This window comes from Bacillus cereus group sp. BfR-BA-01430 (genome assembly GCF_022663115.1).
In the GTDB taxonomy this organism is placed as follows: Bacteria; Bacillota; Bacilli; order Bacillales; family Bacillaceae_G; genus Bacillus_A; species Bacillus_A cereus_BD.
The window spans coordinates 57,672-115,342 of record NZ_JAKUEW010000006.1 but is presented as its reverse complement, the minus strand read 5'-3'; the positions used below and the strand labels follow the sequence as shown (position 1 = coordinate 115,342).

Genomic DNA, 57,671 nt, shown 5'->3' with positions numbered 1-57,671 from the left:
TTGTATAAAAAGCAATCAAATATTGACTTCCTTCTTTACTTTTCTTAGCAAACACAATATTTTCTTTTACATTATGATTTTGAGAAATTTGATTTTGAATTTCTCCTAACTCAATACGATGTCCTCTAATTTTCACTTGATCATCTTTTCTATGTAAAAATTCAATATTCCCATCTTCTAAGAGTCTAACGATATCTCCAGTTTTATATATATTAACATCAGGATTAAATGGATTTGGAACAAATGCTTCTGCTGTTTTTTCCGGTTTATTAAAATATCCTTTTGCTAGTCCTACTGACTCTATATGCAGTTCGCCAGGTACACCAATTGGACAAAGCCTCATATTCTCATCCAATATCATAATTCGATAATTCGCACACGGCTTACCAATTGGAACACTTACAATATTCTCATTCAATTGACTCGGAATCGGATAAGTTGTTGTTACGACTGTACACTCTGTCGGCCCGTATACATTATGAATTTGAATATCTGTTCCAATTCTTTCTCTCCACAATTTAATTACCTCGATCGGTAACATCTCTCCGCCAATCGCAATCCGTTTCAATGAATTCAGCTTATATATCTCTTCATCTTCTAAATAGGTTGCTACTTGTCTTACAAAAACTGTCGCTAACGCTAAAATAGAAGTTGCTTTTACTCTATGTATTGCATTTGCAAATGCTTCTACTGATAAACGTTCTTCTTCTAATAATACATATAAAGTGCCTCCGCAAAATAAAGCAGCAAATAATTCCCATACAGAAGCATCAAAGCTAAATGAAGGAAACTGTGCAAATACATCCTCTTCTGTTAATTCATACTGTCGTTGCATCCAAGTGCATAAATTGACAACACCTCGATGAGCTAACATTGTTCCTTTTGGATTTCCTGTCGATCCTGATGTATAAATCATATATGCTATATCATCACAATTTATAGGAAGCTTCACATCATTAACTAAATAATTCTCTCTGTCATAGATTGAGATTGCTTGAATACCTTTAGATGTAATCTCTGTTTCTTTTGTTAAAATAACTTTCGCTTTACTATCTTGAATAATATACTCAATTCTACTTTGCGGATAATCTGGATCAATTGGAACATATGCCGCATTAGCCTTCAACACAGCTAATATACTTATCACTGTGTCGATACTGCGTTTCATAAAAATCCCCACATAATCTCCTGGTTGCACACCATTTTGTATTAACATGTGAGCTATTTGATTACTTCTTTGATTCAATTCTTGATAAGTTAAAGCACCTTCTTTAGAAGATAATGCAATACGATTTGGAAATTGGTCAACCGTTTTATAAAACATCTCGACAATGCTTGTTTCTGGATATGTTGCTTTCGTATTATTTATCTCATTATAGAGTGCTATCTCTTCATCTGTAATAATATGAAAATTCTCAACAAGTTTATCCCTATTCTGTAAGGCGTGTATGAATACTCCTCCTATTTGCCTCATATAGCGAGCAATCGTCTTTTCCTTCCAAATCAAACCATTAAATATTACTTCTACACCTTGCTTCTCTTCATTAAGGACAAATTGTAATATATCATTCTCCTGTGAATGATAGTATGTTTGACCAACAATAATAGGTGAAATTCCAGATAGATTATAATGCTTTTGTAATTCTTGTATGTCTGTCTCATTCATCGCTTGAATTTGACCTATTTGCTCAACAATCTGTTCTTTTAAAGTTTTATAAGAAAGGAAATGAGAGATTTCGATCATAATAGGAAATAGTTTTTCTCTTTCATGATACAAAACAATTATATGTTTCTCATTAGTAATATGATGTAACCACATTATACTTGCTCCCAACAGATCAACCATATGAGTTGCTATTGGAAACAATATTGTTTTTGTCTCTAATTCTCCCTCTAGATTTCGGAAATCCATAGGGATTCTACTTTTTCCGTTTATTCTTTCTAGAGACTCTTTGATTTTTTCATTATAGGAATTTGTTAATACTGCTTCCATTTCATTCACTTCCCTTACTATCTACACCTTGTTTATGCTCTATTCGCTTTTAAATTCACCAATCAATTCTTGTAACTCTTGAGCAAGCCAACTTAGAGATGTTGCTAGCTCAGCAATTTCTTGAACAGACATCTCTTGCTCTTTCATGCTTTCTTCTACGTGATTACTACTTTCTGCATATGTCTTAGCAATATGAGATAAATGATTCACAACCTGCACGATTCCTTGACTTTTTTGTAAAACATCACTTGAAGTACCTGAAACTGCTTTCACTTGATTTGTAACAGACTGCGCTGATTTTGAAATTTTTTCAAAGAACTCACCGCTACTATGAACAAGCTCAATTCCTGATTCAACTTCTTTTGAACCTTTTTGCATTGAAACTACAGCTTCTTCCGTTTCTGCTTGTGTTTCTCCAATCAATTTTGCAATATCTTTAGCTGACGCCTCTGTCTGCTCCGCTAATTTACGCACTTCATCTGCTACAACTGCAAATCCTCTACCAGCTTCTCCAGCTCGTGATGCTTCAATAGAGGCATTTAGAGCAAGTAAGTTTGTCTGATTTGAAATGCCTGTAATTACTGTTACAATATCGCTAATTTGTTTTGAACGATTTTCTAACGAATAGATAATAGAAGATAAATCTTGAACCGCACTTTGAATTAAATTCATTTGCTTCACAATTTGAGAAATAACTTCATTTCCTTCTAAAGAATGTTGCTCCATGCCTTCAGATGCACTTGTAACATGCTTCGCAGCACCTGTAATTTCCTCCAGACTACTGCCCATCTCATTTACAATATGCAAACATTTTTGTACGGAAGCCTCTTGAGACTGTGCTCCTTCATTTAATCCTTCTATAGAACTTGCAATCTCTTGAACTGCCATATTGTTTTCTTCTGTACTTGCCGATAATTCTTGGGAAGAAGAAGAAACTTGTTCTGCTGTCTGCTTTACTTTATCGATAATTGCTTTAAATTTTTGTATTGTTGTATTGAAATAAGCATTAATAATTCCGATGTCATCTGATCGTTCTCGTAATTGAATATTTAAATCGCCATCTCCTACTTTTCGTAATCCTTCACGCAACTCTTTTAACGGTGCTAAAGAATTACGAACAATAAAGAATTGAATTACAATAGCAAGCACCAATGATATCCCCATAAAGATTAAACCTTGTATGATGAATTTTTGTTTTGTACTCGGAACAATCGACGCGTCTACATCCGCCGCTACAACCGCAATAATATTTTTTTCTTTATCCATAATTGGTTCTAATATTGTTACCCATGAACCAAGCTGATCTTCATATACTTCTGTCATTTGTGCTTTCTTTGTATCCATTACCCTATGGTATGCAGTCATCCAATGAGACGGCATATCGAAATAATCACCTGGTTTCACAGTTACGGATTTAGCTAATTCAGTATTCAATCCGACAATTTGTGGTGCATCTTTTTCATTTGTTTTTGCCCCTGTAATATATACTTGCCCAACACTTCTCAAATCTTTTGCTGCTTTATCGAGCTGATCTGTAATTCTTTCTTTCTTCACTCCTTGACTTGTAGGATCTTCTGCAACCTCTCTAATCAATTTCTGATCTAGTTCATTTAATACAATATCGCCTGTTTCAATTGACTGTTTTTCAAATAAATTCATCATGTTATCTTGGAACATATTAAGACTTAATACAGCCATACTTCCAACAAGCGTAAAAATAACTAAGACAGTCAACAAGACATTTTTCTGTAAAAACGATAGCTTATGCCAATATTTCCCCATAAAAATACCTCCTTATTTTTTTGTATAGTTGAATAATATGATGTTATAACCCCTAAATTGATATTATTTCTCATTTAAGGGCACATAAATAAAAAAAGACCAATGTAAAAAATTGGTCAAAACTAACCCAATCTATTCGGTAACTGACTCGCTTAGCCTTCTCTTGACCTTAGGCCCTACAGTTTTGCATCCTTATGCTTTCACAAGTTTGCCTTTCTCGCTCAACGAGTTGAATAATATGGGAGTTTTATGAGAATTAAATATTCCCTTTCACAGGTTACAACATCATAATCAAAATGTCTACTTATTAAAAAATAATGATATAGTATTTTTTCAAAATACTTTCACGAAAAGGATGAATGTTCCTTTTTATATGTTATATAATAAAAAATGTTTAGAAATAAGGGGTTTTCTTGGATTCTTTTAAATTTTTCAATCAAATTAAATTATTCAAAAATATTAACCCATTAAATTTCCGGAGGTAGTTTATTATGTTTTGGTTACAATTTCTTACCTTACTACTCTGTATTTTCATTGGCGCACGCCTTGGGGGGGTTGGCTTAGGAGTGATGGGTGGAGTTGGTATGGCAATACTTGTATTTATCTTTCACCTACAACCTACAGCACCTCCAATTGATGTTATGCTAATGATCTTAGCAGTAATTACAGCCGCTGGCGCCCTGCAGGCAGCTGGAGGAATGGATTACCTTGTCCATCTTGCGGAAAAAGCATTGCGAAAAAATCCAAAGCGTATTACATTTTTCGCACCTATTGTTACTTATTTATTTACATTATGTGCTGGAACAGGCCATGTTGCCTATTCTGTCCTTCCAGTTATCGCGGAAGTATCACGTGAATCAGGAGTTCGCCCTGAGCGCCCGATGTCAATCGCCGTAATTGCTTCACAACAAGCCATTACAGCCAGTCCTATTTCAGCAGCAACTGTTGCACTTCTAGCAATGTTGGCTGATTATAAAATTACGTTATTTGATATTTTAAAAGTAAGTATTCCATCTACTTTTATTGCTTGTATGTTAGCAGCTTTCGTTGCAAGTAAAATGGGAAAAGAGTTAAAAGATGACCCTGAATATTTAAAACGATTAAAAGAAGGTATGATTCCACAATTAGAAAAAAAGAAAGAGTTCGTTGGTAAAAAAGGAGCTAAATTATCTGTTATCCTCTTCTTATTCGCAACTGTTTTCGTTGTTCTCCTTGGTTCATTTGAAGCACTGCGACCAGGCTGGATAATCGATGGAAAATCCGTTCACCTATCGATGCCAAATGCAATTGAAATGGTTATGCTAACAATTGCCGCTCTTATTATTATTTTATGTAAACCAAATGTGGAAAGTATTGTATCTGGTAACGTTTTCAAAGCCGGTGCTACAGCTGTTGTTGCTATTTTTGGTATCGCTTGGATGGGTGATACGTTCTTTAATGGTAACTTATCTTTCATTCAAGGATCTATTCAACATTTAGTAACAAGTGCACCATGGTTATTCGCTATTGCACTATTTGTTCTATCTATCTTATTGTATAGCCAAGCAGCTACTGTACGTGCTCTTATACCACTTGGCTTATCGCTTGGTATTTCACCAGCGCTTCTTATCGCAATGTTCCCTGCAGTAAATGGTTACTTCTTCATTCCAAACTACGGAACAATCGTTGCTGCAATTAACTTTGACCGTACAGGCACAACACGTATTGGCAAATATGTACTAAATCATAGCTTTATGATTCCTGGTCTCATTGCAACCTTTGCTTCTATCGGTATCGGAATGTTACTTATTTCGATTATGTTTTAACAAAAAAGCGCATCACTTACTCTATAAGTCATGCGCTTTTTTTCCATTTAATCAAACGTTTGTTTAAATGAGTACCTTTGTTTTATGCGCCCCTCTAACTAAACTCTTCTACTCTATACTAGGCTCCAGTATATATTGACTTGCCTCTGCTAATAACTTTGGAAAATCATCTGGAAAAAAGTGCCCTAATCCTTCTCTTACAATACATTTGCACTCCACATTATATGTTTTAAATACTTCCATTAACTCCATCGTTTTCTTATAAAATGGATCCTTATCTCCTGTAATAATGCATCCTTTTAAATGAGCTGATGTCCTTGCTTGTAATAAGCTTTCTATCGATTGTATATCTCGAATAGCTGGAATAACAGCAATAAATCCTTTCATAGGTAATTTATTTGCAAGACTTAATTCTATTGCTAATATTCCCCCTTGAGAAGCACCCGCAATTATAATTTGTTCCATATTACGTTCTTTCTTAAATTTATAAAAAGCTGTAGAAATTTCTTGAATGGCTATCTCTTGATTATCCCAACAATAGGAGTTCAGTCCATATGTTTGTGAAGATTGCAAAAAGCCGAAAATATACTGATCTAACATGTGATTATCATACCAATAAGGAGCAAAATCATTTACATTTGATCCTCTCCAATGCAAAGAAAAGATTCCCTTTTTGGAATTCTCATTTCCATACACGAATAGCTCAGATTTCGTATGTAATCGCTGATAATGAAAAATGTCTTCACACCCTTTTACAATCTTTTGGAATTCTTCATTGCTCTTCAATATTTTCAAATCTGAATCATGCAGCAACGTATAAGGATTCCACCATATTCCCTTTCCAAAAGCTTCATGTAAAACAGAAATTGCTTTCTCTTGTTTTCCTTGTAAAGAATAGATACAAGCACTCCAAAAACTTGTTTTATCTAACCGCTCTGGAAAATCCGTTTCTGCTTTTTGAATAAGATTCTGTGCCGCTTCAAAATCTTTTCTGTCAACCACCTTAAACAACTCATTTTGCAGCTCAACAAAATTCATTGCTCCACCCCTCCAGCTCCCATTTGTTAAATCATATCATATTCCGAATTTTTCGAAATAAAAAAAGGCATACAATGATTGCATAACCTTTTGTAAGATGAAAACACAACCGTTCAATCCCCATCTTTACTTCTTCACTTGATGTACGAATGCTTTCGCACTGTCAAAGGCTGAACTCGCCAAACTAATGGCTGAAATAACAGAAACGCCATCTGCCCCTGCTTCTATTACAGAAGAAGCATTTTCGGTTGTAATTCCACCAATACCAACAATTGGTATATTAATACCTTTTTCTCGAAAATAACGTAATCCATTTAATCCTTGAACTGCTTTTGTATCTTTTTTTGTGCTTGTTGGAAAAATAGGGCCTACTCCTAAATAATCCGCACCATTTGCAATAGCAAAATGCGCTTCTTCTATTGTATGAGCAGACACTCCAACAATTTTATCGCCCATTTTTTCACGGACAATTTCAATTCCTTCATCATCTTGTCCGACATGAACACCGTCTGCATCCAGCTTGAGCGCTAAATCCACATCATCATTCACAATAAAAGGAACACGATACTCCTTACATAGCACTTGTAACTGTTTTGCTAATTGGATTCTTTTTTCTCCAGTTAGAGCCCCTTCTCCTTTTTCTCGAAATTGAAAAAGAGTAATGCCACCATCTAGCGCTTCTTTCATCACTTGTAATGGATCCTTGTGACAGTTATTGCTCCCCATAATAAAATATACTTGCAATAACTGAGACATCTTTTCTGTTTCAGTGCGTGCCATCTCTCTCATCTCCCTAACGAACTTCTTCTACTTTTCCATATTGTTCAATATCGCTTGCAGTAACATTTGCTAATTGATTTAAAAATTCAATTTGGAAACTGCCTGGCCCCTGATCTACTGTTTTACTTGCAGCAATCTCCGCTGCCACTCCATAAAACGTTAACGCAGCAACCGCTGCTTTTACATAATCTTGTTCAACAGCTGCAAATGCTCCCATAACTGAAGTTAATAAACAACCTGTTCCTGTCACTTTTGTTAAAATTGGATGACCGTTACGAATTATAATGGTTTGCTTACCATCTGTGACAATATCTTCTTTTCCCGTAATCACCACAACTGTATCTAGTTTAGTTGCTGCTTTTGTTGCAATTGCTACAAAATCACCATTTCCAGTTCCGGCATCCACACCTTTAATTTCCCATTTTTCATGAATAACATTCGCAATTTCCGCTGCATTTCCGCGGATCATTGCTAATTTTATTTCATTTGGTATATGTCTTGCTACTTCTGTTCGATATAGAGTTGCTCCGGCTCCAACTGGATCAAATAATACTGGGACATGCTGTTGATTCGCTGCTTTCCCAGCAATGAGCATTGCTTCAACTTCATCTGGACGAAGCGTACCCATATTTAAAACGAGCGCCCCTGCAATGCTAGCCATCTCTGCTACTTCTTCTTTTGCATATGCCATGACAGGTGATGCTCCTAACGCTAGCAAGCCATTTGCTGTAAAGTTCGTTACAACTACATTTGTAATATTATGCACGAGTGGATTCGTTTCTCTTACTTGTTCCACCACTTTAGCAATTTCTGTTCTATTCATTGTTTCATCTCCTCCTCGTTTCATAATGGGAGATACACAAAAAGACACTTCGCGTATGCAAAGTGCCTGAACATGTGTTTTACACTCTCCCTACGCTGGCATTATCCAACAGGTTCTAATGGTCAACGACAGATTAGTCGTACTCTCAGTCTGCATCCGCAAACTCCCATGTGCTTTGTTATTCATCTACTTCAAAGTCTACTCTTATTCTAGTAAAATAACAAGTTCTTTCCTTTCTATATGAAAAGAGAGCATTTGTCCTTGTGTAGCTTTATAATGAATCATTATGTATAGAACAACAGCGATAGGATGCACTCCTATCGCTGTTGTTCATTTTATTATTTTAAAGCTTTAGATATTTCTTTTACCATTGCTGATACAGACTCAAGTCCGCCACCAGATAGGTACCAATAGTTTGGATCTAAATAAACTATATTGCCATCTTTCGCAGCATTTGTTTTGTTAACAATTTCGTTTTCAACAACTTGTTTTGCAGAAGATTTACCGCCGACAGCAGCACCTCTATCTACTACAAATAAGTAATCTGGATTTTTCTCTAAAATATATTCGAATGAAACTTTATTACCATGTGTGTCAGCTTTAATATTTGGGTCAACAGGAGTTACACCAAATACATCATGAATGATACCAAAGCGAGATTGTGGGCCATATGCACTTACTTGACCATCATTCGCTAAAATGACTAAACCTTTTTTATCGCTCTTCTTAGCTTTTTCATTTAATGCTGCTACGTCTTTTTCAACGGCTGCAATTTCTTTTTTCGCTTGTTCTTCTTTACCAAAGATTTTTGCTAATGTTTCAACGTTTTCTTTAAATGATTTCATGTACTCTTTTGTATTTAACTCTACATAAATTGTTGGAGCGATTTTTTCAAATTCTTTATATGAATCAGCTTGTCTTCCAGAAATGATAATTAAATCTGGATTCATTTCGTTAATTTTTTCGAAATCTGGCTCTTTTAAGCCACCAACATTTGTATATTTTTTATCTTTATATTTTGAAAGATATGATGGGACATTTTTCTGTGGTACACCAGCCACATCAACGCCTAATTTATCTAAAGTGTCTAATGAACCAAAGTCAAATACTACAACTTTTTTCGGGTTTGTTTTAACTTTTGTTTCCCCTAACTTATGCTTGATTGTCATTTCTTTTGCTTTACTTTCACTAGCTTCTGTCTTTTTATCAGTAGAAGCATTATTGCTACACGCTACAGCCAGAATAGCAAGCATGAAAGTTAATAGTAGCATTGCTAACTTTTTCACTTCAATCACCTCTATAAATTTTTTAAAATTATTTTAATTGATCGTGCATTTGCAAGATCAAAAATAACTTCCTCTTATGAAAAATAAATACAAATATTATTTCCAGCTATTTCTTCAATATGGATATCCATATCATAAATACCCTTTAATACTGCTGGATTAATAATTTCATTTGTTGGCCCTTCTTTCATGACCTTTCCATCTTTCAAAGCAACAATACGATCGGAATAACAAGAAGCAAAATTAATATCATGAATTACAATTACAACTGTTTTCCCTAGTTCTTCAACTAAGCGTCTCAGTACTTTCATAATTTGTACAGAGTGCTTCATATCTAAATTATTAAGTGGCTCGTCTAGCAAAATATATTCCGTATTTTGAGCGATAACCATAGCGATATATGCCCGTTGTCTTTGCCCACCACTTAGTTGATCTAAATATTTATGCTGAATATCCTCCAGCTCCATATAACGAATTGCTTCCTCAATATGTTTCTCATCTTCTTTTGTCAAGTTTCCTTGTGAATATGGAAATCTACCGAAGCTTACTAGTTCGCGAATCGTAAGACGCAAATTAATATGATTCGTTTGCTTTAAAATAGAGATTTTTTTCGCAAGCTCATTACTATTCCACTCACTAATCTCCTTATCCTCTATATAAATTTCACCAGCATCTTTTTTTAATAATCTGCTAATCATGGAAAGCACTGTACTTTTTCCCGCTCCATTTGGACCGATGAAAGACGTGATTTTTCCTTTTGCAATTTTAACAGAAACATCTTCAACAACGTTTTTGTTTCCATATTGTTTTGATATATTTCTTACTTCTACCATGATTTACTCTCCTTCAATAGAAGATAAATAAAGTATACGCCCCCAACAAAGTTTACAATGACGCTTAAAGTTGTGTTAAATTCAAACACTCTTTCAACAATCAATTGTCCACCTATTAGAGCAATAATACTAATAAAGATAGAACCCATAATTAAATATTTGTGTTTATATGTGTATAAGAATTCACGTGCAACGTTTACTACAAGTAATCCTAAAAATGTAATTGGACCAACTAGCGCTGTAGAAATAGAAACTAAAATTGCGATAACGATTAAAAGTTTTTTTACGACTTTGTCATAATCTACTCCTAAGTTAATTGCTTCTTCTCTTCCAAGTGATAATACGTCTAATAGTTTCAACTCTTTATATACGTAAACAACCACTGCTATAATTCCAATAATGGATACTGCAAGTAACTCTGTTTTCACGTTATTCACACTTGCAAACATTTTTCCTTGCACAATTTGAAATTCATTCGGATCAATGAGCACTTGCATAAAAGAAGACAAGCTTTGAAAGAATGTCCCGAATATTAATCCGATTAAGAGTAAGAAATAAATATTATTCCCTTCTCTTTTAAATAAAAATTTATAGAGAAACAGTGAAAAAATCACCATTAAACTAACTGATATAAGAAAATTCACATTTGTATTCATCATCGCAAAATGCTGTGACCCAAATAAAAACACAACGAAAGTTTGAATAAACATGTAAAGCGAGTCTAACCCAATCACACTCGGTGTTAAAATACGGTTATTACTAATCGTTTGGAAGATCATTGATGAAAACGCAATAGCTCCACCTGTTATAATCATCGCTAACAATTTCTTCGCTCTTCTTGGTAACGCATAATCTAGTGTGTTCATATTTAAGTTAATGAATAAAAAGATTCCAATAGCTATTACAGATACAACGGCAAGTACTGCCAACATCAACTTATAATTCTTTTGTTTTCTATGCTGCATATACGTTTCTCCTCATCAATAAATAAAGGAAAATTCCGCTTCCGATTACTCCTACTGTCAGACCAATCGAAATTTCATACGGATAAATTACGACCCTACCAAGTATATCGCAAGCTAGTACAAAAACAGCTCCTAACAAGGCAGTATGAGGTAAACTATTTTTCAAATTATCTCCGCGATAAATCGAAACGATATTTGGAATAATCAGTCCTAAAAATGGGATCATCCCAACAGTTAAAACTACTAGTGCAGAGATGAGAGAAACGATAATAAGTCCAATATTTAGCACTCGATTGTAATTCATTCCTAAATTCGCTGCAAAATCTTCTCCCATTCCAGCAACGGTAAAACGATTTGCATATAAAAAGGCGATGATTACAAGCGGAATACTGAAATATAAAATCTCATATCGCCCCTTCATAATCATTGAAAAGTCACCTTGTAGCCACGAATTAATATTTTGAATTAAATCATATTTATAAGCAAAGAATGTTGTGATGGAACTAATAATATTTCCAAACATAATTCCGACAAGCGGAATAAAAATGGCATCCTTAAACTTAATTCGTTTTAAAATTTGCATAAATAAAAATGTACCAGCTAACGCAAAGATAAATGCGATAAACATTTTTTCAAGCGGGCTTGCTGTCGTAAAAAGCATTAAGGAAACTAAAACTCCCAACTTTGCACTATCCATCGTTCCCGCAGTTGTTGGAGATACAAATTTATTTCTGCTCAGTTGCTGCATAATTAAACCACTTATACTTAAACTGACACCAGCAACAATAATACTAATAAGACGTGGTAATCTACTAATAAATACAACTTGCATTTTCTCTTGATTCCAATGCAAAACATCCGTTAGACTCACATCTTTTACACCAATAAAAATAGATGCAACCGATAAAACAATAAGCATGACAAATAAATATTTTTTTTTCATAATGTCTTCATGGTGCAGATTATGTTCTGTCGCCATCTCTTGATTTCAAACAGATTATAATCCTATCATTTTATCCCCCTCACCTATTTATAGAATGATAGAAATCATAATTTCAGCAACCGTTTCCTTATCTTGCCACAATCTGTTTATCATAATCCAATCTCTTTTTCTATGTATAAATCGGATTTATCTGACATTTCGGCAACGTTATGGTAACCTCCTTCAATGATAATGAATTTCATTTACAATGTCAACGAATAACTTAACAAAGTGAAGTTTGCATCGGTAGGTATTTTTTCCCACACCCGACCAATCGGACTGTTGCGAGCAGACCCCTATTTTCCTTACTGCTCTCTGCATTTTGAGGCGGGAATCTTACTGTTCTAAAATAGTGGGATAGATGAAGCTGTATTCAAAACACATTATGTATATGCGCTTCATTGATAACGCGTTTAATAAATTCTATATCTAACGTGTATGTATTTCATTTATCTATTTGCATTAAAAAAACAATGCTCACAACTTAATTTAATGATATAGACTGAGGAAGCAAAATTTTTCATTCATCATTAATCTCTTTTATTTTAATTGTAAGAATTATTAATGACTATCAACTACTATAGATGATTCTTTTAATTTTTTTCTTTTATTCATGCTCTTAAATGTTACATAGATGCATAAAATAATCCCCCCGCCAAAGACTGATAATATCGAGAATCCATTTAATATCCCAAATGTTCCTGATATCATTCCGGATAAGGTCATAACCAATGTACCAAATAATGCGCGCATTAAAAAATCAAATGAGAGAACAGTCGCTCTATTTTTGCTTCCTTTTGGGATTTCTTCATTTATGGCATATGAAATATACGGATTAATAAATCCCCGAATGACCTGGTGTAATGTGAAAGCTATCCCAATAAATAGTACAAACCCAAAATTCCAATAAGACAAAATACCTGAAAATATTAGTAAGAATCCTGAAAAAATAATAAGTCTTTGATTTTGAATAAATTTTTTTGATATTTTCCCTGTAAAATATGATATAGCAGCCGCTATATCATTAAAAACAGCTAAAACGATACCAAATATCTCAAGATTCACTGAAAATTCTTTGAATATAGGTTGATAAAAATTAAAACCTGTTCGTAATACGCTAAAACTAAGTGCAGAAACTAAGAAAATAAATATTAATTTCTGGTTTTTTATAGCTAATAAATAGTGATAACATGCCGAGCAAGTAAATAAATTTACCTAATAGAAATGCCTTTTTTCGTCCGAACCAATCGGAGAATGCTCCACTTGGAATTTCTAACACCCATCCACTAATCATGCTAACCGAAAATAATAAAGACATTTCCCCAAAACTTAGACCAACATAATTTAGATAAAACGCAATCATTATAGGAGCAAAAAATATCTCAAGTGAAAAGATAGCCTCAGAATACAATACCACTTTGGTTTTTTATAAAGTTTGCTCTTTCACATTTCCTCACCCATTCACAATTAAAATATATTAATTTAGTAATCAAAAATCAGTACATTTCCATTTTTGTACTATTCATTGCAACCTTCAACAGAGATTACAACAAAATTTCGTTTTTATACTTTCACCATACCCCCCTCCTACCTTGTCATATATGGATATAACATTTAAAATGCCAGTAATAATATTTGTTATTTTATTGAAATAAAACCCAATTAATAGGATTTTAATCTTTAACATAACTTTTTTTCGATATTTTTAGAAAAATAAGTATTTTACGTGAGAAAAAGTAATCCAGAAAATAAACGATTCTGTTTTTTGTAACACGCTATAAATAGCTTATATATTAAACTTATTTATAAATGCAACTACACAATTATTAGGGAAGTAGAAAATTTGTATATGTATTCAGTGAAAAAAATAATTTTCCTTCTGGGGAACAAATAAGAGCCTGTCTTGAATCATCTTTTTTCAAGACAGGCTCTTCATATTTGCTTTTAAATCAAAGTTCAAAAGTTAATTTAATCGAACTTAAATCCTTTTAATGCTTCTGCCAGTGCATTATTTATCGGTTCTTCTTTTTTCTGTTGTTTCATATACTTTTGAACATCGCGCTTATCAGCTTTCTTTCCAGATTCTTTTTTACGTCTCTCTTGGAATGTCGATAATTTCTCGCGATAGCCACATTTACATGCGAAGATTTGGCCTGCACCTTCCCCACGTAATTCTAGTTTCTTCTTACATTGCGGACAGCGTGCATTGGTTACACGTGATACGTTTTTACGGTGACCACATTCACGATCTTGGCAAACAAGCATTTTTCCTTTTTTACCATTCACCTCAAGCATAGGTTTACCACAGTCAGGACATGACTTTGTAGAGATGTTTTCATGCTTATATTTTTTGTCACTTGCTTTAATTTCCTTCACGATTTCTTTAGCGTGCTGTTTCATTTCATTGATGAAGGTATCCTTTTTCAGCTTGCCCTTTGCGATTAGTTCCAGTTTTTGTTCCCACTCTGCTGTCGTAGCTGGTGAACGCAATTCTTCTGGAACTAAATCTAACAGTTGACGACCTTTTGCTGTGATGTAAATATCCTTGCCACCACGTTTTTCGATTAAGAATGAATTAAATAATTTATCAATGATATCTGCGCGTGTCGCTACAGTACCTAATCCACCAGTAGATTTTAACGTATCAGCAAGTTGTTTATTGTGCGTATCCATATATTTTGTAGGATTCTCCATTGCTGAAAGTAAAGTCGCCTCGTTAAAACGTGCAGGTGCTTTCGTTTGACCTGATGTTTGCATAATTAATTTTACAGTTAATGTATCGCCTTTTTCTATGCGAGGTAAAAGTTGCTCTTTTACGTCATCCGTTACATCATCATCTTCAAAGCGATTTTCATATACTTCTTTCCAGCCGGCATGTAAAATTGTTTTTCCGCGTGCAATGAACGTTTCATTGCCGACTTTTGTGCGTAACGTTAGTTGTTCGTATTCGAATGCAGGGAATAAAACAGCTAAGAAACGTTTTACAACTAAATCATAAATTTTACGTTCTTTATCTGTGAAGGCTGAGAAGTTAACGTATCCTTCTGTCGGAATAATTGCGTGGTGATCGCTTACTTTACTATCATCAACAAATGATTTATTAGCCTTGATAGGCTTTTGTAATACTTTATGTGCTAAGGAACGGTACTCTCCAACGCCACACGCCTTCAGACGTTCTGGAAGTGTTCCGACGATATCAGATGAAATGTAGCGTGAATCCGTACGAGGATACGTTAGCACTTTATGCTGTTCATACAACTTCTGCATAATGTTTAATGTTTCTTTCGCAGAGTAACCGAACTTTTTATTTGCATCACGTTGTAGCTCAGTTAAATCATAAAGACCAGGGGAGAATGACTTCTTCTGCTTTTTATCAATCTCCACAACAGTAGCATTTTGTTTATCTAGGCTCTTTACGATACTGTCAATTTTCTCTTTGTTAAAGCTTCGATTATTCCCATTAGTATCTTGCCAAGTTAGTTTGACTGAATCAGTTTGCGCTTCAATGCCATAGTACACTTGTGATTTGAAGTTTTTAATTTCATCTTCACGTGCAGCTATCATGGCTACAGTAGGCGTCTGAACACGTCCACAATTTAACTGTGCATTATATTTTGTCGTTAGAGCTCTAGTGGCATTTAGTCCGATGTACCAATCTGCTTCAGAACGAGCTACAGCAGCAAAATATAAGTTTTCGTATGCTTTACCAGGTTTTAAATTATTGAATCCATCTTTAATTGCCTTATCTGTTACCGATGAAATCCATAAACGTTTAATTGGTTTATTTACTTTAGATTTGGCAATAATCCAACGGGCTACTAACTCACCTTCACGCCCTGCATCTGTTGCGATAATGATTTCATTTACGTCATTACGATTTAACTGTGATTTAACGGAATTAAACTGTTTACTGGATTGTTTAATTACTGATAGTTTTAAACGATCGGGTAGCATTGGTAAATCTTCTAAATTCCATTTTTGATATTTCTTATCATACATTTCTGGATCAGCTAGAGTTACTAGATGTCCTAGTGCCCATGTCACGATATATTTATCGCCCTCTAAAAAGCCGTTCCCTTTTTTATTACATTTCAGTACATTCGCAATATCACGAGCTACTGATGGTTTTTCTGCTAATACTAAGCTTTTTGCCATATCTTCATGCTCCTTCAATGTCTTGTACTTATACTATAACACAGTTCTAATATATGAAATACGGATAAAGGGTTCGTTCTATTTTGAAGTCATTCTTGTCACTGCTTGTTTCAATAGTTCTACTTCCTATTTTAAACGTTTATTTTCTTTACTTAATGCAGACTGTACGTTTCTATTGCCTCAGCTATTATGCGTAGACCATTTATTATTTGCTAAATGAATAAAAAAGGTTCCTACCAAATTCGGTAGAAACCTTTATGATTAGTGAATAATTTTACTTCCTTTTGCATTCTCAACAAACTTTTCACTCGATTTATTAATTGGTGTTTTCAGTAATAATGCAAGAATTAACATGATTACAATGAACACACTTAATACAAGTAAATCTCTAATGACAATATCCCAAAGCATTCCACCTACTGTTTCACGAATTGCACTAATCGCATATGTGAACGGCAAGAATGGATACATTGCTTGGAAGAATTTCGGTAACATTTGAATCGGGAACGTTCCTCCCGATCCAGCTACTTGTAGTACGAGTAAAATGATTGCCATTGATTTCCCAACGTTTCCGAAAACAGAAACGAGAGAGTATACGATGCAAACAAAGACTACACTGCTAAATAAGCTGAATATCACAAACCAGAATTTATCAACTACGTACGTACCAAGTAAGAACATATCTCCCATCGATACGATAAACGCTTGTGCAAGCCCTATCGTTAAGAACGTTAAGAAGCGTCCAAAATAAATTTCATGACTCTTATATTCCACACCCGGTTCATGCACTTCTACTGTTAATAATGAAACCATTAACAATGCCCCTACCCATAATGCAAGCACTGTATAAAACGGTGACATTGCTGAGCCATAGTTTGGCATTGCAAATAATTTATTTTCTTTTAATTTTACAGGATTTGCAAAGAAATCACTTTGCTTTTCAACATCATTTTTCAATAAACGAATAATATCTTTTATATCCTCTTCCGTTTCAAACTGACGAATTTTATCTGCTAGTTCCTTAATTTTTTGCTGAGTAGCTGGCATCTCTGCTTTAATATCTTTCAGTTTCTTTGTGCCTTCTACCAATCCTTTTGAGGAGTCTTCTAGCAACTTCTTCACATCTGGAAGCTTTTTATTCGCATCACTTAAAATTTTAGATGTATTTTTTGACATCTCTTTTGTACGTGCAATTGCTGCATTGAAGTTTGGAACGATTTCGGAATCGTACCTTGCTAAAATATCACCTAATTGTGCTGAAGTATTTTTTGATACTTCATTAATACCTTCAATAACATCTTTCGCAGGTTGTTGACCTTTATTAATCGCGTCAATTCCTTTATCGGTTAATTTTATACCCTTTTGTAGAAGACTTTGTGCTTTTTTCAGCTTCTCAATTTGATTATTAAAGTTTTTATCACTATTGACATCAGCAAAAACTTTATTCGCACTCTCTAAGACAGGTATCATATCAGTAATCATATTTGAAGCTGCTTGGAATTGACTGTTTAAACTATTTAAAGCTACTTTTGTTGAATCTAATCCATTGATACCTTTATTTTCAAAATCTTCTTTTGCTTTTTGAACCTCTGCTTTAGTTTGTTCATATTGTTGTCTTATCTTATCATACTCTTCATTCACTTTATCATTAGTCTGCTCGAAGGTACTGACTGCTTTTTGATAATCCGCTACAAACGTTTCATTATAATCTTTTTCCGCTTGATTAATTAAAGTGTTTGTTGCATCTAATTTTTGATTAATTGCGTCTCTTACATCTTGTTTTACTTCTTGTCCTGAACTAATTAAATCATTAAGATGTTTAAATCGATTGTTCAAATCTTGCTGTCCTTCTCGAATAGCTGTTAAATGTGCGACTCTATCACCGAAAAACTTCTTACCAAAATCAGTTGTTGCATTCTGCTGAAGTGTAGACATCATCGTAATGATTGAAGAAAGATTGTCTATATGAGTTTGGAGATTATTAGAAATAGTAGTGATATTTTTCTTTGCTATTTCAGGATCAATACTTCCATTTTGTAACCCATCCATCACACTTTGTGCATATGCAGTACCTGTACGCGCTGAGCTTAAAACACTATTCACTGTTTGATTAATGTTTCTTGCTATATTTTTGTAGCCTTCATCATTAATTTTTGGAAGGTCCGGAAGCGTAGGTAACTGAGAAATATCAGGAATGTTCAAATTCGCCCCAGGTCCCATTAAAAAGTCGGTTATAGCCGCTGCACCATCCATTCCTTTTTTTAGAACCGTTAAATCTCTCTTTATTGTTCCTGGTGCGTTCTGTAATGTCTCATCATTTCGTGCAAAGAATTTATCTAAGTTGTTCAAAGTTTCCTGTCCATCATTAATGACACTCTGTACAACTGGCAGATCCTCTTGCGCTATTTTTACAATATCTTGCGCTCTAGTTGCATCATCTAGCGCTGTATCCATAAGTTTATTCATTTTTGGGAACTGCGCTTCTAACTTAAATACAAGATCTTTTACTTTTTCAATACTTGGCAAGTTTGTTTCTAAATCGATTCCAAGGCTATTGAAAATTTTAAAAATCTCTCCGTTTGCTGTTTTAACAAAGTTCTTACTAATTTCTTCTGTAATACCTGATGCACCTTTTGCTGTAATTTTCGGTGCAATCGCATTTACTTTTTCGTTTACGAAATAATCTAGTTCTGGTTTTTGCGGATTATCACTAATAACCGTCGCAATTTTTTCAGAGAAATCTTTCGGAATTGTAATACTTGCATAGTAATCTCCATGTTCAACCCCATAAATTGCTTGTTTCTCATCCACAAACTTCCAACCTAGATTTTTGTTTTTCTTGAGTGAATTGACAATTTCGTCCCCGATGTTAATATCTTTCCCTCTTATATTCGAACCAGCATCTTGGTTAGAAACTGCAATTGGCACTTCTTTTGTATTCCCGTATGGATCCCAAGAAGCTTTAATGTTAAACCATGCATATAGCGATGGCAAAATCATTAATCCTAGTACAATAACAATCGCAGCCCAATGTTTAGCTACATTCCGTACATCTGTCGTATAAATACGCCATATTTGTTTCATATAAGCAATCACCTAATTATATATTTTTCCTTATCCTAAAAACGATACATGCATTTTGCAATTATATCATTTCCCACCACCCGAATTAAACGAAAATACACGATTTTCCAATCTATTCTTTCGCTTACTTCATTATATAACGAAGTAAGCAAAAGAATACATACAAAATGACCAAATTGGTTTTACATTCATTAATAACAAATATATAGGAAATGTCATAAAAAATACAAGTATTTTCTCTTGGAAATACTTGTATTTTCAAAAAACATCCTCATAGATTTTGCAGCACTATGAGGATTTCTTCTATTATATATTCAATTGAACTTCTACTCCAAAATGATCTGAAATTATTTTCCGATTCATACCATTAAAAATAACTTTTGAAGAAAGTACGTTGATCGGTTTGTTACTTAACACGAGATCAATCCGCAAGTTTTGCTTATTTCCGTCCCAGCCAGCAATTTTCCCTTGTACGGTTGTTCCTTCATCTTTTTCCATTGCTAATGCGTATGTATCGTAAAATTTATTTTGTATCATATAATCGTATCCTTCTCCTCTTACATGAGCATTATTATTAAAATCACCCATTAAGAATGAAAGCTCATGATCATCAATATGCTCCATGAAACGATTCACTTGTTCTCGAAATGATTCTTCCTCATCATTCCACCAACCAAGATGACAAGAATAAAATGTTATGTTTTTCCCTTGATAAACAATTGTTGCATAAACAATCTTACGTGTTTTCCAATACGTTGTATCCTTACTTTCTGATACAAAGAAAGAACCTCGTTTTCCAATCGGATGCTTCGTTATAATGGCTGAACCTTCTTCATATATGTCATAACCAATATGCGCGAAGTCCCAAACCATATTGTAATCTTCTAAACCTAACTTTTTAAGCTCTGTAAGTAATATAAGGCCAAAGTTATCCTTCTTTTTGTTATCATATACATTTTGAGCTTTTATCGATTGGCTCACCTCTTGTAAAGCAATTACATCGTAATTTTCTTCTTGAATCGTCTTAGCAAGGTATTTTATTTTTTCTAATTGATTCTCTTCTTGCCAAGAATGACAATTTAAAGTTAATACTTTCATTTCTTATGCACCTAACATGTCTTGAATATCTGATTTTAATACATCTGCTTTTGGACCGTATACAGCTTGTACACCTTTATCTTTTACAATAAGCCCTAATGCTCCATTTTGTTTCCAATCTGTTTCTGGTGCAACGACATTTAAATCTTTCACTGTTACGCGTAAACGTGTCATACAAGCATCTACATCTGCAATGTTATCCTTCCCACCTAGAAGGTCAATAACTTTTGTTGCTAAAGCTCCTTCTTTTCCATTTACTATTTGTTCTGAAGAATCATCTTCATTATCAATATAATTACCCGCACGCCCTGGAGTTGGTAAATTAAATTTTTTAATTAAGAAATGAAATACGGTAAAGTTTAAAATAAAGAACATTACTGAAACAATCACAAAATGAATTAAGTCTCTTGTTAATCCTGCATGAACCATCATTGGTGTACGGGTCATTAATTCAATAAATCCAAATGCATGTACTCGTAAATGAATAAGATCTGCCAATGCAAATGCAAGCCCTGTTGTAATTGCATACACTACATATAATACTGGTGCGATGAACATAAACATAAATTCAATCGGCTCTGTAACACCTGTTAAAAATACTGCTAATGCTGCAGAAAAGAACATTGGCTTATATTTTGCGCGTTTGTCTTTATCAACATTGTAAAACATTGCAAATGCAATCCCAATTAGTGATGCTGTCGATCCAATTACTTGTCCTACTTTAAAACGAGCTGGCACTACATTATTTAACAAATCGTTATATGCTTTTGTATCCCCATTTGTTAATAAATTATTTAAATCTGTAACCCATGCCAACCATAGCGGGTCTTGTCCTGCAACGACTTGACCAGCTTTCGAACCCGTTAACATTGTATATGTCCCGCCAAGTTCTGTATAATTCATCGGAATCGTTAACATATGATGCAATCCAAACGGCAATAACAGACGCTCTAATGTCCCGTATACAAATGGTGCGACAACTGGTGCACTATCTTTCGATGCAGCAATCCAGCGTCCAAATTCATTTAATCCACTTTGGATAAATGGCCATAAAAGTGATAAAACAATTGCCGTAATGGTAGACCAAACAATTACAACAAATGGTACAAAGCGTTTTCCATTAAAGAACGCCAATGCCTGTGGTAATTTATTATAGTTATAATATTTGTTATATAAAGCGGCACCTAAAAACCCCGTAATAATCCCTACGAATACTCCCATATTAAGCGCTGGTGCACCAAGTATCGAAGTGAAATAATCTTTTACAAGTAAATCTCCGGCTAATAATGAAGAAACTTTCGCCTTTGAATCCGTTAACATTTCAACGTTAACACCAAATATAGCTCCCGTAATCCGGTTTGTTAACACAAATGCTAACAGCGCTGCAAATGCACCACCTGCACGGTCCTTTGCCCAAGATCCTCCAATTGCTACTGCAAATAAAATATGCAAATTTGTAATAATCGCCCAACCAATGTCTTCCATAACTCTAGCAATCGTCTGTACAGCATTTACATCCCCAGCAGACATACCGATTAGCTTACCAATGGAAATCATTAAACCCGCAGCTGGCATAACTGCTACAACTACTAACAACGCTTTTCCAAACTTCTGCCAAAAATCAAAAGACGTAATTTTCATCTGTTTCTTCCTCCCCTTTGTTTACAAGTTTCCTAATAAAACAAAATATAATTTCTCTACCTGTATGAAAACAATTCCTCACAGAAAATTGACGCAAACGTTTTCATAAATTAATTTTAATAAAAGCGTTTTCATATTGCAATAAAAATTTTTTTCTTAACAAAAAAAGATGCTCTGAGAGCACCTTTTTTTAAGAAATACGATAAATTCTTGTTTCATAAGGATTTAAGATAATTTTCTCATTTCCTTCATCTTCAGAAACTTCATAGTTACTTAAAAGCAATCGATTGCGTTCTAACATGTATGAGTTTTTATTATAGATAGCTTCCTTGCTGGACAGATTACTAATCACAATCATTTTTTCATCATGTAATGTACGCGTGTATGCATAAATTTGCGGATCATCCTCTAATAATAGATCGTACGTACCATAATTGAAAACAGCATGTGCTTTTTTCAAGGCAATCATTTTCTTATAAAAATTCAAAATAGAATTTGGTTCTTCTTGCTGCTTTTGGACATTGATTTCTTTATAATTTGGATTGATTCCAAACCAAGGTGTTCCTGTTGTAAAACCTGCATTTTCTTCGCTACTCCACTGCATAGGTGTACGCGAATTATCGCGACAAGATGCCCATATAATTTCCATCATTTCTTGATGTGATACACCTTGTGCCATTTTCTCACGGTATAAATTTTTAATCGCTACATCGTCATAATCATCGATATTTGGAAACTGAACATTTGTCATCCCAATCTCTTGCCCTTGATAAATAAATGGTGTTCCGTGCATAAAGAAATACATCGCTCCTAAAGCTGTTGCACTTTCACGCCAATATTGCTGATCATCTCCCCAAGTGGATACAATACGTGGCTTATCATGATTTTCAATATAAAGTGCATTCCATCCTTTATTTTCTAAGCCTTTTTGCCATTTGGTTAACACTTTCTTCAACTCTACAACATCAAGTTCTTTTTTCTTTTCAGCATCCCATAAACTTAGATGTTCAAATTGAAAGACCATATTGAATTTGCCGTTTTCTTCTCCAACCCAAAGATCTGCATCTTCAATTTTGACACCATTCGCTTCTCCAACAGTCATAATATCGTATTTTGCAAATGTATTCTCTTTTAGTTCTTCTAATAACGGCTGAATACCATTCACATTCATATGTTTATCAAAAGAAGATACATAAGATAGCCCTTTTGGATTTGGCATATCTTTTAGTCCTTCTTCCTTTTTAATATGGCTAATCGCATCAACACGGAATCCATCTATTCCCTTATCTAACCACCAGTTCACTGTATCATATAAAGCTTCGCGAACCTCTTTATTCTCCCAATTTAAATCCGGCTGTTTCCGTGAGAATATGTGTAAGTAATATTGGTCTGTCGTTTCATCATATTCCCAAGCAGAACCATTAAAAATACTTTCCCAGTTATTTGGCTCTTTTCCACCCTTACCATCACGCCAAATATACCAATCGCGCTTTGGATTATCTTTAGATGAACGCGATTCAATAAACCAAGGATGTTCATCACTTGTATGATTAATAACTAAATCAATAATTAATTTCATACCGCGCTTATGCACTTCTTCTAGTAATGCATCAAAGTCTACCATTGTACCGAACTCATCCATAATCTCGCGATAATCACTAATATCATAACCATTATCATCGTTTGGTGATTTATACATTGGACAAATCCAAATAACATCTATCCCTAAATCTTTTAAATAATCAAGCTTTGCGATAATACCTTGTAAATCTCCAATCCCATCACCATTTGAATCCATAAAGCTACGTGGATAAATTTGATAAGCGACAGCTTCTTTCCACCATATTTTATTCATAATAGCGCTCTCCTTCTATATCCCTCTTTTTTATGCAAACGTTTTCGTAACACTATCATAACAAAATATATCGAGTTTGCAACGTCAATTTTCATCTTTATTATTCAATATCCTCTTTTCTTTCAAAAAGAATACCTATTTATTTTGCATAACCTTTTTTCTTTGTTTAAATTATAAACTCATTTTTATCTATCTTTTTTCACTCACTAAGTTTTCCTAAAAAATAAGAAGCCATCCAATATATGTTCAAATTGTTCGAACACTTTGGATGACCACATCTTTCTCTTCTCTTATTACTACTGTATCAATGATCTGCTGTATTTTTGTCATATAATAATTTAAATTTAATATTTGGTACTGTATTTCCTACTTCGCTTTCTTCTAAAGCAATTGGAATTTGGATTTTAAATTGTTTTGTTTCATATCTCTGTAAATAAAGAGGTGTTGGTACTGAGGCCACTGAAAAAGTCCACCTAATAAGAAAAAGGGGACCACCACCTACTATATACAGGTAATGGTCTCCTTTGTGTTTTCTATATATTGATAAAATACACGTTATTTTTTCAAAGTAATCACTTTTTCAGTGCCTTCGTTGGTACTTGATAACTTTTTATCTTTTGTTTTGGAGCTGAATACAAAACAAGCTGGAATGCTTGTGCATGATTTCGATAATTTTTTAAAGTAACCACACAATTTTTCTGCAGTTTCTTCCCATTTTTCTCCACCTTGCATTCACTGTCTTCTTTTCTATATTCAATTGCCTCTAAACCAGTTTTCCCCGCATAGTACCATGTTTTATCAATGGTTTGAATTAATTTATTAAATGTGAACGGTAATATACAAATTATTACACCTATGCCTACACTTTTTATTTTATAAGGTAATACTTCCTGTAATTAATCCATAAATAGCAAAGAATGCTAGCGCACCAATTGCTACAGATGATGCTAATTCTAGACGAGTAAATATTTGTTTTTGATTTGTTCGTTTCTGAACATTGCGAAAAATGAAAATACCAGGTGCATATAAGGTCATTGTTAATAACAAGTATTCGAATCCTGCAGCATACACTAACCAAACTCCATAAATACTCGCAATCAATCCAATAATTATATTTTTTCTACGATCATTTTCTTCAGATTTCAAACTATATTTAAGTTGATAAAATGCTGAAAAAGCATAAGGAATTAAAATAGCTGAGGATGCAAGAGAGAAAATAAAATGATATGCTTGCTCTGAAATAACAAATGTTAATAAAAAAATTTGAATAAGTCCATTTGTTAACCATAACGAGTTCACAGGAGCTTTATTTTTATTCTCTTTTGCAAACCATTTCGGAAATACTCCATCTTTAGCAGCTAAGTATGGAATTTCAGATGCAAGTAATGTCCAACCTAACCAAGCGCCCAACACAGAAATAACTAAACCTAAATTAATAAGGATTGCTCCCCACTTTCCAACTATACTTTCAAATAAATATGCCATAGTTGGATTTTTCAAATTTGCTACGTCTGCTTGTTTCATGAGTCCCAAAGATAATAATGTAATTAAAATATAAATAATCAATGTACCAATTAATCCAATAACTGTGGCTTTTCCAACATCACTTCTATTTTTAGCACGGCTTGATAAGACAACAGCCCCTTCAACACCAAGAAATACCCAAACTGTTACAAGCATTGTACTTTTAACTTGGTCACCTATTTCTCCCCAAGAAAAAGAACCAGCTTGTCCCCAAAAGCCATCTAAGAAAATATCAAAATGAAAAGCGAAAATTCCTACCATAATAAATACAAAAACAGGAACTAATTTCGCAATTGTTGTTACTAAGTTCACCAGTGCCGCTGATTGTACTCCGCGTAAAATTAACATGTGAAATCCCCAAAGTAATACACTTGCTCCAATAATAGATGCGATATTTTGCCCTCCGTCAAAAATAGGAAAGAAATAACCTAATGAAGCAAATAATAATGTACCGTAAGCAACAACACCTAGCCAAGCTGACAACCAATAACCCCACGCGCTATTAAATCCCATAAAGTTACCAAATCCAGCTTTTGCATAACTAAAAATACCACCATCTAAATCTGGTCTTTTATCATTTAAATTTTGAAAGGATAAGCCAAGAGCAATCATTCCAACACCCGTTATAATCCATCCAATAATAATGGCCCCTGCACCCGCGCCTTTGGCCATATCACTCGCCAAATTAAACGCACCACCGCCAATCATAGAACCAACTACAAGGGCTATTAAAGTAAATAATCCTAATTTCTTTTTTTCATCCATTCCACTTACCTCTCTTAATTTGTAGTATTACAAATAGTGAATGAGTATATTAAAAGGAAGAAAACTTCTTCCTTTTAAGTTCAGGCTTGTCATTACCTTCTTTCCCCGGTTATTTATAACTAAATATCTTTTCTAACAATCGGCATACTCATGCAACGTGGCCCCCCACGACCGCGTGATAATTCCGAACTTAATACTTCAATTACTTCAATTCCATGTTCACGTAATAAAGCATTTGATACATAATTGCGATCATATGTTACAACTACTCCTGGAGCAATTGCTAATGTATTTGATCCATCATTCCATTGTTCACGAGCAGAAGCAATTACATCTCCTCCCCCACAAGGAATCAGTACCAATTCTTTTACACCTAAAACTTCTTTTAACACTTCCATTAAAGAAGTGCGATGTGTAATTTTAAGCGTCTCTTCATCTGGACCTTTTTCCAAAATGTAAATGTTCATCTTTCCTTTTGGCCCTTGGATAGCTGGATGAATAGTAAATTTATCATAGTCAACCATCGTAAAGACTGTATCTAGATGCATAAATGCTCGGCATTTTGGAATTTCTATTGCCAAAACTTTTTTAATTTTATTTTGGCGTTTAAATAAATTCTTAGCCAACTGTTCAATTGCTTTTGCTGATGTACGAGCGGATACACCAATCGCAACTGTTTCTTCATTCAAGATCAGTTCATCTCCGCCTTCAATTGGAAACTTATAATCATGATCTAACCAAACTGGTACATTATGATTTGCAAATCGTGGATGATATTTCATAATGAACTCCATAAACAATGATTCACGTCTACGTGCCGGTTCTCTCATTTTGTTAATTGTTACCCCTTCACCTATCGTAGCCGCCGGATCACGAGTAAAATATAAATTTGGCATTGGATCTAAATAAAACGGATAATGATCTTCCACTAATTCGTATAGATGTGTTTTTTTACTTGTATTAATATTAATTTCATTTTTTCGCACACCGCCCATAATTTTTTGAATCAATTCTTCATTTGAAAAGGAAAGTAAATATTCTTTTAATGTTTCATGTGCAACATTGATATCGGCTTTCCCTTCTTTTAAAATACGATTCACAAATTCTTCACGAAGTTTGTTATCAGTTAATGCCTCAGCTGCTAGCTTCTCTAAATAAAGAACTTCAACACCCCGATTACGTAAAGTTTGTGCAAAATAATCATGTTCTTTTTGAACAATTGGTAAGTAGGGAATATCGTCAAATAATAATTGTTTTAAGTAATCTGGTGTTAAATTTTCCAGTTCTTTCCCGGGTCGTTTTAATAAAACCGTTTGTAACTCCCCAATCTCTGAAGTAATATGAATCGGATGTTGCATTTGCTATGCCTCCCATTAAGTTCGTTTAATATTTTATCAGTACATCATAATTAAAAAGCGTTTCTAATTTTGTGAAAAGATTAACATTATATAATAAAATATTTCATAAACTATTTTTTTCAATCATATATAAGTGCATTTTTATAAGCAGTTTCATCACGTATCTCACAATATAGTTATTTATTTTGTGTATATAATAAATATTGGACTATTAAATACAAAAGAGCTTGTCTACTAGCATTGCGATTCTCCTCGCTATTTAATTTCTTTTCTCATATGTATGGCATGTGATTCATATGAAGGTGATTCCTTTCACCTGTATTATCCTGCAGTATATTCTAAATGTTTCGCAAAATCTTGCTACGTTCTAGTTCCGCCTCATAATAATTTAAAATGAGATGATACTTTGTATCTATCATTTCTAATGTACGAAATGTACTATCAATAATTAAAATGCGATCTCGTTCATGAATGATTTTCTCTTTTAAGAAATAGGTATGTAAAACGATCGGTTGCTGAAGAATTAAAGCATTTTCCTCATCCTTCTCTACTTTTATTTTCTTCACTGCTACAGCTTAAAATATAGCCTATTTACATCTTATTTCTATCAGTTATGACTACGCACTCCTTACTGTTCGTAAAAGCAGTGTCATACAAAGAGTAAATACAATTGCACCTAATAAAGCTGGTAAGACGAAAATACTTCCCCATTCTGGTCCCCACTCACCAAATAATTTTGTACCTACCCATGAACCAATTAATCCAGCAATAATATACCCTAAAATGCCTGCTGGGAAATCTTTTCCTGTCATCCCCCCTGCTAATGCTCCAATTAGAGCGCCTACAATACATGTAATAATTAACCCCATATTTTTACTCCTCCTTTGTTCATCCATTATGTATAGGGGGGGCATTTCCACCCTTGGTGAAGGAAGGAAATGAATTTTTTATTTCCCCCGCTATTTGAGGGCAGTAAGACTCCCACCTCAAGATTCAGAGAGAAGCAAGGAAGAGAGGTGGGAGTAACAGCCCGATTGGTGAGGGCTCATAATCAGTGGGGATGAAGAACCCCACACTGATTAAAGTTTCACTTTATTTTTGACCCCTTTGTTTGCTCCCATTTACCTTTTCCCTCTTTTGTGGAAATAGGAAATTGGCATTTCTATGTTATGTTTATTTCCTTATCTATGTAACTACTCAGCTATACATTACATTTAGAAGTTTAATAAGTCGTATACTTACTGCCATGAAGATAACAATGGACCTATATCTCGCTGTATCTCTTTGTTTTCAAACTTTGCGCGGGGCAGAAAAGGGCACTGACCGCTCCTATGCATCGCCAGTCCCACTCTACCATGTAAAAAAAAGTTCTTGTCTTCCTTTTTTACAGAGTAACTGAGTAGTTACTTATCTATTTAGCAGATGTTGCCATCTATAAAAGAGAATTATAGTTTTGTGGCTGTCTATCACTTACAAGTGGTGTTTCAGCTGTTACTAGAAGTAAAATTTTCCCTTGATCTAGTTTTTCTTCATATAAGGTAGCTTCCTCCTTCGACAGACCCATTTCTTCCATTTGATTTCGGAGTTCGTCCCCTTTTTTGGAGAAAAAGTTGATAATACTTGTGCCTAACCCTTGTTCTTTTACTCCAATCGTATTTGTGTTTGCATCATCTGCAACCCTTTCTGTTCGATGTTTTTCATGTGTTAAGACATACATGTCATCTTGGTGAATCCCTTGTAATTCTAACTCCTCTACTTTCATAAATACTTCCTGTTCATTTTGACATTCATGGACCACTGGTTTTCTTTTATTCTTATGCATAATATCCTTCCTCCTTCAGATTTTTATTTAACTGTTATATACATGTAATACACCTATATGAGAAATTTAAACCTGAATTTTCAAAAAAAGTCGATACAAAAGGATTATTAATGTTTTTGAATATCAAAGCGATTTTACGAGAACTTTGCTTTGATATAAGTGTTACGGATAATAATTTATTTGGTAGGCAAGGTTATATGTCTTATAGAAAACTTCTATTTAGAAAAAGCAAAAAAGATGTATTGGTAATATATACATAAATAGAATGTGTTTGACGATGCTTAGACATATGTTTCATTCTTTTTCGTCGTTGTTTCCCTTTCTCTTCTCTTGCCAATTCTCGCTCTTCGGTTAAACGATATAAAATGAGACGGGAGTGTAGAATTCTTTTTTGACTAAGATATACATAATGGAGTCCCATTGTTTCATATGATACATTGTGTTATTCAGCTAGAAAGTATGTAGGATAGGAAAACTATCGCAAAATAAAAAGGAAGAACATAAAATCATTCTTCCTTTTATAACATAAATCGTTCTATTGTTTGTTTTAACTCCGTTGCCTGTTTTTCTAATTCTTCTAACAATTGATCAATTGCTATCATATTTTTAGATTGTTGCATGGTTACTCTTGCAACTTCTTGTGAGCCTGCCGATGTTTCTTCTGCAATTGCTGCTACTGCTTTCGTTTGCGTACCTGTTACATGAATATGTTCAACTTGCTCCTTCATATAACCACTAATCTTTTTCGTTGCATCCGCTACTTCCATAATACTTTTTGACATCTCTTTTAAAATCAATTCAGTTGCTTCTCCGCGCTTCGCTTCTTCGTTAGCAGACTTAACTTGCTCTGTCATTTGCGTTGCTACTTGTTGTACTTCGCTCTTCATATCGCAAAGTAACTGGGATATATTTCGCGCTGAACTATCGCTCTCATCAGCTAGCTTCCGAACCTCTTCTGCTACAACAGCAAATCCTCTTCCGTGTTCTCCAGCGCGAGCAGCCTCAATTGATGCATTTAGCGCCAATAAATTTGTTTGACTCGCTATTTCACTTACCACAGAGACAATATGTTCAACTTGTTTCATTCGTTCTTCTAATTTTTGCACATTGTGCATCGATTGTTCATTCTCTTTTGCAAGTGTCTGAATTCCTTTAATAAGCGATGTGAATACTTGCGTACTTTGACCTAATGCTTGTACCATTTCAGAAGATAATTGATCAGATTGCTTTGCCTTTTCTTCCACCTCACTAGCAATGGATGTTGTTTTATCGACAGTGGAAACAATCGTCTGAATAGATGCTGCTGACTGTTCAGCTCCTGAGGAAATTTCAGCTAATGTTTCTGATACAACTTGTGCCTGCTTTGTCGCTTCATTTGTTTGTTTTCTAATTTGCTGTACTTGCGTGTTTGTATAAGAAAATGTTGTATCGATATTATTTACCATTGTGCGCAAATTTCCTAGCATCATATTAAAAGCAACGCTTAAGGATTTTATTTCATCATCTACTTTTGGCAGTGGTACATTTTCACGAATATCACCTTCAGCAGCTCTATGAGCAGCTTCCTCCAATTTACGTAAAGGTTTAATTAAAAAAATTGCTGCAACATATGCTAGAATACCAGACCATATTACTCCTAACAGCATTACAACAATATTATACACTGTTTGACTTACATAGCTTTGAAAATAGTCATACAACACATAAATAAAAAATAAACTTGTCGAATACGTAATCAATGCCAAAATTGTTGTAAATAACATAAGCTGCATACGTAAACCAAAAGAAAAGTTTTTTTGCTCTCTTTCCATATTCGCATTCCTCCCCATTAACTATATAAATACTACTTATATATTATTATCCATATTTTTATTATAGAAAGATATAAAGATTTTAGAAATACCTTATAATAAGAAAATAAATCGCAATCTTCTCCATATAACGCGAAAAATACTATACTGGCTCATGAAATAAAATTTCACACATAACATCTAAAACTTTAAAAAATAGAGGATTTTGCCGTTTTATGACTAATAACAAAAAGAAGGGACAGATTTATTAAAATATAAAATTCACTGGGGGATTGGTATGATTGAAGTTCAAAATTTAGTAAAATCATTTGACTCATTACATGTTTTAAAAGGAATTAACTTAGAAGTAAAGGAAAAAGAAGTTGTCGTTTTAGTTGGTGCAAGCGGTTCTGGGAAAAGCACTTTACTCCGCTGTCTTAACTTTTTAGAAATGTACGATGAAGGTAACATTCGTCTACAAGGGGAACAAATTGATCCTCAACATACAGATTTAAACAAAGTCCGCGAAAACGTTGGTATGGTCTTTCAACATTTTAACCTCTTTCCTCATATGACCTCATTAGAAAACATCACAGAAGCACCCATTCATGTAAAAAAGTTAGATAAGGCAAAAGCAAAAGAAATCGGAATGGATTTATTAAAAAAAGTCGGGTTAGAAGATAAAGCAAATATCACACCGCACTTATTATCTGGTGGTCAAAAACAACGTGTTGCCATTGCACGAGCTCTTGCGATGAACCCGAAAATCATGCTATTTGATGAGCCTACATCAGCTCTTGATCCTGAACTTGTTGGCGAAGTATTACAAGTGATGAAAGAACTTGCTAGTGAAGGAATGACGATGATTATTGTTACTCACGAAATGAGCTTTGCACGAGATGTAGCCGACCGCGTCATCTTTATGGATGATGGTCAAATTGTCGAAGATGCTCCGCCGGAACAATTCTTCTCCACACCATCAAATGAGCGGGCAAAACAGTTTTTAAGAAATGTTTTATAGTGTCTAAAGACAAAGCGGACACATACACTACTACCCAACACCATATATAAAAATGTCCGTATTGATAGGAACAATATATAGGAGGGGTTATATGAAAAAGAAAGTATTTACTATCGTTGCAACCATTACGCTGAGTATGTCTTTCATATTAGGGGCCTGTAGTAAAGAAAGTCGTACTACGTCTACAGATGGAAAAAAAGAATTTCGTTATGCAATGAGCGGATTATATAAACCTTTTAATTATAAAGAAAATGATGGGAAACTTATGGGTTTCGATGTTGAAATTGGAGAAGCTCTTGCAAAAAAAATGGGAATGAAGCCTGCACCTGTTACCAACCCTTGGGAAACATTAATCCAAGGTCTTCAGGCTAAAAAATATGATGTCATCTTAGGAAGTATGGCAATTACAGAAGAACGATTAAAGGCTGTTAGTTTCACAAAACCATATTATCGTTCTGGCGCTCAAATCTTCGTATCAAAACAGAATGATTCCATCTCCTCTGTTGATGATTTAAAAGGGAAAAAAGTTGGCGTTGTAAAGGCAAGTACATTTAAAGCACTTGTTGAAAAGCAAACAGATAAAATAACAGAGTATGATAGCGATCTTACAGCTCTTATGGATTTAGAACCTGGTCGTGTTGATGCTGTTATTACCGACCAAATGGTTGGACTTCGCATGATAAAAGAAGGAAATTCTTCTATAAAAGAAGCTGGAAAACCATTAAATCTTGATGAAATGGCCATCGCTGTTCGCAAAGATGATAAAAAAATGGTTGATAAAGTGAATAAAGCATTAGACGAAATTATTAAAGATGGCACGTACGAGAAAATTAGTAAGAAATGGTTTGGTCGCAACATTCTTGGAGAAGAGGAAAAAACAAAATAAACAATTCTCCTATTCTGTAAAAAATACGGTGCCCCACATAAATTGTGGGGTATTTATATCCACTATAAAAGCTAACCAATATGAGGTGAAATGAATGATTGAAATTTTTTTATCTACTTATCCAACGTTGCTCAAAGCAGTTCTTATCACATTGCAATTGACTTTAACTTCTTTACTACTTGGTTCACTCATTGGATTACTATTTGCATTCTTTCGCATTTCAAACAACAAACTATTAAATAGTATTGCTCATATTTATATTGCTGTTATTCGCGGTACTCCCTTAATCGTACAAATTGCGATTTTGTACTTCGGTATTACTTCTATCGTTGTTTTCACATCATTTTGGGCCGGTGCCATTGCTTTAGCGATTCATAATGGTGCCTATATTACAGAAATTTTCCGCGGCTCAATTCAATCTGTAGACCGCGGGCAATTAGAAGCTGCCCGTTCTCTCGGAATGTCTTATCCACTAGCTATGCGTCGCATTATATTACCACAAGCATTTCGCCTTTCAATACCTCCTTTAGGAAATCAATTTATTATTGGATTAAAAGATTCTTCTCTTGTTGCTTACGTCGGTATGTCAGAATTATGGGGATCTGGGTTATCGATTGCCGCTGGAAATTACCAACAATTAAATACCTATATCGTAGTAGGTATCTATTATCTTGTCCTTGTTTTACTATTCACTTATTTAGTGAATCTCCTAGAAAAAAGGCTGAGTCATAAGCAAAGTAACGCTGTACAAATGAATAACCAAAAGGAAAAAGCCGTTTCTATGTAGAAAAGCAAGCTACTGATCATAGCTTGCTTTTCTTTATCTACAATTATGAATTTGCCTTGTTCATTGATTCTTCTTTCACATGCTCCTCACGATACGAAACATTCTCCGGATCTAGTCCATTTCCTAGCGACCCATAGAAATGCTTTTTTTGCGGATCAATCAATTCACTGCCTTCATAATACACGCGCGGTGTTTTCCAAAGCGCTACTAACGCTTTACTCATCGGCATTTCATGATAACGTTCCGGCCACATTTCTTTAATTTTCTCTTTTACTAATGGATAGTATTTCGAACTCATCGCAGGGAACAAATGATGTTCTGTATGATATGAAAAATTGAAATGTAATACATCAACCCAGCGTGGTACTGTTACAGATAAACAATTTGCTAATGGATCATTTACAGGAACAATTGGATTTAAGCGATGATTGGTTGCAATATACGCCATTACAATAAAGTTCGCAATGAATAACGGAATCACATATGCAAACAACCATTTCATCGGTCCCATAATAAACAAAAGACTCATCCAAACCGTCCATGGCAAAAGAAGTTGAAGCCATACCGCTCGTTGATTCGACGTTTTAAATTCTTTTATAAAATGAAAGAACATTCGAGTTGAGTGTAATGTAAATTGAATTGTTAATGACAAAAAACTAAAGAATGAACGTACGTGAAGTGGTAAACGATACACCCATCTTAAAAATTGACTCTTTTTCATCTTCTCAAGTGTTGGCCATGCATCTGGATCATTTTCTTCATGTTGTGTATGAACATGGTGCGTCGCATTATGCCACTTTCTCCAAAGCTTTGGTCCTGTAGTTAATGGCATAAACGCAATCGCTCCTAATAAATCACGAAGCCATGCTTTTCTTACAACCGTTCCATGTAAAATTTCATGCCCTAAAAATCCAAGTGAAGCAAAACACAATCCAAGAACAAGTGCAATTCCGAGATTTACCCACGCATTCAATTCAAACAAACCAATCGTTATTAACCCTGCTACTGCCACAAGCAAATAAGCTAAACCGCCAAATAGACGGGTCGGAACTGGTTGAAATGCTTTTTTTGGCAAGTGCGGTGATACACGTGCTGCATACCATCCAAACGTATGAAGCTCCTTCATCCTTTTGCCCCTTTCTTATGCCATGCTTACGCAAACTGCATAGATCAATTGTTGTTTCCAGATTGATATGACTAGATGATGCAAAAAAGCTTATATCATAAGGAAAATATACTCACTCTATCGTCACTTATTATCGCTTTTATTATCAATGAAAAACATTTCTCTTTTTACTCTCTATCAACCTTTCCACATGTTGAATCATATCAATAGACTTTCTACATTGTCAACACATTTTATTACTAGGTCATAAAATGTGGTTATACTTTTATAATCATATCTTATTTTACCAAAGAAAAAACCTATGTTTTAACAGGGGTTATCCATTATATTAAAAACTCATTGATATACATAAAAAGCTCTTTTTTTATTAGATATGAGTTGAGCTAGTTCCTATATAAATTTTTATTTCACAAAATATTCACTCTTAAAATGAATAACAAAAATATTATATTGATATATCATTATAAAAATATTTCTCCTAACAAAATATTTTACGTTTCATACCAAATTTTCTCACATGAATTTCATATAAGTGGGAAAAATGAATAGGAAAAATATCCTAAATTAGGAGGCTTGCATCATGATTAATCATTCTTTTCCTAAATTTCCTCATTCTTACTGGATTGACTCTACCTCACTCCCTACCTTTCCTGCTCTATCTGAAAATATAAAAACAGAAGTTGTCATTATTGGTGCTGGTATTACAGGAATTACGACTGCTTATTTACTCGCAAAAGAAGGTATGAAAGTTGTTTTACTGGATTCTGACCGTATCTTAAATGGGACAACTGGACATACAACAGCAAAAATTACCGCACAGCATGACCTCATTTATGATGAGTTCATCAATCACTTTGGTATAGATAAAGCCCGTCTCTACTATGAAGCGAATAATCAAGCTTTACAATTTATAAAAGAAATTGTAAAAACACATCATATCGAATGTGGACTTACAGAAGAAGATGCCTATTTATATACAACATGTAAAGATGAGCTAAGAAAGTTAACAAAAGAGTACGAGGCATACCAAAAACTAGACATTCCGTGTGAGTATGTAACGTCTATTCCCGTTCCTCTTTCCATTCAAGCTGCCCTTGTAATGAAAAAACAAGCACAATTCCATCCTCTTCACTACTTAAAAAAGCTTGTTGAGGAATTTATTAAAATGGGCGGTACCATTTATGAACATACAACGGCAATTGATATAGAAAAAGGATTTTATCCACAAGTCATTACAAAAAGTGGACAGCGTATCACTTCTGGATATGTCGCCCTATGCTCTCATTTTCCGTTCTATGATAAGAGTAGTTTTTTCTTTACAAGAATGTATGCAGAGCGCTCCTATGTACTTGCTATTCAATCTAAAACAGAATATCCAGGGGGCATGTATTTAAGTATTGATAACCCTACACGTTCTTTACGATCCACCACGATAGACGGAACAAAACTGATTCTTGTTGGGGGAGAAAGTCATAAAACAGGACAAGGAATCAATACGATGCTTCATTATGAGGCGCTGCACTCCTTTGCTGAGGAAATATTTGAAATAGAAAACATTCCTTATAGATGGTCAACACAAGATTTAATCACTTTAGATAAAGTTCCTTATATTGGACACATCAATGAAAATAATCCAAATATATTTGTTGCAACCGGATACCGCAAATGGGGAATGACGACCTCAACTGTCGCAGCACAACTATTAACGACATCTATCAAAAAAAGAAACAGTCCTTATAAAGAACTCTTTGCGCCATCGCGCTTTCATGCTGATCCAGACATAAAAACGTTTGCCTCTCAAAATCTAGATGTAGCTAAACATCTCATTGAAGGAAAACTAGAATTTGCTCTTCGTAAACCAGAAGATCTTGTAAATGGCGAAGGTGCTGTCGTAAGAGTGAATGGCAAACGTGCTGGTGCCTATAAAGATGATAATGGGAAATTACATATCGTCGATACAACTTGTACACATCTCGGATGTGAAGTGGAATGGAACAGCGGTGACTGTACATGGGATTGTCCTTGTCATGGCTCGCGCTTTTCCATTAATGGGGATGTAGTAGAAGGCCCTGCTAACCAACCTTTAAAACAAGTATATGAAGAATAACCTTATACTTTAAGAAAAAATGGACTTATTCAACAAGCTATTTGGATGAGTCCATTTTTCTGTATAATCACTTGCTGAATCTTGAAGCAAAAGGTGTATAAATAGCGAAAAAATTCGACAATTGAAGGGAATTGTTTATATATAACCAAATAATACAGTAAATCGAAAAAAAAGAGGTGTATATGATGCAAATCTCTTCTCCTCATCCAGAATCCACAAAAACAGTCCTTTCAAATTCTACTACAAGACTTGTTGTTCTGATCTGTTGGTTAGCTATTTTAGCTGATGGCTACGATTTAGGTATTTATGGGGCTATTTTGCCAACGCTTTTAGAAGATCAAAATTGGGCTTTATCGCCGACTCAAGCAGGTACAATTGCCAGTTATGCTCTTTTTGGTATGTTTATTGGTGCCATACTTGTCGGAACGATTACAGATTTTATCGGCAGAAAATGGACCTTAGTATTTTGTTTATCTCTTTTCTCTCTAACAATGGGCTTAGCTGCTATTGCTTCATCCCCTGAATTATTTGGTCTTTTTCGCTTTATTGGCGGCATTGGTCTAGGTGGTGTCATTCCGACTGCTTCTGCACTTACAATTGAATATTCACCCGAGAAACGGCAATCCTTTATTTATGCACTTATGTTTACTGGTTATCCATTAGGAATTGTGTTAGGAGCTATTTTATCCATCTTTATGTTACAAGATTTCGGTTGGCGAACAATGTTTGGTATTGGCATGATTCCTCTTCTTCTCGTTCCTATTATTATTCGTTACTTGCCTGAATCAATTCAATTCTTACTTTCACGCAATCGCCAAGAAGAGGCTATTCGAGTTAGCGAATGCTTTCAAATTCAGTTATCTCAAAATAAAACATATAAGCCATCCTCTAAGGAAAAGCAGCAAGGTGGATATTTCGTATTATTCTCAAAGCAATATATAATAGCAACCCTACTCCTTTGGCTCACTTATATAATGGGGATGTTTCTTATTTATGGATTAAATACGTGGTTGCCTCAAATGATGCGGAAAGCTGGCTATCCGTTAGGCTCTAGTTTATCCTTCTTGTTAATGCTTAATATCACCGCAGCAATTGGAGCTTTATTTGCAGGAGCCATCGCAGATAGAATTGGGGCAAAAATCGTCATTAGCTTCTCTTACCTTATGGCCGCTATCTGTATCGGATTATTAACCATACAGACTTCCACTACTATGATTTATATTTTAATTGGCATTGCTGGAATTGGTTCCGTTGGTATCACACAAATATTAAATGCATATGTCACTCAGTATTTCCCTTCTCGTATACGTGCTACTGCTTTAGGCTGGGGACTTGGTCTTGGGAGAATCGGTGCGATTGCTGCCCCCATTATTATCGGTATCTTCATGACATTGCAGTATAATCAAGTATGGAATTTTTATGTGTTTGCATTTGCAGGTCTGATTGCCGCTATTTCTGTTTTCTTTATTCCTAACCAGACTTCAAATCATGATAAGTAAAAGACTGTCCAAAAGTATCTCTTTTGGACAGTCTCTGTTTCTCTTTTTAATAGCGATGTGATAGCAAACTTTGCAAGTCAGTTCTGATAGATTATAATTTGTGCTTTTGTTGTACTGAAAAACATTTTCTATAAATTTTTCACACAAACGTTTCTGCTCTTTTCAAATACAATCTCTCGGAACAAGCGATTTAATTCCTCATTTTCTACTACAGTTCTTTTTTCAATACGTTTTGCATATTCTTGATAATATGCGATTTGTTCCTCCAAAAATTGATGTAATCTAGGCATTCTCGGTAAAGTATCTAACTTATCTCCTGTTTTTTTCATCCAACATAAATACTTTATTTCCTCTAAAACACTATGTTCGAAAGAGAGTTCATTTATGACACGTGCAAATTCCACAGGTGGCACGGTTCCTTTCTCCTCTAGCCACTTACATGCTAAAATCGGACGCAATACATAAAAATATTTTTTCACCTGCATGTCCTCTCCCTGTAAAAACTTACGATAATTTTTCGAAGCCATATGCAAATAGTGGTACATTGTTGACTTGAGATTAAAACGATGTTCGCTCATTTTTTGTAAACATATTGATAAGTCAGAGTTTTTCACATAACAGATCGGAGAATGAATCCATTCTAATAAAGATGGATTTGATTTTGCAAATAATCGCAATGCCTTTCGAATATCCCATCCACTTATATCTAAAGTGTTATGAATGGGACATTCGATGACTTCTCTCTTTTCATCTATAGATAAATACCACTCCAAACGGTGAACATAGACAAACCGAACATCATAATCACTAGCTTTAGAATGTAATCCCCATGCACGACTGCCCGCCTCTACTGCAAATAAAATTTCCACGTCATGTTCTTTCTCAATTTTTGCTAATTCGACTAGAATTCTTTCTTTCATATGTATCTCCCTATTTTTTGATCATTTCCCTGGAAATTCGACAATACATAACTAGCTGTCAGGAAGTCCCTGACAGCCTACCAAGCAATCGTTACTTCTGAACAACCAATTGTTCAATTTTTTCAAATTCCCTTTGTATTTCATCTTTATATGCATCAACTTTTGAAAAATCCATCGCCTTTATATAAATTCGCTCCAACTTATCTCGAACTGTTTTTGCTTTTGCTAAAAAGGATATTGCTTCATTCATTTTTGACTTATATCGTATCGATACTTCACGAATTTCCTTCGCATATTTTTCATCTGTACCCGGCGTGACGATGAGTTCATACATATCGATTACTTCATCCCCCTCTCGACTCGGAAAATATTCGTGAGGCGCTGTACTATCGAATATCGCAAACCCTAATTCTCTTACAATTATCATATCCAGACTATTTGGATCAAATCCACAATGATATACTTCAACTTCGAATCTTTTTTCTTCTGCTACAGCTGCTATTTTTTTTAACATTGTCGATTTTCCAGACCCTGGGCGTCCTTTTATAAAATAGCGATGCGGGATATCCTCTGTTAAATTTGGTACAAAATCCACTGCTCCTTTTGGAGTTGCTGCTCCTAAAAAACGATGTTTCACAACTGCTTTTTCTCCTGTATGATGAGCAAATAATTTTTGAATAAGCTGATTTGTTAATTCATTTGCTTTTTCGAAATCAATGTTATCAATATAAATTTTTTCCCACACATCATGTACCTCTAAAGCCTCTTGAAAGCAACTATACGCAGATTGAAACGCTCCGCTTGCTTCCGAAATATACCGCGCAATCTCTTTCTTATGTTTCTTTAACTCTTCCGCGTCCCATGCCGTTCCTAAATTCACATATTCCTCCACAACACCAGGCATCTTCGGCTCGATCACATGCGGCGCTGTTCCATCTACAATACCTACTTTTAATTTCGGAATAATAACACCATCAATTGATTTATTATCTGAAGAGCAATGTAACAGTTCAATATCATACCCTTTTTCATTCCATTCACGCCCTATACTTTTCATCAATGATGATTTCCCTGTACCTGGGCCCCCCTTTAATATAAATAATCGATCTAACCCCGTTAAACATTCATCAAATAAATTATGAAATCCTCGAGCAGTGTTTCCTCCAGCATAATAATTTAACACTTTCCCTGTCACTATACTCACTCCTTTGGAGCAATTTATTTACATAAGTTACAATATGCAATCCTTTTCTATTGGGTGAATACCTATTTTTATTCTCGTAACAAAAATAGGAAATTTCTTACAATTTAAATAACAAAAATCCCCAAGCTTTACAACTAAAAAAGCAAAGGTCATCTTTGACCTTTGCTTCGATATTTTCTATTTAAATTCATAACAAACTGTTCAATTCTCGGACGAATCCAAGCTAAATAATCTCGATCTTTCTTTTTTGTACAAGCAATTTCTTCTCCATCCACCATTTCGATTAGTTCTAATTCTAACAGTTGCCTCGTAAATGCAAGGATGTTTACTTCTTCATTTGGATATTCTTCCTTTAACTTCTCTTCAATTTCTCTTAATAAAAATCCGTCACGCATCATTGCAAGTGCATCGATACAAAGTGGCGGCATTTCATATTTTTCTCCTGTAATTGTATCCTTTACAATATAATTCTTTTGCTCTTTTCGAAATTGAATTGTGTGTAAGCATACAGTCGAATTTAATGTTAATTCCATCATACCACCTCTTTCATCTAATCTGCATAGAAAAAAGATGCGTGCGCATCCCTTAATAAACCAAGAAACCATTACAGAAATATAAAGCCCATGTCGATATTTTCCTTCATTATAAACGAAGTATTTTATAAAAAAAAGTACTCTAATACATTTTATAAAATGTTTATATTTACACAACAAGAGCACTTTTCAGAAAAGTGCTCTTGTCCTAAAGATATGTGGCTATGTCATCTTTAAAATTATTATACAATTTCTAGAAACAAATCATGAGGCACAATATAAAGGCATTTTATACTGTTGGTAACGTTAGTTCTACCTTTGTACCTGCACCAATGCTACTTTTTATATTCATACTTCCTTGATGCTCCTGAATAATCTTATGTGTAATGATTAATCCAAGACCCGTTCCATTTTCTTTTGTTGTATAAAATGCTTTACCGAGCTTTTTCATTTCTTCCTCATTTATCCCACATCCTTGATCCTCAATAAACAAGGATAACTTACCTTTCATGTTTGCCTGAGCAGAAATTTTAAGATTACCGCCCTCCTTCATGGACTCAATCCCATTTTTAACAATATTTAACAATACTTGTTTTAATTGCTTTTCATCTCCATTGACTTTTGGTAATTCCCTATTTAATTGCATATGAATCTTCACATGATATTGGTCTGCATAACTTTCCATTAATCGAACAACATATATTAAAATATCTTGTATATTACAACATGTATATTCTTTTGATTTTGGCTTTCCTAATATCATTAATTCATTCACAAATTCGTTAATTCGTTCAATTTCCTTTAACATAATCTCATAACTGATCGCTTCATCTGGATTCCGCTCTTTTTGAATTTGAGTAAAACCTTTTAAAGCTGTTAAAGGATTGCGAATTTCATGTGCAATTGTTGTAGACATCGTTCCGATTAAAGCTAAATTTTCTGTCTGCTTCACACGACTCAAGATTTCTAGTACAGTTCTAACATACGATTGAAATCTTTTTAGTAAAGAATGTGAAATCAAACAGAAAAAGATACATAAAACGAGCGGAATAATAACTTTCCCATCTTGTAAAAACAAACAAAAAAATGTATATTTTCCAATTACGAGTGCAGAAACTAAATAAAAATATCTTTTATTCACAAACACTGGCGCGAATAAAACGAAAAATATTTCAACCATATTTCCGTTATCAAATCCCCGATCTGTTTTCAAATAAATCATTAAGTTATTAATAAAGTCTACAGCCATATACCCCATTAGAAATAAATACTTTATAAAATATGTATATCCCCGTCTTTGTAAATATATAGAAATAGGAAATAATAAAATAACAAAAATATGCACGCCAATTCCTAGCCCACCTTCGGGCCATCCTACCTTCGCTTCATTTATATTCATTGTAGGATATACAAAAAAGTATATAATGTCATATAAAAAGAATATAATATAGAATAATAATAAAAATACTTTTAAAGCTTCTCTTTCCTCTTGCATCAAGCTTTTCAATTTGTTCATAGTAAATACTCCTCTTAATTTGTCCCCAAACCTCATTATATTTACTAACTCTTTATATTATAATGATGAAGTTACTTTCAGAACAATCGCTGCCCTTTAAATAACCTCTTTATTATTACACTACATCCACTTTACTTGATTATACAACAGACCGTCTGTATATAAAATGGTTCCATTCTCACTGAATAGGGCAAAATACTATGCACTATGCCCTTTTGGGATGCTAGACTACCTCGGTTTTCGTTAACGAATCCAGACAGTAAATCAACATGAATCATACTCATCATTTCAAAAAAAAATTCTGTTTCAAATACCTTCAAACAGAATTTTAAATAGCATTTACTATTCATTTTAATCTTCGTCTTTAACATCCATATCTTCAGGAATTGGTTCATTTAATATTTCTTCGATTAATTGTTTATATTTTTCCATCTGCTCTAAATGTGTATTAAACTGCTCTTTATTTAACAAGTACTGTTCCCCATCATATACAGCACGGATCCGCTTTTGCCGAACTAATTCTTCAATATATGACTTCGGGAGGTTTAAATACTCAGCAGCCTCTTCTATCGTTATATACATTTTTTTCATTCCTTTATTTATTTTTCATATCTATCATTTATCTTACTTTATTATAGGATACTTTTGTAAATAATTTAAAAAGATTTAGTAAATACGTAGCAAAAAGCAGGTAGATGCATTCCATATACTGTATAATAATATAAGTAAGATTTTTTACAAATATAGATGGTATTACCCATTGACACAAAGGAGAGTTAACATATGGCTACTCGTCACATCATTACTATGTTAGAGCAATCATTACGCGCCGAAACAGAACAGACAGGTTCTTATCTATCTAAAGCTTTACCAAAAAGAATTATGGAACGAGCAAAAATGACCGATAAAAATAAGACATATCAAACCATTGGAGATTGGTATAAAAACCATTTCTTATACCAGCAAGATGATTTTCTTTGGGCTAAATATGCCTTCTATGATGCATATTGCGAAGCATTACAAAAACAAGGCCACTTAACAAAACGTGTTCGTCACATATTAGAATCTGTAGCTAGAAAACATGGAAAACAATACATTTCATCTGTACAAAATTGGAATTTCCCTGATCAAAAAGCACAAGGGACTGCCTGATTTCGTGTTTTCAAGCACATATAATATAAGCTCATACTATATATGCACTAGAAGGATTCATAAGTTGCACGTCTTCTTGTCTATTTCAAATATCGTTATACGACGTGAATTTATGAAACCGGTGTCATAGTTATGATAGCAAATAGGAAAACACCCAAATTACTTCCCCTTTCTATATATAAGTGGGTTTGTAACTGGGTGTTTCATACTTTCCTAGACTAATATTATTGCTCATACTTTCCATAATATACTAAAAAATCTTCCCTTTACTTTTCCTTCAAAAACAGAAATGATGAGGAATTTCCTATTCCCTATCTTTCCTTACTTCCAAGGCCATTTATTCTATCATTTGCTTCATTAATTCTCGATTGCGTTTTTTAAACACATCATTATGTGAAGAGACCATTCCATATTCGCTTGCATCTGGCTGGATAAACTGTTTTGCTTTATTAACAGCATTACCGGCATCGTGAAATGCCCCTGCGATTAAATGCAACTTCCCATCATGTTTTAAAATATCTCCAGCAGCATATAGACCTGGTATAGAAGATTCACTGTTTGCATTTCCCGCAATGAAATAATTATCAATCATTTCAATGTTCAATTCGCTATTCTCTAATAATGTCATATCACGTTCGTAACCATGATTGATAATAACTTCATCAATCGATAAATAGGAAATTTCTCCTGTTGCATGATTCGTCAATTCCACGCGTTCAATTGCTTCATGATTTTCTCCTGCAATTAGTTTTGTAATAGATGTATTGAACAAGCAAGAAACCGAGCTGTTCATCAATTGTGTAATCTGTGCTTCATGGCCAGATAACGCATCTTTTCTATATGTTACATATACCTTTTTCGCAAGCGGTTCCAGTTCATTTGCCCAATCAATCGCTGAGTTCCCTCCACCTGAAACAATAACTGTTTTATCCTTAAAATGTTTCAAAGATTTTACTGTATAATTTAAATTCGTTACTTCAAATCTTTCAGCACCTTCAATCGTTAATTTTTGTGGTTTCAGTATTCCGCTTCCTGTCGCTACAATAACAGTCTTCGAAACATGTTGTTGCCCAGAAGAAGTTGTTAATAAAAACATTCCATATTCGTCGCGGGTAATCGATTCTACTTTTTCATTTAAGACTACTTCTGGATGGAATGTTAATCCTTGTTCTACAAGTTGCTCAATTAATTTTGCCCCTGTAACTGGTGGCAATCCTCCAATATCCCAAATCATTTTTTCAGGGTAAACATGTATTTTCCCACCTAAATGTGGTTGAAATTCAATTATTTTTGTTTTCATTTCTCGTAATCCACTATAAAACGCTGAATAAAGCCCTGCAGGTCCTCCACCAATTACAGTTACATCAAATAATTCTTCTTTATTCATTCATGTTCACTCCTCAGTTATAATCAAATGATTATCATTCTCAATAAAATATAACTTGTTTCCATTAGATTTACAATCAAAATTACTATTGACAAGGTAAAGAGATAACATTATATTATTTACAGAATCGACATTGATAATCATTATCAATACGTAAAGAATTGCTAATTTTAAAACTATTTTAGTCATTCTTTCTTTCGTACTAATATATATCACTAAAATTTTCATAAGGAGAATATAACATGAAGAAATTATTTATTTCATTAACACTTTTATTCGTTCTAGTTATGAGTGCTTGTAGCAACAGCTCATCAAACAAGAAGAATGAGACAAAAGAAAACAAGTCTGAAACAATTACATACCAATCTGAAAATGGTAAGGTTGAAGTCCCTGCAAATCCGAAGCGTGTCGTTGTTTTATCATCATTTACAGGTAACGTCATGTCGTTAGGCGTAAACCTTGTTGGAGTTGATTCATGGTCTAAGCAAAACCCACGTTTTCAAAAAAAGTTAGCAGATGTTGCGGAAGTATCTGATGAAAACATCGAGAAAATTATCGAATTGAATCCTGATTTAATCATTGGTTTATCAAATATTAAAAACGTTGATAAATTAAAGAAAATCGCTCCAACTGTAACATTCACGTATGGAAAAGTAGATTACTTAACTCAGCATATAGAAATCGGTAAATTACTAAATAAAGAAAAAGAAGCAAAAGCTTGGGTTGATGATTTCAAAAAACGTGCACAAACAGTAGGGAAAGATATTAAAGCGAAAATCGGAGAAGACGCAACTGTTTCTGTTATTGAAAACTTCAATAAACAAATTTATGTGTACGGCGAGAACTGGGGCCGTGGAACAGAAATTCTATATCAAGAAATGAAACTAAAAATGCCTGAAAAAGTAAAAGAAAAAGCATTAAAACCAGGCTATTACGCCTTATCTACTGAGGTTCTTCCTGAGTATGCTGGAGATTACTTAATCGTAAGTAAAAATAAAGATGCTGATAATTCATTCCAAGAAACAGAATCATATAAAAACATTCCAGCTGTGAAAAATAATAGAGCATATGAAGTCAATATGATGGAATTCTACTTTAATGATCCACTTACACTAGATTTCCAATTAGATTTCTTCAAAAAAAGTTTTCTTGGTCAATAATACAACAATGAGGAATTCTTACAATAAGAATTCCTCTTCCTTTATTCTATGAAAAGAAAAGATGTGAAACTGATGACAAAAAATAATCTACGTTCCACTTCCTTTATATACAAATTTATATTAGGAATCATTGTATTTCTTCTTATTTTTATGGTTTCGATGGTATTCGGTGCTGCAGATACAACGATAAAAGATGTCTGGCTAGCACTTACTTCTTCAGCTCAAGGTGAAAAGCTCTCCCTTATTCGGGAACTTCGCCTACCACGTGAAATTGCAGCCATTTTTGTCGGGGCTGGACTCGCGGTTTCAGGTGCCATTATGCAAGGGTTAACTCGAAATCCTCTTGCTGATCCAGGTATCCTTGGACTAACAGGTGGTGCTAATGCAGCTCTTGCCATTACGATTGCATTTATTCCTTCTGCAAACTACTTTTATATCATGATTGCTTGTTTTATCGGAGCAGCAATCGGTGCCATTATGGTTTTTGGAATCGGAATGATGAAACAGGGCGGACTTTCTCCGCTTCGAATCGTACTTGCTGGTGCAGCAGTGTCCGCATTTTTAATTGCAGTTTCAGAAGGGATTGGAATTTATTTTAAGATTTCTCAAGACGTATCAATGTGGACGGCTGGAGGCGTAATTGGAACAACGTGGAGCCAATTGCAGCTCATTATTCCTGTCATTTCAATCAACATATTTATTGCTATCTTACTTTCAAAGAAGTTAACAGTCCTCAGTCTAAGTGAGGAAGTTGCGATTGGACTCGGTCAAAAAATCATTGTAATTAAAATAATCCTTTTTATTACCATCATTTTACTTGCCGGAGCTTCCGTTGCACTCGTCGGCAATATGGCATTCATCGGCCTTATGGTACCTCATATGGTACGCCCAATCGTTGGACCGGACTATCGATTTGTCATTCCGATGTCTGCGCTTGCCGGGGCTTCTTTTATGCTACTTGCAGATACAATCGGTCGTACAATGAATGCTCCATATGAAACGCCACTTGTTGCCATTGTCGCTATTGTTGGGCTGCCATTCTTCTTATTCATTGTACGTAAAGGAGGCCGAGCGTTCTCATGATTCAAACTATGATAAGAAAACAACGCCTTATTATACTTGCCTTACTCATTCTTATTATCACGACGATTACAATTAATATGGGACTCGGAGCAGCTTCTCTTTCCTATGATAGACTATTTCCAACATTGTTTGGACAAGGAACCTTTAAAGAGGAATTTGTTCTATTCTCCCTTCGGTTACCTAGAATTACGATTACACTATTAGCAGGAATGGCACTTTCGCTATCTGGAGCTATACTGCAAGGAATTACCCGAAATGATTTAGCGGAACCAGGGATTATTGGGATTAACTCAGGTGCCGGCGTTACAATTGCGATTTTCTTTTTATATTTTCCAATCGATGCAAGTTCCTTTGTCTACTTACTTCCTGTTGTCGGATTTATCGGAGCTTTTTTGACCGCTTGCCTCATCTATAGTTTTTCTTATCGAAAAACGACTGGGCTTCAGCCGATTCACTTAACATTAACAGGGATTGGATTTTCATTCGCGCTCTCAGGAACAATGATCGTCATTATTTCATCTGCCGAGCGTGTGAAAGTGGACTTTATTGCAAAGTGGATTGCTGGAAACATATGGGGAGACGATTGGGTCTTCGTATTAGCAATTCTTCCATGGTTAGCTATACTCATCCCATTCATCTTATATAAAGCAAATCGGCTTAATATCCTAGCCTTAAATGAACCAGTCGCAATCGGCGTTGGAATCGAACTCGAAAAAGAACGCCGCTCTCTTCTCCTAGCAGCTGTGGCATTGGCTGCCGCTGCCGTTTCAGTTACAGGAGGCATTGCTTTTATCGGTCTTATGGCCCCGCATATCGCAAAATCATTAGTAGGACCTAGACATCAAATGTTTGTCCCCGTAGCCATTTTAATTGGAGGCTGGCTCCTGTTATTAGCTGATACAATCGGTCGTCATATCGTCGAGCCTAGCGGAATTCCTGCAGGTATCGTTGTTGCTTTAATTGGTGCTCCTTATTTTATGTATTTACTATTAAAAAGTCCAAAGTAAATTATATAAAAATCCCCTAAGAATAAAGTGTTCTTAGGGGATTTCTTCTCTATTCATGCTTATAAACATCAATGCGTTCAACAAGATTATTAGAAAAGCTACAAGAAATCGAATAACCTTCACGATTATAAATGTGTGCCTCTTTATTCATATCCATGCCGATATCAGTATCATCTAGTTCACCAAACCATTCTTTTAACTCTCTTACAGAAATATACAGCGCGATCCAAACGGTTCTAACTTTTGATGGAAACATATTAAGATTATAATCTCCATACACGGCTGTATTAGGCGCATCACATTCTGTACATCCTGCATCTTGCCAAACATCAGGTTCTCTAAATTCTTTTTTTACTTCAGATATATCTTTTCCTATTACGTTTCATTCAAATTGTCCCAACTTACCTTCACGAAAAGCAATTTCTAACACGTTTTTCAATTCTTGTTTTGTATTTATTTGGAATTGAGAAGCTGACTTACTTACTCTTTTTATTTCGTAATGAATCTAACAAATTTGAATTTGTTATGAATGTAGTTTCCTTATTTATATACTCTATCTTCCATTAATGTTTCGTCAAAAGCTCATTCATTGCTAACCTTCCATTTTCTAATACTTTAATTTTATACGTATTGTTAAAGCTTTTAATTTTTGTTGTCCCATCACCATATGTAATTCCATATTCTTCATAAGCAGTTACTACATATTCTGCTTTGTTAATTGATTTAATACTGTTCACTTGATAGGTTAGCAACGTCTCTGAGATATTTTTATCATTTATATATTTAATATATTTTTGACTTTCTCGGTATGCTTTTCCTTGCGGATCTAAAAAACTCTTTATGTACGAGAAGTCGTTTTCCTTAATTGCTTTCATACCAGCATCTGCATATTTCTCCATAAAAGCTCGAATTTCATCTTCTGATACTTGTTCCTTAGTAGACTCCTCTATTTTATATTTATTTTCTGAGAAGTTTTCTTTCTCCTGCCCCTTTTCAACTGATGTGATCTGCTCCTCTTGTTTCTTTTGTTCCTTTTTCAGCTCACCTTGAGATTCAAGATATAAATACATAGGAGCCTTATCTAAGTCCTCATAGAGGCTTTTCATAATTGTAGAAGCAAACGACATATCCCCATGAATAAACTGCTGGTTCATTATATTATATGTTGTAAAGAGTTTTATTGTATACTTGACCAACTGTTGCTCAGACTCTGTATATCCATGTTTCTTAGGATCAATCTCATCCGATAACAATTTCTCATAATTTCGAAAAAAACTTAAAATGAATTCATGATCTTCTCTAGAAATTGGTCCTCGTTCACTCCGAACAGGAACACCTTTTGCAATTTCATCTGTAGCGTTAGAAATAATACTTATAATCTTTTGACTCTCTCTACTAACTTTCGAACTCGTATCATGATAAAAATAATGATTATACGCTATATAGCCTCCTATCGAAATTATTATAAACAAAAATATAAATAAGCACTTTTTAAACAAAACTTCCTCCTTATCATCTACAGACTTTATTTCGTTGGTAATTACTAAAATACTCTATAATCCATTATAAAATCTATATATATTTATAAATAATTTATTTTTTTGTAAAAAAGAAACAAATTAACAACTTCAGTTGATTTCTTCTTTTTTATATTGCCTTCTTAATTATTTCTTACATAAAAATATCCATCCCCCTAAAACTATTTCTCTATAATCGCTGGTATTCCATATTCTTGATCACTTGTCATACACACTTTCTGTAACAGCGTGAGCATCCCTACTTCATCTGTAATACCTTTTGTTATGCATTCACTTCATAGCAAGCAACCTCTCCAAGTTTTGGATGATCTACTAAAACAATAATCTTGCTAGATTTATGAAGCATCGCTTAGTACCCTTCATTGATTGCTTTATCTGTCAATCCTTCATGAAAACTTAATGCTTTACTTGAAATAAACACTTTATTAATTGCATATAAAATGTTTATGATGATCTGTAAATGGCTCAGAATGCACAGGATCCTCTATTATCTCACACAACTCAGGATTCATATAACGTTTGACAAGTTCCTTCTTATTTTTATGATTCATAACCACATCAGATGTTAACAATAGCGTATTTACTATAAAAGTCGTTATATCTTCTGTAAGGTTAGGAAACATTTGATGTTGAATCAAAGCTGTTCGCAAAATAGTATGATTAGATAAATCTTCCTCCACACAAAAATGGCGTGAAATTTCAAACAATATTCAAATTCTAATTAAGGTTATTTTTCATTCTTTTTACTATAATAGAGTTAAAGGAAGAATTCGATTTTACTACTATCATAGTTACGTTAAGAGAAAGAACTTTATATTCCAAAAGTAATTGATAATTAATTTCAATAAAGTTGTACATTTCTCTTGACAAAATAACAGCTTTTATATGATAATTAATATCGAATTAGAATTATTATTGTTAATTAAAAACTTTATTTTCTGAGCACACTAGTTTATGTTGCTCAAAACTTATAATTAGGAGGAAATGTTATATGTTATTAATCGGCACAGAAGTAAAACCGTTTAAAGCAAATGCTTATCATAATGGAGAATTCATCCAAGTTACTGACGAAAGTTTAAAAGGAAAATGGAGCGTAGTTTGCTTCTACCCAGCAGACTTCACATTCGTTTGCCCAACTGAACTTGAAGACTTACAAGACCAATATGCAGCTCTTAAAGAACTAGGTGTTGAAGTATACTCTGTATCTACAGATACTCACTTCACACATAAAGCATGGCATGATAGCTCAGAAGCTATTGGTAAAATCGAATACATTATGATTGGTGACCCAACTCGCACAATCACTAGCAACTTCGACGTATTAGTTGAAGAAGAAGGACACGCAGCTCGCGCTACATTCATCATCGATCCAGATGGCATTATCCAATCTGTAGAAATCAATGCTGACGGTATTGGTCGCGATGCAAGCATCCTTATTAACAAAATTAAAGCAGCACAATACGTTCGTAACAACCCAGGCGAAGTTTGCCCAGCAAAATGGAAAGAAGGCTCTGAAACACTTAAACCAAGCCTTGACCTTGTAGGTAAAATCTAAGGAGAGCGATCAAAATGATACTAGATGCAGATATAAAAGCACAACTATCCCAATACCTTCAATTAATGGAAAACGACATCTTACTTAAAGTTAGCACAGGAGACGATGATGTTTCTAAAGATATGTTAGCTCTAGTTGATGAATTAACTGCTATGTCATCTAAGATTAAAGTAGAAAAAGCACAACTTGAGAGAACACCAAGCTTTAGTGTAAATCGTATCGGCGAAGAAACTGGCGTAACTTTCGCTGGTATTCCTTTAGGACACGAATTTACTTCATTAGTGTTAGCATTACTTCAAGTAAGTGGACGTGCTCCAAAAGTTGAACAAAAAGTAATCGATCAAATAAAAAATATTCAAGGTGAATATCATTTTGAATCTTATATCAGCTTAAGCTGTCACAACTGTCCTGATGTTGTTCAAGCTCTTAACGTAATGAGCGTTCTAAACCCTAGTATTACACATACTATGATTGACGGCGCTGCATTCAAAGAAGAAGTAGAAAGCAAAGATATCATGGCAGTACCAACTGTTTACTTAAATGGCGAATCTTTCGGAAGCGGTCGTATGACACTTGAAGAAATTTTAGCTAAAATGGGTAACGGTCCTGATGCATCAGAATTCTCTGATAAAGATCCATACGATGTTCTTGTTGTTGGCGGTGGCCCAGCTGGTGCAAGTGCAGCAATTTATGCAGCACGTAAAGGCATCCGCACAGGTATCGTTGCGGAACGCTTCGGCGGTCAAGTAATGGATACACTAGGCATTGAAAACTTCATCAGCGTAAAACGCACTGAAGGTCCTAAGCTAGTAGCAAGCCTTGAAGAGCACGTAAAAGATTACGATATCGATGTAATGAAATTACAACGTGCAAAACGCCTAGAGAAGAAAGAACTTATTGAAGTGGAACTTGAAAATGGTGCCGTTCTAAAAAGTAAGAGCGTAATCATTTCAACAGGTGCTCGCTGGCGCAATGTTGGCGTACCAGGTGAAGCTGAGTTCAAAAACAAAGGTGTAGCATACTGCCCTCACTGTGACGGTCCACTATTTGCTGGAAAACACGTAGCAGTTATCGGCGGCGGTAACTCTGGTATTGAAGCAGCAATCGACTTAGCAGGTATCGTAAAACACGTAACTGTTCTTGAATTCATGCCAGAATTAAAAGCTGATGCTGTCTTGCAAGAACGTCTTTACAGCTTACCTAACGTAACTGTTCTGAAAAACGTTCAAACAAAAGAAATTACTGGTACTGACACAGTAAACGGTATTTCTTACATCGATCGCGAAACAGAAGAAGTTCATCATATCGAACTTCAAGGTGTATTCGTTCAAATCGGTCTTGTACCAAACACAGACTGGTTAGGAGACACTGTTGAACGTGTTCGCGGTGAAATCGTAATTGATAAACACGGTGCTACAAACGTACCAGGAGTGTTTGCTGCAGGTGACTGTACAAATAATCCGTACAAACAAATTATTATTTCTATGGGTTCAGGAGCAAATGCAGCTTTAGGTGCATTTGATTACTTAATCCGTAACTAATCAAGTTTTTTACAAAAGCAGGTGCATTTGGCACCTGCTTTCTTTATCATGCTAATCTATAAACTAAAAACCTCTCATTCCCATTCTTCTCGTAAGCTCCCGGTAACCTCACTTCCATCTTCAGCTCAAATGCGGTCTGATTCTCTAGGAAAAAGATATAATCCTCGGACGGATAATATAAAATAATATCTATGCTTCTCTCTACTTCCTCCACCGAAAGTAATATGTTATTTACGACATTCATAAATACTTGTACCGAAAACGGGTTAAAGAAATAAAAGCGATTATCACGCGGATTAATTACATATTCTTGTGCTAGGCAACATTGAAACTCAATTTTATTCTTACTATTCTTCGATTTTTTTGCATAACGCTCACGATTTTCCATTGCCTCTTTATAGAACTCTTCATTCATTTCAATTCCAACTGCCGAAGCACCGCACTTATGATGCATATAAAAATTCAATCGACCTTTCCCACATCCAAAGTCTACAATTCGGTCACTACTTTTTATTTCATATTGTTTTAACAATTCCTCTAGCCCGCTATATGGTGTTGGTTCATAGCGATGATAATGTAAAGATTTATTGAATCCTTTTTGCTCTCCTACTGTTTTTATATTGAATACCGCATCATAATATTGTTCGTTCATTAATCTTCTCCTATCAAGAAATGGTACTTATTATTATACACCATGTACCGGAGAGGTTTTTTTCATCAAATTAAATAGCACGTGAAATGATATGGACGCTTCGAAAAATCATAACAAAAAACAGGAGCTTTCTAGCCTCTGTCTTTCAACACTTTCAATACTGTTTGCTTCAATATTTCTACCCCATCCATTATACAACTATGGTCAAATCTCATATATGGATGGGGTAATCCGGATGGTAGATTTGCTCCTAGTCCCAGCATAACAGCTTTTATTTTTATTATGAATTTAAGCTACCATTAGTATTAGAAGTGTGTTATATGTTAGCCATTCACTAAGCTTTTCAAACTCGCATAATCTTATATGTTAAGTTGTATTATCAGTGCCCTTTAAACTAACAGATAACTAATTGTTTTGTGATATAAAACCCAAAATAGTTTTTGGCTTGGTCAAGATACATTTGTATATACTAATATTCGGAATTTGCTAATGATGAGGTTTGTATGAGCGCAGATTTTCTCCACGGTTTTGTACTATTTCTGATAAAATCTGTGTTACGAGTGCCATCGGTGGAGAAAACGGTTTCACTTTTGAAAAATTATGTATATATTCTCATTTTTTCTAGTTTTGTTCCTTTTTAAAAGAGTACACTCATAGAGGTAAAGAGAGTTAGGAACCTCCAAACCATCTGCTTGAGAGAGCTTATCTTCCGGCTATCCATAAAATCAGTTGGAATAGGTACTTTCATCCAGTTTCTTTTGATACAAGAACGAATGTTTTATGGTAGTGATGCTGAACAACTACCTTTGCACGGTAGACCGCCTTAAATTAAAAGAAGCGGAGCTCTTTATGTACTGGAATTTGCGTCTCTTTTCTTGCAACCTTCTTAAAAGAGATTAAGCTTCGAATATACATAAGATATTCGGATAATCACTTGTTTATTTTTTGATAAAATAGAATTTTTTTACAATTATTAAAAATTAAGTGTATAATCGAAGTGATAAATAATAAAAGGAGCGTTGATCAAATGGCAAATACACCAAAAAAAGAACATCCTAATCGAAGACGAGATTGGATGCTTACCCTTGGAGCCTTTCTTGTTTTACAATTAATCTTTATCGTCTGTGATAGTTTTTCATGGTCACCAAACTTTAAAGAAGGAGGAGCATTATTTAAAAAAATCTCCAATTCGAAGTTCTTTACGGAATGGTTCACCCCGTATAAAACTTCACAATTCAACATATTCACAGCATTTTTTGCTATTACATTGCTCCCACATGCATTAATAAGTGCAATAAAAGACTCCTTTTCTAAAAACTGAATCAATACATATACTCACCTCTTGTAAATGTTTTTTTGAAAGAGAAAGAGCTTTTATAACTGATTAACTAAATTATACAATTTCCTTAAAATCAGAATACATGCTTTTTACAAATATATTTGAGCTTTAAAAGGACTCCTCACAAAGCACCTTTAAATCCCCCCACAAAGAAAATAAATTTACTCCGTGTGGGGATGCTTTCTATTTTTTTCTACGTTTGTCAAGAAACTCCACCCATTATTAAGCTTCTTTCTCAAGCCAAGCCACACACTCCACATATCCAAAGCGTATACGGAAGTATAATGAGATGTTTGTGAGTCCAGTTATAAGAGAAGAAGTAACTACAAATTAAAACTATATTACGATAGTAACCATTCCAACGATGCCACTACTAAACCGTCATCTTCCAACTTGATAACGCTAACCAGTTTTCCATTTCCTTATAATTAGGCATGATCTTCCCAACAAGACGCCAAAAGGATCGATCATGATTTAAATAGACCATATGGCACATTTCGTGAACAACTACATAATCAATTACTCGCTGCGGTGCCATCGCTAGCTTCCAATTGAATGTTAGCTGTAAATTTGAATCACACGTTCCCCACGTACGACTACTATCTGTAATACGAATAGAACGCGGTTTTATTTTGAAATTAATTTGATGCGCTTTAATACTCTTCTCTACTAACGCCTTACACTGCTGATAATAAAATCGTTTTAAAGCTTGTTGTATTTTCTCATCCTTAAGCTCTTTCACATAAATATGCAGCTTATCTCCTTCAAATATTGCGTTATCTTGCTCAATGCTTGTATCTTGGGAAATCTGTATCGGATACGTACTCCCTAAATACAAAAATCCCGCTCCTTGATCATAAGTCTTTTCCTGTGGGCCACGTACTCGCTCCAGCATTTCCTTACGTGTTTTCTGAATCCAATCCCATTTCTCCTCTAGCAACTGGACTAAGTATTCAACAGGTGTCCCTTTTGGAGCTTGCACTTCCACATTACCGTACGAGTCTACAAAAAGACGCACAGACTTTTTCTTCTTATAAGTTATATAAAAATGAATTGTCTCACCTAAATATATATGTACCATTTCATCACCTAGCATATTATTTTACAAATAAAAAAGAGTAGGACACAACCATCCTACTCTACCTATTATATCATTTACCACTTTAACAGACTCATTATCCTCTATACTTTACAGCTAATCCCTTAATGAAATTCCTTGCGTATCTATCCCCACACTCTTTGTAATTCTTATGGCCTTTCTTTCTTAATAGAGCGCCTAACTCTCCTTTTGTCACCTTAACTCCTACACTGTCTAATATATCAAGCACATCCTCACTCGTTAAAGATAATGCTATTTTCATTTTCTTTAGAAGAAGGTTATTGGCACTTTCATTCCCCTGTAAAGGTACCGGTTGTCCTGGTTTCGAATCTTGCTTTCCTCTTTTTAAAGTAATAAATCCATTTAAAAATGACTCTAACATCATAATATCGCATGTTAGTACGTAATCATTTTCAACTACATCCGCACTTTCAGCTTCATGTTGGGGACTTTTCTTTACTTTTGTAAGCATATCAACTACTTCTTCTTTCGTTACTTCAATGCCACCAAGTTTAAATATTTCCACCATATCTGTATCTTTTATATCCATAGCATATCTTACTCTTTTTAATATATCGTTGTTGCTCATTGCCATTGTTATTCCTCCTGAAATGTTGCTTATTTGTACAGCAGTTAAAGTGTATTCTCTAACATACTCTAAACTCTCGTGTTACATATAATCGTATTATCAAAAATCACTCTTCAGATTATATCTCCGTCACTTTTAAACGAATGTCTGCCAAATGAATACTTTCACATTTTAAAGCCGCATTTTTAGACTTTTTATCCCGAATAAAGTTTTACTTTATAATAATATTCTCAAATATTTTTCGAAGTTAACTCCTTCTACTTCAGAAATTTGCTCCAAAAAGGTATCATGAATGGCTGCTGTTAGAAATGCTTCTGCGAGATGCACAGATTTTTCTAGACTCTCTCCTCGCATCATGCTTCCCATTATGACAGAAGCAAATAAATCACCCGTACCAGAATAACTTTTACCATTATACGGAATAGTGCTATAAAAAGTTTTATTCCCATCCAAATACATATTTCCGATAAACTGCTTATCTGGATCTGCTGACGGTGGATTCACACCAGTTATGATCACCTTAGCATCCGTTTCTTGCTGCAACGTTTTTCCTGCTTCTTCTAATGCTTCGATAAAATCCCTTTCATTTAA

At 34.4% G+C, this 57,671-nt stretch carries 49 protein-coding genes, 4 pseudogenes and 2 riboswitches (2 of these 55 cut by a window edge); of the genes and pseudogenes, 14 read left to right on the top strand and 39 right to left on the bottom strand.

Annotated features, from left to right (window positions below; all coding sequences use genetic code 11):
* A protein-coding gene (locus MR058_RS12895) for a non-ribosomal peptide synthetase family protein (protein ID WP_396021446.1) crosses the window boundary here: on the bottom strand, window positions 1–1,912 show its 5' portion. Its footprint begins 1,592 nt before the window's first position; the window shows 1,912 of its 3,504 coding nt (coding positions 1–1,912); it begins with the start codon at window positions 1,910–1,912; the stop codon falls past the left edge of the window.
* Window positions 1,913–2,032: 120 nt separating this feature from the next.
* Window positions 2,033–3,775, bottom strand: coding sequence for a methyl-accepting chemotaxis protein (locus MR058_RS12890; protein ID WP_242144382.1), 1,743 nt, complete (start codon window positions 3,773–3,775; stop codon window positions 2,033–2,035).
* Window positions 3,776–3,910: 135 nt separating this feature from the next.
* Window positions 3,911–3,998, bottom strand: a riboswitch (cyclic di-GMP riboswitch).
* A 268-nt stretch (window positions 3,999–4,266) separates the two neighbouring features.
* Here MR058_RS12890 and MR058_RS12885 point away from each other — a divergent pair.
* On the top strand, window positions 4,267–5,580 hold the full coding sequence (locus MR058_RS12885; RefSeq protein ID WP_242144381.1) for an anaerobic C4-dicarboxylate transporter family protein: 1,314 nt from the start codon (window positions 4,267–4,269) through the stop codon (window positions 5,578–5,580).
* Window positions 5,581–5,688: 108 nt separating this feature from the next.
* On the opposite strand, the gene MR058_RS12880 is transcribed toward MR058_RS12885, so the two are convergent.
* The 21 genes and pseudogenes from MR058_RS12880 to MR058_RS12780 form a co-directional block, all read right to left on the bottom strand.
* Window positions 5,689–6,618 (bottom strand): TPR end-of-group domain-containing protein, encoded by a 930-nt coding sequence (locus MR058_RS12880; RefSeq protein WP_242144380.1) that lies wholly within the window; start codon window positions 6,616–6,618, stop codon window positions 5,689–5,691.
* Between the two features lie 126 nt (window positions 6,619–6,744).
* Window positions 6,745–7,407, bottom strand: coding sequence for a thiamine phosphate synthase (gene thiE / locus MR058_RS12875; protein ID WP_277926552.1), 663 nt, complete (start codon window positions 7,405–7,407; stop codon window positions 6,745–6,747).
* Between the two features lie 4 nt (window positions 7,408–7,411).
* The gene (thiM, locus tag MR058_RS12870) at window positions 7,412–8,221 is read right to left on the bottom strand and encodes a hydroxyethylthiazole kinase (RefSeq protein ID WP_242144378.1); all 810 of its coding nucleotides are present in this window, start codon (window positions 8,219–8,221) and stop codon (window positions 7,412–7,414) included.
* 70 nt (window positions 8,222–8,291) lie between these two features.
* A riboswitch (TPP riboswitch) is annotated at window positions 8,292–8,401 on the bottom strand.
* Between the two features lie 158 nt (window positions 8,402–8,559).
* Complete coding sequence (locus tag MR058_RS12865) at window positions 8,560–9,507, bottom strand: siderophore ABC transporter substrate-binding protein (protein ID WP_242144377.1); 948 nt, start codon at window positions 9,505–9,507, stop codon at window positions 8,560–8,562.
* 74 nt (window positions 9,508–9,581) lie between these two features.
* Complete coding sequence (locus MR058_RS12860; RefSeq protein WP_242144376.1) at window positions 9,582–10,340, bottom strand: iron ABC transporter ATP-binding protein; 759 nt, start codon at window positions 10,338–10,340, stop codon at window positions 9,582–9,584.
* Window positions 10,334–11,305 carry an iron chelate uptake ABC transporter family permease subunit gene (locus MR058_RS12855; protein ID WP_242144375.1) on the bottom strand — a complete coding sequence of 324 codons (972 nt, stop codon included), beginning with the start codon at window positions 11,303–11,305 and terminating at the stop codon, window positions 10,334–10,336. Before MR058_RS12855 ends, MR058_RS12860 begins: the two co-directional genes overlap by 7 nt.
* Window positions 11,295–12,248 (bottom strand): ABC transporter permease, encoded by a 954-nt coding sequence (locus MR058_RS12850; protein WP_242144460.1) that lies wholly within the window; start codon window positions 12,246–12,248, stop codon window positions 11,295–11,297. The genes MR058_RS12855 and MR058_RS12850 overlap by 11 nt, the downstream gene beginning before the upstream one ends.
* A 600-nt stretch (window positions 12,249–12,848) precedes the next feature.
* A complete protein-coding gene (locus MR058_RS12845) occupies window positions 12,849–13,352 on the bottom strand; it encodes an MFS transporter (protein WP_242144374.1) in 504 nt (167 codons plus the stop codon).
* A gap of 58 nt (window positions 13,353–13,410) precedes the next feature.
* A complete protein-coding gene (locus MR058_RS12840) occupies window positions 13,411–13,605 on the bottom strand; it encodes a hypothetical protein (protein WP_242144373.1) in 195 nt (64 codons plus the stop codon).
* 650 nt (window positions 13,606–14,255) lie between these two features.
* Window positions 14,256–16,442 carry a DNA topoisomerase III gene (locus MR058_RS12835; RefSeq protein ID WP_242144372.1) on the bottom strand — a complete coding sequence of 729 codons (2,187 nt, stop codon included), beginning with the start codon at window positions 16,440–16,442 and terminating at the stop codon, window positions 14,256–14,258.
* A 261-nt stretch (window positions 16,443–16,703) separates the two neighbouring features.
* A complete protein-coding gene (locus tag MR058_RS12830; RefSeq protein WP_242144371.1) occupies window positions 16,704–19,526 on the bottom strand; it encodes a YhgE/Pip domain-containing protein in 2,823 nt (940 codons plus the stop codon).
* Between the two features lie 306 nt (window positions 19,527–19,832).
* Entirely contained in the window at window positions 19,833–20,624 is a 792-nt protein-coding gene (locus MR058_RS12825; protein WP_242144370.1) for an endonuclease/exonuclease/phosphatase family protein, read from the bottom strand.
* Between the two features lie 3 nt (window positions 20,625–20,627).
* Window positions 20,628–22,265: a PTS transporter subunit IIBC gene (locus MR058_RS12820; protein ID WP_242144369.1), complete on the bottom strand. Its 1,638-nt coding sequence runs from the start codon at window positions 22,263–22,265 to the stop codon at window positions 20,628–20,630.
* A gap of 190 nt (window positions 22,266–22,455) precedes the next feature.
* Window positions 22,456–24,120, bottom strand: a complete 1,665-nt coding sequence (locus MR058_RS12815; RefSeq protein WP_242144368.1) for a glycoside hydrolase family 13 protein — start codon at window positions 24,118–24,120, stop codon at window positions 22,456–22,458.
* Between the two features lie 304 nt (window positions 24,121–24,424).
* Window positions 24,425–24,580, bottom strand: a complete 156-nt coding sequence (locus MR058_RS12810) for a hypothetical protein (RefSeq protein ID WP_242144367.1) — start codon at window positions 24,578–24,580, stop codon at window positions 24,425–24,427.
* 95 nt (window positions 24,581–24,675) lie between these two features.
* Complete coding sequence (locus MR058_RS23680) at window positions 24,676–24,852, bottom strand: hypothetical protein (protein WP_396021445.1); 177 nt, start codon at window positions 24,850–24,852, stop codon at window positions 24,676–24,678.
* A 141-nt stretch (window positions 24,853–24,993) separates the two neighbouring features.
* Window positions 24,994–26,409 carry an arginine-ornithine antiporter gene (arcD, locus tag MR058_RS12800; RefSeq protein WP_242144366.1) on the bottom strand — a complete coding sequence of 472 codons (1,416 nt, stop codon included), beginning with the start codon at window positions 26,407–26,409 and terminating at the stop codon, window positions 24,994–24,996.
* 119 nt (window positions 26,410–26,528) lie between these two features.
* Window positions 26,529–27,767 carry an arginine deiminase gene (gene arcA / locus MR058_RS12795; RefSeq protein WP_242144365.1) on the bottom strand — a complete coding sequence of 413 codons (1,239 nt, stop codon included), beginning with the start codon at window positions 27,765–27,767 and terminating at the stop codon, window positions 26,529–26,531.
* Window positions 27,768–28,042: 275 nt separating this feature from the next.
* Window positions 28,043–28,303: pseudogene (locus tag MR058_RS12790) on the bottom strand (ParM/StbA family protein); the annotation flags it as partial.
* An 81-nt stretch (window positions 28,304–28,384) separates the two neighbouring features.
* Window positions 28,385–28,636, bottom strand: coding sequence for a GlsB/YeaQ/YmgE family stress response membrane protein (locus MR058_RS12785; RefSeq protein ID WP_242144364.1), 252 nt, complete (start codon window positions 28,634–28,636; stop codon window positions 28,385–28,387).
* Window positions 28,637–29,199: 563 nt separating this feature from the next.
* Window positions 29,200–29,589 (bottom strand): YflT domain-containing protein, encoded by a 390-nt coding sequence (locus MR058_RS12780; RefSeq protein ID WP_242144363.1) that lies wholly within the window; start codon window positions 29,587–29,589, stop codon window positions 29,200–29,202.
* Between the two features lie 110 nt (window positions 29,590–29,699).
* Here MR058_RS12780 and MR058_RS23675 point away from each other — a divergent pair.
* Window positions 29,700–29,838 (top strand): annotated as a pseudogene (locus MR058_RS23675) (acyl dehydratase).
* A gap of 269 nt (window positions 29,839–30,107) precedes the next feature.
* Here the strand turns inward: MR058_RS23675 and MR058_RS12775 are convergent.
* Window positions 30,108–31,418, bottom strand: a complete 1,311-nt coding sequence (locus tag MR058_RS12775; RefSeq protein WP_472927012.1) for a methyl-accepting chemotaxis protein — start codon at window positions 31,416–31,418, stop codon at window positions 30,108–30,110.
* A gap of 259 nt (window positions 31,419–31,677) precedes the next feature.
* Between MR058_RS12775 and MR058_RS12770 the strand changes: the two genes are divergently transcribed.
* The 3 genes from MR058_RS12770 to MR058_RS12760 all read left to right on the top strand — a co-directional run bounded on the left by MR058_RS12770 (window position 31,678) and on the right by MR058_RS12760 (window position 34,073).
* Window positions 31,678–32,400 (top strand): amino acid ABC transporter ATP-binding protein, encoded by a 723-nt coding sequence (locus MR058_RS12770; RefSeq protein WP_242144361.1) that lies wholly within the window; start codon window positions 31,678–31,680, stop codon window positions 32,398–32,400.
* 91 nt (window positions 32,401–32,491) lie between these two features.
* Window positions 32,492–33,286 (top strand): ABC transporter substrate-binding protein, encoded by a 795-nt coding sequence (locus MR058_RS12765; RefSeq protein WP_242144360.1) that lies wholly within the window; start codon window positions 32,492–32,494, stop codon window positions 33,284–33,286.
* Between the two features lie 94 nt (window positions 33,287–33,380).
* Window positions 33,381–34,073, top strand: a complete 693-nt coding sequence (locus tag MR058_RS12760; protein WP_242144359.1) for an amino acid ABC transporter permease — start codon at window positions 33,381–33,383, stop codon at window positions 34,071–34,073.
* A gap of 43 nt (window positions 34,074–34,116) precedes the next feature.
* Here the strand turns inward: MR058_RS12760 and desB are convergent, their stop codons facing one another.
* A complete protein-coding gene (gene desB / locus MR058_RS12755; protein ID WP_242144358.1) occupies window positions 34,117–35,199 on the bottom strand; it encodes a Delta(10) desaturase DesB in 1,083 nt (360 codons plus the stop codon).
* Between the two features lie 580 nt (window positions 35,200–35,779).
* Between desB and MR058_RS12750 the strand changes: the two genes are divergently transcribed.
* Window positions 35,780–37,306 (top strand): FAD-dependent oxidoreductase, encoded by a 1,527-nt coding sequence (locus tag MR058_RS12750; RefSeq protein ID WP_242144357.1) that lies wholly within the window; start codon window positions 35,780–35,782, stop codon window positions 37,304–37,306.
* A gap of 185 nt (window positions 37,307–37,491) precedes the next feature.
* Window positions 37,492–38,805: an MFS transporter gene (locus tag MR058_RS12745; protein WP_396021444.1), complete on the top strand. Its 1,314-nt coding sequence runs from the start codon at window positions 37,492–37,494 to the stop codon at window positions 38,803–38,805.
* 128 nt (window positions 38,806–38,933) lie between these two features.
* Here MR058_RS12745 and MR058_RS12740 read toward each other — a convergent pair whose 3' ends face one another.
* The 5 genes from MR058_RS12740 to MR058_RS12720 form a co-directional block, all read right to left on the bottom strand.
* The gene (locus tag MR058_RS12740; protein WP_242144355.1) at window positions 38,934–39,725 is read right to left on the bottom strand and encodes a nucleotidyltransferase domain-containing protein; all 792 of its coding nucleotides are present in this window, start codon (window positions 39,723–39,725) and stop codon (window positions 38,934–38,936) included.
* A 91-nt stretch (window positions 39,726–39,816) separates the two neighbouring features.
* Window positions 39,817–40,920: a PRK06851 family protein gene (locus MR058_RS12735; protein ID WP_242144354.1), complete on the bottom strand. Its 1,104-nt coding sequence runs from the start codon at window positions 40,918–40,920 to the stop codon at window positions 39,817–39,819.
* Between the two features lie 158 nt (window positions 40,921–41,078).
* Window positions 41,079–41,462 (bottom strand): hypothetical protein, encoded by a 384-nt coding sequence (locus tag MR058_RS12730; protein ID WP_242144353.1) that lies wholly within the window; start codon window positions 41,460–41,462, stop codon window positions 41,079–41,081.
* A 289-nt stretch (window positions 41,463–41,751) separates the two neighbouring features.
* Entirely contained in the window at window positions 41,752–42,978 is a 1,227-nt protein-coding gene (locus tag MR058_RS12725) for an ATP-binding protein (protein ID WP_242144352.1), read from the bottom strand.
* A gap of 351 nt (window positions 42,979–43,329) precedes the next feature.
* On the bottom strand, window positions 43,330–43,560 hold the full coding sequence (locus tag MR058_RS12720) for a helix-turn-helix domain-containing protein (protein WP_242144459.1): 231 nt from the start codon (window positions 43,558–43,560) through the stop codon (window positions 43,330–43,332).
* A 201-nt stretch (window positions 43,561–43,761) separates the two neighbouring features.
* Between MR058_RS12720 and MR058_RS12715 the strand changes: the two genes are divergently transcribed.
* Entirely contained in the window at window positions 43,762–44,130 is a 369-nt protein-coding gene (locus MR058_RS12715) for a hypothetical protein (protein ID WP_242144351.1), read from the top strand.
* A 337-nt stretch (window positions 44,131–44,467) separates the two neighbouring features.
* Here MR058_RS12715 and MR058_RS12710 read toward each other — a convergent pair whose 3' ends face one another.
* A complete protein-coding gene (locus MR058_RS12710) occupies window positions 44,468–45,517 on the bottom strand; it encodes an NAD(P)/FAD-dependent oxidoreductase (protein WP_242144350.1) in 1,050 nt (349 codons plus the stop codon).
* Between the two features lie 242 nt (window positions 45,518–45,759).
* Between MR058_RS12710 and MR058_RS12705 the strand changes: the two genes are divergently transcribed.
* The 3 genes from MR058_RS12705 to MR058_RS12695 are packed head-to-tail and all read left to right on the top strand — an operon-like array spanning window position 45,760 to window position 48,767.
* Window positions 45,760–46,677, top strand: coding sequence for an iron-hydroxamate ABC transporter substrate-binding protein (locus tag MR058_RS12705; protein ID WP_242144349.1), 918 nt, complete (start codon window positions 45,760–45,762; stop codon window positions 46,675–46,677).
* Window positions 46,678–46,725: 48 nt separating this feature from the next.
* A complete protein-coding gene (locus MR058_RS12700) occupies window positions 46,726–47,760 on the top strand; it encodes a FecCD family ABC transporter permease (protein ID WP_242144348.1) in 1,035 nt (344 codons plus the stop codon).
* A complete protein-coding gene (locus tag MR058_RS12695; RefSeq protein WP_242144347.1) occupies window positions 47,757–48,767 on the top strand; it encodes a FecCD family ABC transporter permease in 1,011 nt (336 codons plus the stop codon). The genes MR058_RS12700 and MR058_RS12695 overlap by 4 nt, the downstream gene beginning before the upstream one ends.
* Window positions 48,768–48,816: 49 nt before the next feature.
* Here MR058_RS12695 and MR058_RS12690 read toward each other — a convergent pair whose 3' ends face one another.
* The 3 genes and pseudogenes from MR058_RS12690 to MR058_RS12680 all read right to left on the bottom strand — a co-directional run.
* On the bottom strand, window positions 48,817–49,023 hold the full coding sequence (locus MR058_RS12690) for a hypothetical protein (RefSeq protein WP_242144346.1): 207 nt from the start codon (window positions 49,021–49,023) through the stop codon (window positions 48,817–48,819).
* 307 nt (window positions 49,024–49,330) lie between these two features.
* Complete coding sequence (locus tag MR058_RS12685; RefSeq protein ID WP_242144345.1) at window positions 49,331–50,266, bottom strand: TcaA NTF2-like domain-containing protein; 936 nt, start codon at window positions 50,264–50,266, stop codon at window positions 49,331–49,333.
* A gap of 482 nt (window positions 50,267–50,748) precedes the next feature.
* Window positions 50,749–50,988: pseudogene (locus MR058_RS12680) on the bottom strand (S-methyl-5-thioribose kinase); the annotation flags it as partial.
* 308 nt (window positions 50,989–51,296) lie between these two features.
* Between MR058_RS12680 and ahpC the strand changes: the two are divergent.
* Together ahpC and ahpF are read left to right on the top strand one after the other, a co-directional pair.
* Window positions 51,297–51,860 (top strand): alkyl hydroperoxide reductase subunit C, encoded by a 564-nt coding sequence (ahpC, locus tag MR058_RS12675; RefSeq protein ID WP_242144344.1) that lies wholly within the window; start codon window positions 51,297–51,299, stop codon window positions 51,858–51,860.
* A 14-nt stretch (window positions 51,861–51,874) separates the two neighbouring features.
* The gene (gene ahpF, locus MR058_RS12670; RefSeq protein WP_242144343.1) at window positions 51,875–53,401 is read left to right on the top strand and encodes an alkyl hydroperoxide reductase subunit F; all 1,527 of its coding nucleotides are present in this window, start codon (window positions 51,875–51,877) and stop codon (window positions 53,399–53,401) included.
* A 46-nt stretch (window positions 53,402–53,447) separates the two neighbouring features.
* On the opposite strand, the gene MR058_RS12665 is transcribed toward ahpF, so the two are convergent.
* Window positions 53,448–54,053 (bottom strand): methyltransferase, encoded by a 606-nt coding sequence (locus tag MR058_RS12665; RefSeq protein ID WP_242144342.1) that lies wholly within the window; start codon window positions 54,051–54,053, stop codon window positions 53,448–53,450.
* 131 nt (window positions 54,054–54,184) lie between these two features.
* Window positions 54,185–54,328: pseudogene (locus MR058_RS12660) on the bottom strand (amidohydrolase); the annotation flags it as partial.
* Window positions 54,329–55,080: 752 nt separating this feature from the next.
* Between MR058_RS12660 and MR058_RS12655 the strand changes: the two are divergent.
* Window positions 55,081–55,374 (top strand): YfzA family protein, encoded by a 294-nt coding sequence (locus MR058_RS12655; protein WP_242144341.1) that lies wholly within the window; start codon window positions 55,081–55,083, stop codon window positions 55,372–55,374.
* A gap of 391 nt (window positions 55,375–55,765) precedes the next feature.
* Here the strand turns inward: MR058_RS12655 and MR058_RS12650 are convergent, their stop codons facing one another.
* The 3 genes from MR058_RS12650 to MR058_RS12640 all read right to left on the bottom strand — a co-directional run.
* Window positions 55,766–56,473: a M48 family metallopeptidase gene (locus tag MR058_RS12650; protein ID WP_242144458.1), complete on the bottom strand. Its 708-nt coding sequence runs from the start codon at window positions 56,471–56,473 to the stop codon at window positions 55,766–55,768.
* A gap of 94 nt (window positions 56,474–56,567) precedes the next feature.
* Window positions 56,568–57,086: a YehS family protein gene (locus tag MR058_RS12645; protein WP_242144340.1), complete on the bottom strand. Its 519-nt coding sequence runs from the start codon at window positions 57,084–57,086 to the stop codon at window positions 56,568–56,570.
* A gap of 210 nt (window positions 57,087–57,296) precedes the next feature.
* Window positions 57,297–57,671: the 3' portion of a pyridoxamine kinase gene (locus MR058_RS12640; protein WP_242144339.1), read on the bottom strand. It continues 474 nt past the right edge of the window; only the last 375 of its 849 coding nucleotides appear in the window; its start codon lies off the right edge, out of view; its stop codon occupies window positions 57,297–57,299.

Bases quoted from the DNA above. Each gene is read 5' to 3' on its own strand.
- MR058_RS12850 (WP_242144460.1), bottom strand. From the start codon at position 12,248: ATGAAAAAAAAATATTTATTTGTCATGCTTATTGTTTTATCGGTTGCA.
- MR058_RS12760 (WP_242144359.1), top strand. From the start codon at position 33,381: ATGATTGAAATTTTTTTATCTACTTATCCAACGTTGCTCAAAGCAGTT.
- MR058_RS12855 (WP_242144375.1), bottom strand. From the start codon at position 11,305: ATGCAGCATAGAAAACAAAAGAATTATAAGTTGATGTTGGCAGTACTT.
- MR058_RS12740 (WP_242144355.1), bottom strand. From the start codon at position 39,725: ATGAAAGAAAGAATTCTAGTCGAATTAGCAAAAATTGAGAAAGAACAT.
- MR058_RS12695 (WP_242144347.1), top strand. From the start codon at position 47,757: ATGATTCAAACTATGATAAGAAAACAACGCCTTATTATACTTGCCTTA.
- MR058_RS12885 (WP_242144381.1), top strand. From the start codon at position 4,267: ATGTTTTGGTTACAATTTCTTACCTTACTACTCTGTATTTTCATTGGC.
- MR058_RS12815 (WP_242144368.1), bottom strand. From the start codon at position 24,120: ATGAATAAAATATGGTGGAAAGAAGCTGTCGCTTATCAAATTTATCCA.
- MR058_RS12775 (WP_472927012.1), bottom strand. From the start codon at position 31,418: ATGGGGAGGAATGCGAATATGGAAAGAGAGCAAAAAAACTTTTCTTTT.
- MR058_RS12770 (WP_242144361.1), top strand. From the start codon at position 31,678: ATGATTGAAGTTCAAAATTTAGTAAAATCATTTGACTCATTACATGTT.
- MR058_RS12785 (WP_242144364.1), bottom strand. From the start codon at position 28,636: ATGGGGTTAATTATTACATGTATTGTAGGCGCTCTAATTGGAGCATTA.
- MR058_RS12765 (WP_242144360.1), top strand. From the start codon at position 32,492: ATGAAAAAGAAAGTATTTACTATCGTTGCAACCATTACGCTGAGTATG.
- MR058_RS12690 (WP_242144346.1), bottom strand. From the start codon at position 49,023: ATGTTTCCATCAAAAGTTAGAACCGTTTGGATCGCGCTGTATATTTCT.
- MR058_RS12650 (WP_242144458.1), bottom strand. From the start codon at position 56,473: ATGGTACATATATATTTAGGTGAGACAATTCATTTTTATATAACTTAT.
- MR058_RS12715 (WP_242144351.1), top strand. From the start codon at position 43,762: ATGGCTACTCGTCACATCATTACTATGTTAGAGCAATCATTACGCGCC.
- MR058_RS12720 (WP_242144459.1), bottom strand. From the start codon at position 43,560: ATGTATATAACGATAGAAGAGGCTGCTGAGTATTTAAACCTCCCGAAG.
- MR058_RS12705 (WP_242144349.1), top strand. From the start codon at position 45,760: ATGAAGAAATTATTTATTTCATTAACACTTTTATTCGTTCTAGTTATG.
- MR058_RS12825 (WP_242144370.1), bottom strand. From the start codon at position 20,624: ATGAAAGTATTAACTTTAAATTGTCATTCTTGGCAAGAAGAGAATCAA.
- ahpC (WP_242144344.1), top strand. From the start codon at position 51,297: ATGTTATTAATCGGCACAGAAGTAAAACCGTTTAAAGCAAATGCTTAT.
- arcA (WP_242144365.1), bottom strand. From the start codon at position 27,767: ATGCAACATCCGATTCATATTACTTCAGAGATTGGGGAGTTACAAACG.
- MR058_RS12880 (WP_242144380.1), bottom strand. From the start codon at position 6,618: ATGAATTTTGTTGAGCTGCAAAATGAGTTGTTTAAGGTGGTTGACAGA.
- MR058_RS12745 (WP_396021444.1), top strand. From the start codon at position 37,492: ATGCAAATCTCTTCTCCTCATCCAGAATCCACAAAAACAGTCCTTTCA.
- MR058_RS12655 (WP_242144341.1), top strand. From the start codon at position 55,081: ATGGCAAATACACCAAAAAAAGAACATCCTAATCGAAGACGAGATTGG.
- MR058_RS23680 (WP_396021445.1), bottom strand. From the start codon at position 24,852: ATGCAAGGTGGAGAAAAATGGGAAGAAACTGCAGAAAAATTGTGTGGT.
- MR058_RS12780 (WP_242144363.1), bottom strand. From the start codon at position 29,589: ATGCATAAGAATAAAAGAAAACCAGTGGTCCATGAATGTCAAAATGAA.
- MR058_RS12710 (WP_242144350.1), bottom strand. From the start codon at position 45,517: ATGAATAAAGAAGAATTATTTGATGTAACTGTAATTGGTGGAGGACCT.
- ahpF (WP_242144343.1), top strand. From the start codon at position 51,875: ATGATACTAGATGCAGATATAAAAGCACAACTATCCCAATACCTTCAA.
- MR058_RS12830 (WP_242144371.1), bottom strand. From the start codon at position 19,526: ATGAAACAAATATGGCGTATTTATACGACAGATGTACGGAATGTAGCT.
- MR058_RS12725 (WP_242144352.1), bottom strand. From the start codon at position 42,978: ATGAACAAATTGAAAAGCTTGATGCAAGAGGAAAGAGAAGCTTTAAAA.
- MR058_RS12750 (WP_242144357.1), top strand. From the start codon at position 35,780: ATGATTAATCATTCTTTTCCTAAATTTCCTCATTCTTACTGGATTGAC.
- MR058_RS12840 (WP_242144373.1), bottom strand. From the start codon at position 13,605: ATGTCTTTATTATTTTCGGTTAGCATGATTAGTGGATGGGTGTTAGAA.
- MR058_RS12665 (WP_242144342.1), bottom strand. From the start codon at position 54,053: ATGAACGAACAATATTATGATGCGGTATTCAATATAAAAACAGTAGGA.
- MR058_RS12820 (WP_242144369.1), bottom strand. From the start codon at position 22,265: ATGAAAATTACGTCTTTTGATTTTTGGCAGAAGTTTGGAAAAGCGTTG.
- MR058_RS12700 (WP_242144348.1), top strand. From the start codon at position 46,726: ATGAAAAGAAAAGATGTGAAACTGATGACAAAAAATAATCTACGTTCC.
- arcD (WP_242144366.1), bottom strand. From the start codon at position 26,409: ATGGATGAAAAAAAGAAATTAGGATTATTTACTTTAATAGCCCTTGTA.
- MR058_RS12730 (WP_242144353.1), bottom strand. From the start codon at position 41,462: ATGGAATTAACATTAAATTCGACTGTATGCTTACACACAATTCAATTT.
- thiM (WP_242144378.1), bottom strand. From the start codon at position 8,221: ATGAATAGAACAGAAATTGCTAAAGTGGTGGAACAAGTAAGAGAAACG.
- thiE (WP_277926552.1), bottom strand. From the start codon at position 7,407: ATGAGAGAGATGGCACGCACTGAAACAGAAAAGATGTCTCAGTTATTG.
- desB (WP_242144358.1), bottom strand. From the start codon at position 35,199: ATGAAGGAGCTTCATACGTTTGGATGGTATGCAGCACGTGTATCACCG.
- MR058_RS12835 (WP_242144372.1), bottom strand. From the start codon at position 16,442: ATGGCAAAAAGCTTAGTATTAGCAGAAAAACCATCAGTAGCTCGTGAT.
- MR058_RS12645 (WP_242144340.1), bottom strand. From the start codon at position 57,086: ATGGCAATGAGCAACAACGATATATTAAAAAGAGTAAGATATGCTATG.
- MR058_RS12860 (WP_242144376.1), bottom strand. From the start codon at position 10,340: ATGGTAGAAGTAAGAAATATATCAAAACAATATGGAAACAAAAACGTT.
- MR058_RS12890 (WP_242144382.1), bottom strand. From the start codon at position 3,775: ATGGGGAAATATTGGCATAAGCTATCGTTTTTACAGAAAAATGTCTTG.